Raw genomic sequence first — 57,671 nt, 5'->3', positions numbered from 1 at the left:
GAGGGCCTCACCGACGACGGCGTCGCGACCACCGAGTCGGCTTGCATCCGAAATCGAGCCGCCCTCACCGAGCCCGCGTTCGTGGCGCTGCTGCAGCTCCACGGCGCGCAGGCCGATGCCCTGCTCGCGGGATTCCTGGACTCGACCCTGGGCCATGCGCTGCTGTTCGAGCACCGCGGCGATCGGGTGCCGGTGCTGCAGCTGGCGCTGTTCGCTGTCCGCGACCCAAGTCGATCCGCAGCGGTACGGGCGCTTCGCGTGGAGCTCGAGCGCGAGATGGCGGCGGCCCTCGAGCCGCACTGGCCGCGCGAGCGCGTCGAGGACTTCCGCAAGTCCTTCGATCCCGCGATCGCACACACGCGCTGGACGGCCGCCCACGGCTGCGATCCGCGGCGCCCGATCGAAATGCCCGACGAAGCGCAGGAGGCCGCCGAAGCGGCGCGCCTGCTGCAACTCGAGCGCGACCTGGCCGCGCAGCAGCCGTAGCCGCGACCGGCGTCACGGCGGGAGCGGGCATGTCGCCCTCAACCGACCGTGCACGCGCCGTCGCTGCAGGTCGATGCGGGTCCGACCCACGCCTGACACTCGTAGTCGCCGCCGCACGAGCGCGTGCACATGCCGTCGTCGTTGCAGACGTTGGGGTACTGCACCTGCAGCTGGCAGCCATCGGCCCGCGCCGCGCACTCGCTGTCCTCGCTGCAGCTGCGGGTGCAGATGCCCTGGCAAGAGAGGCCCGCCGCGCAGGTCCCCGTGTCGCAGCGGTCGCCGACGCCGAGCACGTCGACCGTCGTCGCGCCAACCGCGTCGGGGCAGGTGCGGCAGGCCTCGAGGCCGCGACGATGGGCGTCGCACTGCGAGTCGTTGATCACCACCGAGTAGCCACCGACGTCGGTGAAATTCTGGCCGCCGCCGATCTCACCGTCGCCGTTGGCCGAGATGCTGTCGGGACCGGTGCACTCGAGCCGGAGGTCGGCGATGCATGCGGCGAGCGCGTCGACGAGCGGCGCACAGGCAGGCTGCGCGTCCTGGGCGGTGGCGATCGCGGCCTCGCACTTCGATTGGGTCTCGCCGTTGCAGTTGGGGGCCTCGGCCAGGACCGAGCAGAGGTCCCCGGGGCCGTCGCTGCACGCCGCGGCGACACCGGCGAGGCCGCAGGCGGCGATGATGGTCGAGAGTCGGAGAAGGATCGGGGGGGTGCATCGGGGCTCCTCGGGGTTCTGCGTCGTACGTGCGCGATGCGGGGACTTCGATCCACCGAACTCGCGCGGGCGGCCACCCGTGCCGTTTCTCGGCGTCACTGCGCGGTTGCGAGCGCGGCGATTTCGGCCGCTGCGAGCGGCCGCGCGTAGATCTGCAGGTCGTCGAGATCGCCGGCGAGGAAGTTCGTGAACACACCCTCGTCGAGGGAGGCGCCGACGAAGACATCGAGCTCCGTGAACGCCGTCGAGCTCGGGGTGTCGGTCACCGCCGCTGCGGCGCCTGCGACGTAGAGCGTGAGCGCAGCGCCGTCCCAGGTGCTGGCCACGTGGACCCACGTTTCGCCGGCCACCGGCCAGGCGGCGCTGGCGAAGATGCCGGTCGTGGGGGTGTCCGCGACCGCGGCGAAGGCCAACCCGCCGTCCTCCCGCGCGAGCTCGAAGGAGTCGACGTTCGTGTCCATCGCCAGTGGCTTCGCGATGATGCACCGGAACGCCGCCGCATCGGGGATCCGTGCCCACGTCGCGAGCGTCCAGCCGGCCTCGAGATGGAGCTCGGGATCGTCGGCGATCTGCAGCACGTCGTCGACGCCGTCGAACGCCGCCGCGCCGCCGTGCACACCCGTGGTCGCCATGGGGCACGCGACGCCCTCGCAGGTACCGCCGTGCTTGCCAGTGGCATCGATCACGAGACCGTCGAACGAGGCTTCGTCGAAGCGGTACCACAGCACCAGGCCGTCGGGGAGCGGGCCGCCGGTGCTCTCGTCGCCGGTGCCGGTGGTCGCGTCGGTGCTGCTCGACGATGCACCCGTGCTGGTCGTGTCGCTGCCGCTCGAGGTCTCGATCGGCGTGACCGAGGTGAGCGTCGACGCGCCGCTGCTGGCCGACGTCTCGGCGGCGTCGTCGGGCACGCAGCGGTCCGCGAGGCCATCACCGGACCATGTGCCGTAGCGTCGACCCGATCCGCAGGCCGGGTCGTCGAAGCTGCGCCACATGGTCGACTCGCAGGTCCCGCGGCGGCTGCCTTCGACGCACTGCGCGTCGCCGTCGCAGCGATACGACGGCTCGCGGGTGCAGGCGAGCCACCCGATGCAGGCACAGGCGAGCGCGGGCGCGCGCATGCCATCAGGATAGCGCGGCGTTGCCGTTGCCGGTGCGCGGGCGTGGCCGTGACGGTCGCACACGGCCCCACGCCGGCTGGTCGCGCACGCCGAGCCGGCGGCGCGCCGACCTCAACCGCTCGGCCCCACCGCCTGGCTGAGTCCGAAGCCGGTCATGTCGCTATAGGTGTACGGCAGGTTCAGGCCGGCGACGGTGTCGACCTGCCCGCTGCTCGGATCGACACGGTAGGCGACGTTGTCGTTGATCGCCGGGCCCCACACGTAGCCGTTGAAGTCGATGCTGACGCCGTGCACGTAGCTCGGCACCGGCAGCGACTGCACGACCGCGAGCGTGTCGATGTCGACCGCGACCATGGGGTTGTTGGCGAGCCACAGTAGGTTGTCGCCGTCGGGCATGCAGCCGCCCGAGCCGCCCGCCTGCGCCGTCATCCAGGTCTGCGAGGGATAGTCGAAGCGGCCGACCATCGCGCTGCAGGTCCACACACGATCGTTGCGATCGACCGCCATGCCGTAGCCGCCGGCGGGCGTGGTCCAGTGCTGCACCGTGAACGTGGGACGGTCGACCCGCACGAGCTCGCCGCCGCCGAGCTGCGTGCCCCAGAAGTTGTCGCGCGAGTCGACCGCGCCGCCGTAGATGCCGTAGTAGCCGGCCTGGACGCCGGCGATCGGCACGGTCTGTTCGATGACGCCGGTCTCGCCGTCGAGCAGCAACACGTCGATGGTGCCGTTGGCCCCGGAGGTCCACACCTTGACGTCGTCGTAGTAGCAGGTGCCTTCGTTGAAGTCGCCGTGGGTCCATGCGACCGGGCGCTGGCTGGCGTACGCCATCGGCGTGTGCCAGCCGACGCAGTCGTCGGGCCATGGCTTCACGTCCTGTGGACCGCTCGAGGTGTTGCCGCCGGCGCAGTGCTCGTGCCGCGCGAAGACCATCGTCACACCGCCGTTGCGGTTGGCGATCACGGCGTCGCCGTTCAAGTTGACCGAGGTACGCGAGGGGTTGCCGTTGCTGTCGGGACGCGTGATGTAGCGACCCTCCTCCACCAGCGTGACGGTGTTGATCTTCGAGACCGTGCTCTCGGCACTGTTGGCGATCCAGATGTACGAGAAGTCGCCGCCCAGCCCGCCACCACCCGAGGCGCAGCCGAGACTGACGTCGGGGGGCGGCGGCGTGTCGAACTTGGTGCCCTCGTCGCCGCCTTCGTCCGCGGACGAAGGCGGCGCGCCGCTGCTGTCTCCTGAACCGCCCTCACCCACGGTGCCGCCGCCAGTGAGCGTCGCGATGCCACTGCCGACCCCTGCGTCCCCGCCGCGCGCACCACCTGCGTCCTCGCCACAGGCGGCGAGGGCCAGCACCGCCCACAGCCCGATGGTGGACTCGCGCACGGCTGCGGTGCAGAGGCGACGGGAACGCGCACGACTCGACATGACAGCCTCCTCGCGGGGTGAGACCGGCGGAATCCGGCCAAGCGGCGAGGGCCGACCCGCGCCCCGCACTCCAGGGAGGTTGTCCGGCGCACGTGCAGGTTCCCACTCGGTGCAGCCGCGGCGCTAACCTGGGGGCCATGCGAGTCCCGCTGGGTGTGCGCGACTTCCTGTGTCGGGCCGAACAGGTCTACGGCGATCGGATCGGGCTGGTCGACGAGCCCGATCAGCCCGCGGCCTCGTGGGGGGCGATCTCCTATCGCGAGCTGGCTGCACGTGCGCGCTCGTTCGGAGCCGCGCTCGCGCAGCTCGGCATCGGACCCGGCGAGCGCGTCGCGATCGTGGCCCACAACTCGGCGCGCTGGATCGCCGCGTTGTTCGGCGCCACGATGGCGGGCCGCGTGCTGGTGCCGATCAACTTCCGGCTGCACGCCCACGAGATCGAGTACATCGTGCGCCACAGCGGCGCGCGGGCGCTGCTGCTCGACCCCGACCTCGTCGACAGCCTCGGCGACATCGCGGTCGAGCACCGCTTCGTGCTCGGCGCCGCATCGGACGAGCTGTTCCTGCAGCGCGTCGACGCGCCGACGCCCGAGATCGACGAGGACGAGGTCGCGACGCTGAACTACACCAGCGGGACCACCGCGCGACCCAAGGGCGTGATGCTCACGCACCGCAACCTGTGGATCAACGCGACCACCTTCGGCTGGCACACCGGCGTGTGCGATCGCGATGCGTTCCTGCACGTGGTCCCGACCTTCCACTGCAACGGCTGGGGCATGCCGCTGGCGTTCGCCGGCATGGGCGGCAAACAGGTGGTGCTGCGCAAGGTCGGCGGTGCGGAGATCCTGCGGCGCATTGCGGAGCACGACATCACGATGCTGGGTGGCGCGCCCGCGGTCGCCAACGCGATCCTCGACGCGGCGGCGGGCTGGAGCGGGCCGATCCCCGGCCGCGGTCGCGTGCGCATGCTGGTGGCCGGCGCGCCGCCGCCGACCCGCACGATCGAGCGCATCGAGACCGAGCTGGGCTGGGAGCTGATCCAGCTCTACGGGCTGACCGAGACCTCGCCGCTCATCACGATGAACCGACGTCGCGCCGAGTACGACGAGCTCGACCCCGCCGCCCGTGCGGCTCGGCTGTCGCGCGCGGGTGCGCCGGTCATCGGCGCGCAGGTGACGGTCGACCCCGACGGCGAGGTGATCGCCCGCGCCAACGTGGTCATGAAGGGCTACTGGGAGGACGAGACCGCGACTGCGGCGGCGATCCGCGACGGATGGTTCCACACCGGCGACGGTGGCTTCGTCGACGACGACGCCTACGTGACGATCTCGGACCGCAAGAAGGACGTCATCATCACCGGCGGCGAGAATGTCTCGTCGATCGAGGTCGAGGACTGCCTCAACTCGCACGTCGCGGTCGCCGAGGTGGCGGTCATCGGCGTGCCCGACGAGAAGTGGGGCGAGACCGTCAAGGCGCTGGTGGTGCTGCGGGCCGGCGCGAGTGCGACCGAGGCCGAGCTCATCGCGCACTGTCGGGCCAACCTCGCGCACTACAAGTGCCCGACCTCGGTCGAGCTGCGGGAGGAACTCGCGCGCACGGCCACCGGCAAGCTGCAGAAGTTCGTGCTGCGGGCACCGTACTGGGCCGGCCGCACCCGCGGCGTGAACTGACCCGCGGGCGCCCGCACGTACCGACCCCCGTCGTCTGATACGCTGGGTTGCCGTGGCACGCAGCGAACGACGCTTCTACGACGCGCGCCTGGGCGAGGCCCTGCAGCTGGCGGCCGAGGCGTTCGCCCACACCGAGCGCAAGGGCAGCGGCATCCCGTACCTGAGCCATCTGCTGGCGGTCACGACCACGGTGATGGAACACGGCGGCAGCCCCGATCAGTGCATCGCCGCGGTGCTGCACGACTACCTCGAGGACATCCCCGGCAGCTCCGCCCACGAGCTCGCGCAGCGCTTCGGTGCCGACGTCGCGCGCATGGTGCTGGCGCTGTCGGACGCGACCCAGAACGATCTCGACGCCGGCGGTGCCAAGCCGCCATGGGCACAGCGCAAGCAGGGGTACCTCGCCCATCTGCGGCACGCGCCGGCCGACGTCAAGCTCATCAGCGCCGCCGACAAGCTACACAACGCGGGCTCGATCGTCCGCGACCGCGCGGTGATCGGCGACGCCATCTTCGACCGCTTCACGCCGACCCGCGAGCAGACGCTGTGGTACTACAACGCGGTGTGCGACGCGCTGGCCCATGGCTGGTCGCACACGGTGCGCGACGAGCTGCGCAGGACGGTGGCACTGCTCGAGGGGTAGCGCTGCGCCGCCCTTTGGGGGGCCGGGGCCCAGGGGACCGCGGTGCCCGTGGCCGTCGCTGAAAGCTGGCCGGCCCAGCGGGCGTTCGGGGGGTCGGAGCCCTCCAAGATGCACCGCTTCAAGCTGCTCGCCACGTCCCTGCTGCTGTGCGCCTTGCCTGGTTGCGCGAAGGAGTCCATCTACGACGCGAGTGCCGCGGTGCCCGGCTACGGGGTTTCGATGGAGGGATCGGTCGCGCCGGTCTCGCAGCCGCCCTTCAACACCGAGGCCTACGCCGAGCTGCACGAGAACGACTTCGTCGCAGTCGCCGACGACCCTCGCTCGACCTTCTCGATCGACGTCGACACCGCGTCGTACAGCAACACCCGCCGCTTCCTCCGCGACCGCATGTTGCCGCCCGCCGCGGCGGTGCGGCTCGAGGAGCTCATCAACTACTTCGACTACGACTACGAGCAGCCGGCCGGCGACGCGCCGGTCGCGGTCGCGGCCGAGGTCGCGCCATGCCCCTGGCAGCCCGGACACCTGCTCGTGCACGTGGGCCTGCAGGGGCGCGAGCTGGTCGGTGACACGCCACCGCGCAACCTCGTGTTCCTGCTCGACGTGTCGGGCTCGATGGGCGAGCCCGACAAGCTGCCGCTGCTGAAGCACGCGATGTCACTGCTGGCCCGCCAGCTGCGCGAGCAGGATCGGGTCTCCATCGTGGTGTATGCCGGCGCCAGCGGCGTGGTGCTCGAGCCCACCAACGACCCGCGCGCGGTGCTGTCGGCGCTTTCGCAGCTCGAGTCGGGTGGCGGCACGAACGGCAGCGAGGGCATCATCGCGGCGTACGAGCTGGCCGAGCGCAACTTCCACCCGGGTGCCGTCAACCGCATCATCCTGGCGACCGATGGCGACTTCAACATCGGTGTCAGCAGTTTGGGCGCCCTGGTCGAGCTGATCGAGGACAAGCGCGACACCGGCGTGTTCCTCAGCGTGCTCGGCTTTGGCACCGGCAACCTCGACGATGCGTCGATGGAGGCGCTGGCCGACCACGGCAACGGCAACTACGCGTACATCGACGGCGAGCGCGAGGCCGAGAAGGTGTTGCTGCGCGAGGTCGACGCCACGCTGGTGACGGTGGCGAAGGACGTGAAGGTCCAGGTCGAGTGGAACCCCGCCGAGGTCGCGTCGTATCGGCTCATCGGCTACGAGAACCGCCTGCTCGCGCACCAGGACTTCAACGACGATACCAAGGACGCCGGCGAGGTCGGAGCCGGCCACGAGGTCACCGCGCTGTACGAGGTGGTGCCGGTCGGCGCGGAGGAGGTCACGGCCAAGGTCGACCCGCTGAAGTACCAGGGTGGCCGCGCCGAGTCCCGCGCCGCCACCAGCGGCGAGCTGATGACCTTGAAGGTGCGCTACAAGCAGCCCGACGCCGACGACAGCCAGGCCATCAGCCTGCCCGTGCGCGCTCGCACCGGTCACGCGCCGAGCGAGGACTTCCCGCTTCGCGGCCGCGGTCGCCGAGTTCGGTCTGCTGCTGCGCGACTCGAAGTACGCCGGCACCGCGTCGTGGCGCCACGCCATCGATCTGGCCAAGGGGGCCGTGGGCGAGGACCGCGACGGCGATCGCCGCGAGTTCCTCCAGCTGGTGCGGATCGCCGCACGGCTGAAGGGCGATGGCAGCGCGGCGAAGTGACCGTCGCTCACAGCGCGCCGGCCAGCGCCGCCATCTCACGGCGCTGGACCCCGCTCAGGGTGCGCGTGTGGACGTGGGCACGGCCCTGCGTTCGGATCAGTAGATCGAGCGCACGAACGTGCCGACGAGGCAGCGACTCGTGGCGCAGCGCGTGGATGAGCCCCTTGGGATCGAGCTGCCGCCCGAGCACGTAGCGCTGGTCGAGCATGAACTGCACCCGGTGCTGTGACCACCATCGCGCGACGGTGTCGGGCACCGGCAGCGGCAGCCCGGCCGGCACACCGGCGCGCGCGGCCTCGTCATCGTCACTGGGCACCGCGGCGGGGGGCGCCCACCAGCGGCGATCGGAGCGATCGAGCCCGGTGATGGCGGCGAAGGAGTCGGCTGCCAGTGCTCCGAGCTTCTCGTCCGCCAACCACGCCACGCAGGCGTCGGCCGCGATCGTCATGCCGGAGAACCCCAGTGCCCACAGGACGTCCGGTCGTGCGGCCGCATCATCGACGCGCTTGCACAGCGCCGCGACGGTCGAACGGTCGCCCACGAGCGCGAGCCAGCACAGCGCGTCACGGTGGACGGTCTTCGATCGTAGCGCCAGCTCGGCCGTGAGCCCTGCGGCCCCCTTGGCGCCGAGCACCAGGCCGCTCGGTAGGGCGGCGACGCGGAGCGCCTCGTCGTCCGATGCGATCGCGCGCTCGATCCACGGCTGCAAGCGACGATCGGCACCGAGGGTGGCGCGCGCACCGACGATGCGGAGCTCGGGGTCTGCGGCCGTGAGCGCGGCATCGATGGCCTTCGCGGTGTCATAGCCGCCGCGCGCGAGCGCGGGCACCAACGTGGTGAGCCGATCGTCTGCGAGTGCCCCGACGACCTCGACCAGCTGCGCCGAGAGCTCGCGTCGGGCCGCCATCGCGAGCGCGGTCGCGACGCCGAGCAGGGCTGGGCCCGAGTGCGCTGCGAGGCTGGCGACGAGCGTCCGCGAGGGTTCGATCGACTTGGTGCACAGCGCGACCAGGGCTGCCGCCGTCGCGCGCGCCGGTGTGGCGTCGTCGCCGAGCGCCGGCGCGAGGAGGCGCTCGGCGACCGGGGGGCCGCCGATCTCGAGCGCGTCGACGTGTGCGAGCAATCGCTGCTCGACGATCTCCGCCAGCTCGTCGAGCACGTAGCAGGGGTTGTCGAGCGCCGCGGCCCAGTCGCTGCAGCACAGCTCGGCACCGTCCATGTGGGCCTCGAGCACGTCCCACGGGCCAGCGTCTTGCGTGGCGCCGCTCATGGCGTCGACCTCGTCGTGGGTCGGAAGTCGGGCTGCATCCACGCGTTGGGATCGAACACGAACGGTGAATCGGTGCGCAGGACGTCGGGGCAGTGCAAGAAGTCGTGCGCCGGCGACAGGCCCAGCCGCTCGGCGATGCGAAGCAGTGCCACACCCTCGAGGGCGAAGTGCTGCAGCCATGCGGTCGTCTCGCCGCGCATGGCCGAGCCCTGCGAGAGCTCGTCGACCTCGTCGCGACGCCGGTCGAGCAACCGGCGCAGCGCGCCGTCGAACGCACGCTCGTCGCGATCGAACAGCGCGCGGCAGATCGACCAACGCGCGTCGTAGACACCCTCGAGCACATCGCGGTAGTGCGCGAGCACGTCGTCGAGCTCGGCCGGGGGTGCGCCCTTGCAGGCGAGCATCAGGAACCAGACGTAGTAGAAGTCGTCTTCGTACTCGAAGTCCGGGTTCCACGTGGTGCGACTGCTGGCGACGATGTCGAGCGCGGCATCCCAGTAGCCGGCACTGACGGCATCGAAGAACGGGCGCGCGAAGCTGGTCGCCTTCGCTGCATCGGCGGCACGGCGCAGCTCGAGCAGGAACGCCGCGGCGCTCTGCATCGCGTTGACGTAGTAGCCCTCCGGCACACCTTCGAGCAGCAGTCGTGCGACGCCCCGCTGTCGGAAGTACGTGCACAGCTGGTGCACGTGGATGTGGCGCGGGAGTGGCCCCGGCGAGATCTCACGGATGCCCCGCGGGATCATGAAGTTCGCGTTCTTGACCGCGACCGAGAGGAACATGCCCGTCATGGTTGGCCCCCGTCGCTAGACGAGCGTCACTGGCGTGACCTCGAAGTTGGTCAACTCGTGCTTTGCAACCAGCGCGAGCAGACGCTCGCTGACCATGTAGTGGGTCGGCACCTCGTTGGGCCGCACGATGTCGGGCAGGCCCTTCAGCTTGGCCGCGACCAGCACCCAGGCCTTGCAGCCGTAGATGCCGCCGCTCGGGTAGCGCAGGAAGTCGGAGCTCGCCGCTGCGATGTCGACGGCGCCCAGCGGGTTGAGGAACACGTAGTCCTTGCTGTGGGTGCGCCCCTTGTGGTTGACGAGCGAGAACGGCAGGCGTTCGTGCTCGCCGAGGTCGAGCTCCTTCTCGAACAGGTCGACGACCTCGCGGTGGAGCATCAGCAGGCTCCGCGTGTTGCCGATCAGGCTGGGGAGCTTCACGCCGCGGAAGTCGCGGTCGAGGTTCACCTTCACCGAGAAGGGGTCGCGGGGGTACTCGTGCGCGACCGGCCGACCATCGGTGCACTTGAGCTCGCAACCATCGGCATCCTCGATGCGGCCGGCGAAGCAGTAGTCCGGGTCGGTGGTGACCACCGTGACGAGTCGTTGGTACTTCATTCGCGTCACACGCCGATCGAGGTCCCCACCTGGGAGGCGAACGAGTTGATGCTGATCTGGTCGTTGGTGCCGCACGCGGCGATCACGAGTGGTCGCAACGCGACCACCCCGGCGTGCAGCGCCATCGACAGCGCTTCGAGGGCGGCCTTGATGTCGACAGGATCGGGATTGGGATGGGTCTTGTCGCCCTTCTTCACCGCTTCGACCACGGCCTTGTACGGCGTCAGTGCAGCGTCGACCCCCGCCTTGACCTTCGCGCTGTAGCTGGGGTGGCTGTCGCCCGCAGGATGGGTCGGGAGCTGGATGCGACAGCCGACGTCGTACTCCTGTGGAAGGATCATCATGTTCTTCCAGAGGTTGACGTTGTACTGCTTCTCGAGCAGGCCTTGGACGATCATCTGTTCGACCACCGGGAATCCGCCGGTGGCGTCGATGATGCCGTTCTGCAGCTCGGCGTCCGCCAAGAGGTGGTGGGCGTTGTTCGACCACGGTGAGAACGCGGTGCGGAACGGCTGCCCCTGCACGACCTGGTAGGCGCGGCCGGCTTGGCTGGTCTGCACGGGTCCGGGTGCGCCCGTGAGCGCACGATTGCGCAGGTAGTTGGCCGCTGTCGCCGGCGCCGGCGACGAGAAGGCGGGCGAGACCGGGCCATACAGCGCGCGGTCGCTGCCGGTCGCGCGGTGGACCGCCTGCCAGCGATACGAGCAGGAGTCGCGTTGCTTGTAGTAGTACTCGTGCGCGCCGACGCACTGGCCGCCGTCGAAGGCCCCGACCGAGAGGTGGAGGTCTTCGTACGGCTTGTAGAACTCGTGATCTTTGCCGAATCGTCCGCCGCTCTGTGCCATGTCGATCAGCCTCCCTCGTTGCGACGCAGGAGCACGCCGCCGATCTCACCGGTCTCGCAGCTCGTGAACGCCGCGACATCGCGACGCCGCGCATAGCCACGCTGGAGGCTCCGCGCCGCGAGTGCGGTCGCGACCACGAACGCGACCGAGCCGGTGTCACCGATCTCCGATGCGTGGTGGTGCAGCTTCGCGGGCCCGAGACCCCGCGGCGCCAGCTCGACCAGCGCGTTGCCGTACTCGCGCGCGCGCCAGACCTCGCCGTTCAAGTCGTGGTGGACGTCGCCGGTGTCGTCGCTCAGCAGCGGGCGCATGACGTCGGCGAGGACGCGTCCCCGCGGGGCCGCGTCGGGATCGTCGATGTGCCCGTCTTGACCGGTGGTCACCTGGATGAGCTGGGCCCACGGCGGACGCTCGCGACGGCTACCGCGCCGCGACGGCTCGAGCAGGAGCGCGGCCGCGGCCTCACCGGGCATGAGCCCGACCGGGTTGAGGTCGCTCTTGAGGCGACCGACGCTACCGAGCCAGTCGAGCGCGAACGGGCAGGTGTAGCTGTCCACCGCGAGCACGATCACACGCTCGGCGCCGAGCGTGCCCAGCATCGCGGCATAGCCCTCGAGCACCAGCGCGAGCCCGATGCGATCGACGGTCTGCACGAGCACGCGTTCGGGCGCGAGCGTGTTCGGTAGCTGCCGCAGCAGCGGTGCGAGCAGGTGCTGGTGGATCGTCGCGGGCCGGCTGCGCTCGTCGTGGGCGAATCGCACCTCCTCGAGATCGGGCAGCAGCAGCTGCACGGCCGTGCTGGACCAGAAGCCGCGGTCCCGCGCGGGCGGGAGCTCGGCGTGCCGCACGAGGTCGTGGAATGCACGCGGCAGCAGCTGCAGCCAGCGCGCGACGCCGGTGAAGCCGTTGGTGATGGGCTCGACGGGGTGGCCGGTGAGCGGCACCTTCTTGGCGGCGGCGAGGTCGTACGACGACGAGCCGGCCAGCTCGGCGGGGCGCGACAGCCCGGCGCGGATTGCCGCGCATGCAGTCATCGCGTCGTGGCCGACCGCGGTGACCATGCCGATGCCTGTGACGTCGATCGCCAGCGGCGTCTGTCTCACGTCGAAGCCTCCTGTCCGAAGCCCGGAACGGTGCGCGCGAGTGCATCGAGCTGTCGCCGTGCCGGCATCTGCGGTCGGACCGGCGCCGCGATGCCCCATCGCACCATGAGCTCGTCGCAGAGCAGCTCGCGCAGCGACATCGGGATCTGCACGCTCGTGAGTGCCCACGCGGTGCTGTGGGCCGACGGCGCGTGGCCCATGCGACGACGTGGCGGCGACGCGGCGTGTTCGCGCAGCCACGAACGCCACGCGTCGCCGTCGCGGCACAACCGCATGCGTGCGCGGCTGTTCGCTGGTGCGTCGCCGTCGTCGTCGTCGTCGTCATCGTCCCCGACGCGGGGGAACACCACTTCCTCGCACGCCTCGAGCAGCGCCGCGCCGGTCGCCACCGCGAGGCCTCCCGCCGCCTCCGACGCGACCCCTGGCTCGGCCAGCAGCTCCGTGAGCAACCCGAGCGATCGTGGCGCGCCCGACAACCCGAGCGCCTGCACGTGCGCGGCGTCGGGGCTGCGCTCGCAGGCCGCCCAGACCCGCTCGTCGTCACCGTCGAGCCACAGGCGCACGACGGGGTCGGCCGAGTGTGCGACCGCGCGGGGCAGGTCATGGCCCCCGAGCTTGAGCAGGGCGATCGCAGCGGCGCGGTGCGTGCTCGGGTCGAGCGCAGCGAGGCACAGCTGATCGCCTGCCGCCGCATGACGCAGCTCCCCGAGCGCCGAGAGCCGCGCACACTCGGCGCGCAGCTCGACGCCGCGGGTCTGTGCGAGCGCTGCCCCGAGCTCGATGCGAGACAGCGTCGCGACGCCGGCGAGGATCTCGACCAGCGCCGGCTCGCGGACAAAGGGCTCGAGCGCCGGGGCCCAGTCGGCGCGCACCTCGAACCCCAGCGCGAGCGTGGCCGCCAGCGCCAGCTCGATCGCGTCATCGCCCGACGCGACGCGCGACCGCTCGGCGAGCGCCGCGAGGATCTCGGGGCGGTCGCGCCGGCATGCGACCCGAAGCGCGGCATGGAGCTCGCCGCGATCGCCTGAATCGATCGCTGCGGTGCAACGCACGGCGGCATCGTCGCCCGCGACCACGAGCGCGTCGAGGTGCGCCTCGAGGCGCTCCTCGAGATCGGCGACGTCCCGCAGCGACAGTGTCGGATCCTCGAGCCACTGCCCACGTTGATCGTAGAAGAACGACACCTCTTCGAGGTGCTCACGGTGCAGCGAGTCGTGCAGTCGCGATGGCCTGGACATCATCGGGGCCTACAGCGACTCGCCACAGATCATGCACTTGTGCTCGGTGCGCGCCATGAACGGCACCGACATCACTGGCCCCTGGATCAGCGGGAACGGCGGTGTGTTCTTGTCGTTGTGCAGCAGCATGTCGGTCGCTCGCACCACGCCGACGCCCTCCGCCTTCACGTCGAACGACGAGTTCACGAACTCCGCCTTGCCCTTGGTCTTGGCCGAGGCCACGCCGCCGATGTTGCCGGCCTCGTCGCCGGTACTCGTGCTGAAGTTCGAGTCCTTGGTGCAGATCGGATTGCCGTCGGCGTTGACCTTCTTCGCGCCCTTGTCGGCGTCGGAGGACTGCGCCACGTTGGGGTAGGGGATCGGCACCGGCGGAGCCGGTGGCGCCGGGGTGTTGCAGACGTCGGGGAAGCTCGGCGACACGCCGCCGCTGTCCTTGTGCACGACCGAGAGAAAGTTGGCTCCGACGCTGACAGGCATGGTTCGTGACTCCGGTTCTAGGGGCGAGGGGCGTTGGCGGCGGCCGCCGCAGGGCTGGCCGCCGCCCGCGGGAACGCCTTGGCGGCGGGTGAGCGCAGCTCGATGGCGCGCAGGTCGTTGGGCTCGACGCGCAGCGGCAGGCGGACCCGCCACAGCATGCTCAGTCGCATGGTCACGAGATCCACGATCACGGTGTCGAGCTTCGGTGCCTCTCGAACGTCCTCGTGGCCCATGACGCTGACGCGCAGCTCCGGTGGCGGAATCCCCGGCAACGCGAAGCTGATCCGCCCCGCTGCCACGAGCCCGACGGCGGTGACGAGCTCGTCACCGCGCAACGAAGGCACCACCAACCCCGGCGACCCGGCGTTGAAGAAACGGGGGTCGAAGTCCGCGGGCAGGCGCGGGCGGCGATTCTCTGCCCACGCGGCGTCGTAGGTGCCGGCGAGCTCCGCACGTGGCAGCCAGTGCGGTGACGTGAAGCCGAAGCCCGCGGGGGCCGGGTGATCCCCGTACGCGGAGATCGGCGCACCCGGGTCTTCGATGTTCGGCGCCGGGTCGCGATCGCGGAGGCGATTGTGCCGACCATGGAACCCACGGCCCGACGGGTTGCGGCGCTCGCAGCTGTGCAGGGACTCGTCCTGTGCGCTGCGATCCCAGCCGCCGAACGCCCGATCGTAGCTCACGGGGATCGACTCGAACGGCAGCGGCTTGGTCAATGCCGCGGTGCCGGCGGTGGCAACCCACGTCCGCTCGCCGAACACCCGCAGGCCCTTGCTCACCTGCCCGATGCGAACGCCGACGTCCATGACGCTCGTGCGGGTGTCGGGTGCCCAGGCGTGGGCGATGATGGCGATGTCGGTGGCGAGCTTGAACGGGGCGATCTCGGGCTCGTAGCGGTAGCTCGAGGTCTCGGGGTCGCCCCAGAACTCACCGGCCGCGAGCAACGGCGGCTGTTCCTCGGCGAGCGCGAGCACGCCGCGGGTGGGGATCTCGAAGGCGGCACGTATGACCACGGTGAGCGACGGCCGCGCCTGCTCGTCCTCGAGGAAGAGCGGCGTGACCTGCAGCGGCGTGTCGTTGTCCACTCGCGGGTGCGGCATATCGAGGTGCTCCCGACCGCGCGCTAGTTCAGCAAGATGGTGCCGCCGCGGATGCGGTTCACCGAGGTCGCGCGACTCAGCAGGTGCTCACCCCGGATCGCGATGCGTCCGTCGGCGGTCAGCACGATGCTGCTCTTGCCGCACCGCAGCGTCAGCTCCTCGTCGGCCGACAGCACCAGCTCGCGGGCGTCCAAGACCAGGCGAGCGGGCCGCGCGGGCGCCGAGGTCTCGGCGTCGGTCGGGGTGCTCAACAAGCCCGTGACGATCGGGCGCTGCGGATCGCCGTCCAGGAACATCACCGTGACGGTCCGACCCACCGCCGCGCGGTCGATCGCGACCGTGGACCCGACGCACGCGCTGGTGCGACCCTCGAAGGTGACCACCGGCCTGCCGGCGTCATCGAGCCCGGCCAGCTGTGCCAGCACGGTGTCGTGGCGCACACCGACCTCGGTGGGTTGCTGCACCGCGAGCGCACCGTCACCCCTGCTTCGATTCGCCATGGTGGTGCAGAGTATCTCACCACGAGCCGCCGCAGCCGGACTCGACGCCGGCCCGGGTCCCGCACCGCCGCCAAAGCCTCGTTTCCGCCGCTGCGGGCTCGCGGCCAGCGACCGCGGTCGGCGTGACCCGACCGCGGCCCCGAGGTGGCCGAGCGATCAGGACGCGATCAGCTGGTCGAGCACCGAGCGCGGCAGCGACGCGTCGCCGTGGTCGTCGATGTAGCTGCCGTCGCCCTTGCGAAGGCCGACCGCGCTGCCGATGGTGTTGAGCATCCGCGCGATGTTGATCTCGTCGGGCATCACCATGTACTGGCCCGTGCGTAGGAAGCCGCCGGCGCTGCCAGCCAACACGAACGGGATGTTGCGCGGCGAGTGACCGGGACCGTTGCCGTCGTCGTTGCACCACACCGAGACGCCGCAATCGATCAGCTTGGTACCGTCGGGCAGGTCGTACTCGGCAAGTCGATCGAGCAGGTAGGCGAAGACCCGGCCGAAGTGGCGATCGACGTAGTGATGCAGGAGGTCGGCGTTGGGGATGATGGCGCCGGTCGAGTCGTGCGACGCGCGGCGATGCGAGATGAAGTGGTAGTTCTCCATCAGGTCGCCGGTCTCGAGGTTGGCGTAGCGCGTCGAGCCGTCGTTGCCGCTGCCGATCTGCAGCGCCACCGAGCGGGTGTAGCCGCACGCGACCGCCAGCGCGGCGATGTGCATGTGGGCCTTGGCGGCCTCGACCACGGCGTTGCCGTCGTCGGAGTCGTAGCCCTGGCTCATGCCGTCGAGCATCGCCTGCTGCTCGGCGGTGAAGTTGCACGACAGCGAGTTCTCGAGGTCGCGGATGCTCTGGAAGTGCAGGTCGAGTCGATCGCGATCGGCCTTGCTGAGCTCGGGCCGTGCCATCAGCGTCTGCATCTGCCCACGCACGAGGTCGTTCACGCTCTTCTGGCGCGCCGCGAGGTCCTCGAACTGGGCCTCGTCGATGCCCATCATGCCCATGTAGACCTGCCGCGGATCGCTGATCGCAGCGCGGCGCTGCGCGGGACCGCGGTACGAGATGCACGGCCCGCCGAGCCAGCCGCCGGGGCTGCCGGCGTAGAGGAACAGCGAGTCGCGGCCACCTTCGTTGAGCTCGCGGCCGATGCGGTTGTCGAGCGACTCGCCGTTGGCTTCGGAGTCACCGCCGACGCCCTCGACCGTGGGACCCTGGCCGGTGAGCAGCTGCAGCGCGCCGCGGGCGTGGCCGTCGGCGTAGTTGAAGTCCTGCATGTTGATGCCACCGACGACCAGCAAGCGGTCGAGGTGGGCCGAGAGCTCGTCGACGGCGCGGCCGCCCACGGTCGCGTCGGTCAGCGGGCCTTCGGCGGTGGGCCAGAAGCGCTCCGGCTCGGCGCCGAGGTCGGTGTTCTGCGCGCAGCCGACCCCGCAGGCCTGCCGCAGGAAGATCGCGTAGGGCGGCACGATCTCGCCGGCCGCGAGGGCGCGGCGCGGCATGAAGGACTCCAGCACCGGCAACGCGATCGTGGCACCGCCGATGCCCTTGAGCACGTGACGACGAAGCATGGTCTTCATGGCAGCTCCTGTGTGGCGCGATTGCGGAACGCATTCGAGGCGACGATCTCGATCAGCAGCTCCTTGACCGCCATCTCGCCGCTCTGGGAGGCGGTGCCGATGCGGGTCGCGAAGGCCTCGTCCTCGGGTGCGAACGGACGGCCGAACGCGAACTCCAGCCAGTGCTCGGTGTAGCACTGGTGCACCGAGGGGCTGGTGGCGAGGGCGTCGGCGAGCTCGAGGCCGTTCTCGACGTGGACGGTCTGCTCGTCGAGCGTGACGTCGGTGGCGGCGTCGACCGGGCCGACGTCCTCGGTGCGCCATGCACCCTCGGCGTCGTAGTTCTCGAACGGGAAGCCGAACGGGTTGATGAGCGTCGAGTGGCAGCCGACGCACGAGCTGCCGGGCTGCTCGGTGTGCTCCGCGACCGTCTGCCGGTTCGAGCGACCCTCGGGCGGTGGCAGTGGCGGCACGCCGTTGGGCGGCGCCGCGATGTTCATGCACGCCAGCCGCTTCGCGACGAAGACCCCGCGGTGGATCGGATCGGGCGCAGCGGTCGAGGAGTTGGCGGCGAGGAACCCGACCTGGGTCAGGAAGCCCTTGCGCTGCTCCGCGTCGAGCGTGACCTTCTCGAACTCGGCGCCGAAGCCGGCGGGATCGAGGCCGTAGATGCGCGCGAGCTCGTCGTTGACGAAGGTCTCGCTCGAGGTCAGCAGGGCTGCGATGCCGCCGTCCTGGGCGAACACCACCTCTTCGATGAAGCGGTGGTTCTCCTCGAGCGCGAGCTCGCCGAGGTTGTCGGGCGCGTCGGGGTAGAACGCGGCCGCGGGCGCGGCGTTGAGGAACTTCTTGGTGTCGAAGGCCTGGTCGTGGAAGTGCTGCACCACCGGACGGGCGCGCGCGTCATCGAGCATGCGCAGTGCCTGTTCGCGCAGCGACGCGCCCTCGACCAGCACGTCGGCTGCGGCGGCGTCGAACAGGGTGTCGTCGGGCATCGAGTCCCACAGGAAGTACGACAGCCGCTGTGCGACCTCGTAGCTGCCGAGCGGGATGACGTTGCCGTCGGCCTCGGTCGCGGTCTCGATGCGGTAGAGGAAGTGGGGCGACTGCAGCACCGTCTCGAGCACCAGCCGGACGCCGGCGACGAAGGGGTCGACGCCGTCGTAGAGCGCCGCGGCGCCGTCGAAGGTCGTGAGCAGCTCGCTGCGCTCGGCGTCGGTCAGCGGGCGACGGTAGGCGCGGGGGGCCAGCTCGTCCACGAACGCGGCTGCGCGGGCGACCGGATCGCCGCCGTCGGGCGGCACGATGGCCGCGAGCAGCGTGGGGTCGCCGGTGACCTGCTCGGCGATCTGCACCGCGGCGCGCTGGTAGCTCTGCCACAGCGCCTGATCGACCTCGAGGGCGCTGGCGTTGTTGTCGAAGAGGAATCCGCCGATCGATGGATCGGTGCGGAAGTCCGACGACAGACCGGTGGGCTCGGGCAGGTAGAGCAGGTCCTGCACCGTGTTCTCCCACTGCGAGTGCGTGAGCCGGAACAGCCGCGTGGTCGGTGCCGGCAGCTCGTCCGCGGGGCCGCCGTCGTTGCCGTCGGTGTTGCCGCCCTCGCTGCCGTCGGTGCCTGCACCACTCGCGCTGCCGTCGGCACCCGCACTGCCCGCGCCACCCAGGCCCTGATAGCAGCCGGTGCTCGCGAGCAAGGCGGCGACGCTGCCGACTCGCCAGAGACTCGTATGTGAAAGTCGTCTCATTGGCCTTCTTGGACCCCCGCGCACGACGTTACGGGAGTCGACGAATTCGCGGAAGGGGTCCGCGCCAGCGATCTTCGCGACCGGCGTGACCGTTCGTGCACGACACCCACATCGAGGGGTTCGCAGGCGCGCCGATCGTGCGTCGCGATGCTCGGATCTGCGAGCGGATTCGAGGGGACGCGTCGAGCCTGTCGTGGCCCTCACCAACTCGACGGCGCCGGCGGAGGCCTGCAGCCCCCGATCGGTCGACGTGACCAATGGCAGCCTAGCGGCCCAGCGTGCGCACGATCTCCAGGGCACGCGAGACATGGGTGCCCGCGCGCAGCTGGGACTCGAAGGCCATGCGCACCACGCCCTCGCGGTCGATGACGTAGGTGACGCGGTTGCGCAGCAGGCCCAGCCAGTCCGGCACGCGGTACGCGGTGCGGAGCTCACCGCCGCGGTCGTGCAGCAGCGCGAACGGCAGCCGACGGTGCTCCGCGAACGCGCGGTGCGAAGCGTCGTCGTCGTCGCTCACGCCGACCACCACGGCGCCGGCGTCGACGAAGTCGACGAAGGAATCGCGGAATGCACATGCCTCCTTCACGCAGCCGGCGGTCTCGTCCTTCGGATAGAAGTACAGCACCGTGACGTGCGGCTGCGGGCCGCCGATGCGGACGTGCGTGCCGTCGTGGGCGATGCGATCGACGTGGGGGGCGCTCTGACCGGGCTCGATCATCGTGGGGGCTCCGTGGTGGGTTCGTTGGTGGCCAACAGGTGGGCCGCGATGCTGGCGTTGTCGCCGTGCGCGAGACCGGTGGCCTCGCGCACGCGGATCCAGTCGCGGGCCCACTCGGCCTGCGGCTCGAGGATGAGCTCGGCGTCGATGTCGGCGACGCCGCGGAAGTTCTTGGGGCACGTACGGACCTCGTGCGGGCGATCCGGGTGCCACAGCGGGATGCCGTACTTGCGGCACACCCGGGGTCGCAGCGCGTAGAGCCGGCAGCGCTGGTCGTCGTCGAGCAGCGGGCATGGCATGCGTTGGTCGCGTCGCCAGGCGGTCGCGCGCTCGCGGACCACCGCGCGCACGGCGGGGTCGAGCTGGGCCAGGCCTTCGCGCAGCAGCTCGCCCTCGAGCGACGAGACCTCGAAGCTCTGATGACAGCACTCGCCGCAGCCGGGGCCGCACTGCATGTCGGCGCGGTGGCGCGCCACCACCGGCGCCACACCCTCGTCGAGCACCCGCAGGTGCGCGAGCAGTGGCTCGCGTCGATCGGGTGCCATGCTCACCCGACGTGCACGAGCGGGTCGAGCAGCCACTTGGCCTCGACGGTGCCGGCGTCGACGCCCCCGACGATCGCGGCTGCGACCGCGGGCATCTCGGCGACCGGGTGCTCACCGCCCTGGTAGAAGAAGTGCTCGCCGCCGTGCTTGTCGTGCTCGAACCACGCGTCGAGATCGTCGACGCACAGGATGTGGCCGGCGCGCCAGCGCAGCAGGATGTTGTCGACGGTGATGTCGTCGGCGTAGCTGTCGTGGAGCTTGCCGATGCGGCGGGCCTCCTCGCCGAGCTCGTCGAGGCGGTTGCACACCACCGCCTCGAGCTCGCCGGTCGCGGCCAACGCGGTGAGCTCGTACTGCCCGCCCCAGTGGCGACCGTTGATGTAGACGTAGGGCGGCACCATCACGTCGGTGAGCCCGGCGAGCTGGCGCTTGGTCTGCGGCGGTTCGCGATCGAGGTCCATCACGCGCACGGTCACGTCGATGCCGTCGAACAGCGCGACGATTTCGTCGACCGCGTCGGCCTCGCGGGTGGTCGCGTAGATCACGACCAGCGCGTCCTCGAGCTTGAGGCCGTGCTCGGCCTTCGTGCGCACGCGCGCGAGCACCTCTTCACGGCCACGCTCGGCGGCCTGCGCCTGCGCCGGGCTGGGCTCGGTCGGCGTGGCCTCCTGCACCGGCGGATCCGCGGTCGGCGCGGCCTCGTCCCGCGCGCCCAGCCGCTCGAGCGCCGCGGCGATCGGCGCGGGCGCGACCTCGAGGACCTTGTCGCGCAGGCGTCGGCCCGCGTCGCGGACCTCGTCGGGCAGGGCCTCGTCGACCAGCGCGCGCGCGCGGCCCAGGAGGTTGCCAAGGGTGCTGCGACGGCCCTGGGACGCGGTGTCGGACATGCGGGGCGGAGCATAGCGAAGCCCGGCCCGTCGGGGCGAGCGCCGTTGCGGCCGCACACCGCGGCGTGCCTGGCTCGGGTCACGCCGCGGCCTGCTATGCGTCGGGCCGCGGTTTTGGCATGGTCGCGCTCGCCATGGCCGTCGACGACCGCACGATGTTCGAGATCTATCGCGAGACCGACTACAACCGTGCGTTCCATTCGATCTTCTATACCGACCTCGACGAGCACGAGCGCGAGCGCGAGATCGCCAAGGCCGCCAGCGGTGAGACGGTCTTCACCGGCTACATCCACGACGATCGCAAAGAGCTCGCGCGCGCCCGCATCGACGGCATCGTCGACGAACTCAACGGCACCGACGACGACGACGAGCGCATGGACGCCGCCGAGATCGCACGGCGACTCGCCGACGTGCTCGCGCCGGCACCGTGACCTCGAGCTCAGGGGTTCGGCAGCGGCGACACCGGTGGCGTCATGCCGCGCAGGAAGAACGCCATGAGCTCGTCGGCGACCCGCTCGGGATGCTCGAAGCTGCGCTCGCGCGCGCGCACGCCGGGGTCCTCGCCGTGGGCCTCGAGCATGTGCACGAGCGCCAGTCGCAGGCCGCCCAAGGCGGTCACCGCGACCAGGTGCACGTCGCACTCGCGCACCAGTCGGAGCCCCTGGCCGACGCGCAGCGCGTCCTCGATCAGCTGTAGCGCCTGATCGAAGAAAAGGTTCACGCGTGCGCGGCTCTCCTCGTCGAAGCTGGTCGGATCCCGCAAGATGATGCTGGCCAGGTCGTCGTGGCCGACGACCGTCAACACGATGCGGCGGAAGTTCGCGCGCAGCTGCTCGAGCGGCGCGTCGGCGCCGGGCTCGAGCGAGATGCGGCGGACCTGGGTGCGGATGAGCCGCAGGAACTCGTCCACCAGCACCGCGAAGATCTCCTGCTTGCTGGTGAAGTAGAGATAGAAGGTGCCGCGTGCGATGCGGGCCTCGTCGATGATGTCGTGCACCGACGCCTGGTGATAGCCCTTGTCGCGGAAGACCCGCTGTGCCGCCTGCAGGATCGCCTCGCGTCGCTCGTTGCGACGTCGCTCGGCCCGCAGCGCGCGGCCGTCGGCGGGCTCGCCGTCGTGCGACTCCACCTCCGCGGCTGCGGTCGGGGCCAGCAAGGCGTCGTCGTCGTCGGTGCGGCTGCGGGCCATCGGTTGCCGCGGAGCATGACGACGACGCGGGCGGGCGGGGCGACCTCGATGGGCCAGCGTGCCGTTGGAAACCTCACGGGTGGGGTGCCGCTGGTGGCGGCGGGCCGACCGTGATACGTGCGGCGGCAACCATGGCGCTTTCGGTCGGGATCGTAGGACTTCCCAACGTCGGCAAGTCGACGCTCTTCAACGCCCTCTCGAGCGCTGGCGCCGAGGCGGCGAACTATCCCTTTTGCACGATCGATCCCAACGTCGGCGTGGTGCCGGTGCCGGATCCGCGGCAGGACGCGCTGGTCAAGCTCTACGAGACGCTGTCGGTGGTGCCCACCGCGATGCAGTTCGTCGACATCGCGGGCCTCGTGCGCGGCGCCAGCAAGGGCGAGGGGCTCGGCAACCAGTTCCTCACGCACATCCGCGAGGTCGATGCGATCTGCCATGTGGTGCGCTGCTTCGAGGACGACAACATCGTCCACGTCGACGGTCGCGTCGACCCGGTCGCCGACATGGAGACCATCGACACCGAGCTGATGCTGCGCGACCTGCAGTCGGTCGAGGCCCGTCGCGATCGCGCGCGCAAGCAGGCCAAGGGCGGCGACCCCGAGGAGAAGCTCGCGCTCGAGGTCACCGAGCGGGTCTACGACGCGCTCGAGCAGGGCACGCCGGTGCGCGCGCAGTCACTGACGGTGGAGCAACGCGCCGTGCTGGCGCCGCTGTGCCTGCTCACGGAGAAGCCGGTGCTGTACGTGGCGAACGTCGCCGAGGGCGAGGTCACCCGCGATCTCGAGCTGCCCGCGGTGCAGCCGGTGATCGCCCGCGCCAAGGCCGAAGGCGCCGAGGTGGTGGTCATCTCGGCGGCCATCGAGGCCGAGATCGCCACGCTGGATGCGGTCGATCAGGCGGAGTTCCTGCAGGGTGTCGGGCTCGCGGAGCCGGGGTTGCACCGCCTCATCCGCAAGGCCTACGCCCTGCTCGACCTGGTCACGTTCTTCACTGCCGGCAAGCAGGAGGTGCGGGCGTGGACCATCCGGCGCGGCACCGCAGCGCCGCAGGCGGCCGGCAAGATCCACACCGACTTCGAGCGCGGCTTCATCCGCGCCGAGGTCATGCGCTGGAGCGACCTTGTCGAGCTGGGCAGCGAACACGCCGTCAAGCAGAAGGGCCTGCTGCGGCTCGAGGGCAAGGAGTACATCGTGCAGGACGGCGACGTCGTGCACTTTCGCTTCAACGTTTGAACTCGTCGAGGGCCGCCGACACGTTGGCCAGGCCCTCTTCGAGCAGCGCCACCGGCGAACCGAACGACAGCCGCACGAACCCGGGGGTCTCGAACATCGTGCCCGGCACCAGCTGGGTCTCGAAGCGCTGCCGCAGGTGCTCGCAGAACGGCACGTCCTGCATGAAGCTCGGCAGCTTGAGCAGGCCGGTGATGCCGGCGGCCGGCGGGACCCACGACACCCGGTTCTCGTTGGCCAGCCACGCCTCGACCACGGCCCGGCCGCGCGCGGCGATGGCGTGGGCCCGGGCGGCCAGCTCGGGCCCGCGATCGAGCGCCCGGGCGGCCAGCCGTGCGGTCGCCACCGGGGGTGTGACGTGCAGATAGTCCGAGGCGGCCCGGATGGCCCGCGCCGCGTCCGGGTCGGGCGTCACGATCCAACCCGCGCGCAGGGCCGAGAGCCCGAAGCACTTCGTGGTCGAGCTCCAGCTCACGGTGTTCTTCGCGACGCGGGCGGCCGGTAGCACCGCGCCGTCGTCGTTGGGCCACATGTGATCGAGGTAGACCTCGTCGACCAACACCATCGCGCCCACGCGCGAGGCCAACTCGGCGACCGCGTGGAGGGTCTTGGCGTCGATGACGGTGCCGCTGGGATTGTGCAGGTTCGACAACACCACGGCGCGCGTCCGCGGGGTCAGCAGCTGCGCGAGGCGATCGGGCACCACCGCCCAGCCTTCGTCGTACTTGCGCTCGAGCCGGGAGACCATGGCGCCGAAGATCTCGGGCGCGCGCCGCAGCGCTTCGTAGGTCGGGCGCTCGACGACGACGTGATCACCGGCGCGCACCAACGCGATCAAGACGTGGGTGATCGCGGTGCTCGCCGCGAGCGTGACCGCGACGCACGAGGGGTCGCAGTCGTAGCGACGGGCGACCGCGTCGCCGAGCTCGCGGTGGGCGGCGTCGCCCTCCTCGCGACGACACAGGCGCGCGACCTCGAGGCCCTCGTCCCATGCCGCCGCGGCAGCATCGGCCGGTGGCTCGCTCGGGTCGAAGAGATCCGACACCCCGCTGGCGGTGAGATCGAAGCGGGCCCCCAACGGCACCGACTTCGCCCACGCCATGTACTCGAAGCTGCGCAGGGGCGCCTTCACGGACGGCGGATGGTTCCAGATCCCCGTCATGGTCGCAAGCCCCGGCGCAGGTGCATCGTTCGAGGCGTGCGTTGCGAGCGCGAGGCACCCACACACCGCCGTCCCATCGGCCCCACGTGCTCGATGCGTCACGCCGCGAAGTCATCGAGCGGTGATCGCGATGGATCCTCGTCGGCGCTCCAGCCCGCGTCGGGGTCGGCCGACCACGGGGGATCGCCTGCGATGATTGCGGTGTCCTCGGCGGCGTCCGCCTCCTGCGCAGCGTCGCGTGAGGCATCGACGTCGGCAGCGACGTGGTCGTCGTCATCGTGATCGTCGTCGTCGTCGTTGACGTGGGTCTCGGCTGCGTCCGTGGTGGGCTCGGCCTCGTCGGTGTGCGGGGGCCTGCGCCGCTGCAGCCACCCACGCGAGTGCGCGAACGCGATGCCCAGGCCGAGCAAGGCGCTGCCGACGACGCCGCCGAGGATGTAGAGCGGTCGTCGACGCGCGGCGTGGATCTGCTCGCGGCGCGCATCGAGCTCGAAGTCTTCCGCGACGACCTCACCGCGCTCGAGCACCGGCTCGAGCGCATCCCATGCGCCGGCCTCGAACAACCGCGCGAACTCGCCGTCGAGCAGCTCGACGTAGCGCGCACGGATCGCGGGGGCCGCGAGCTCGGGGTCGTGGCGTGCGAGCTCGTCGAGCGCCGCCATCGGGTCGCCGCGCAGCGCCAACGCATCGGCGCGGGTCAGTGCGCACGCCTCCAGTGCGGCGCCGTGTTGCGCGCCGAGCGGGAGCTCGCCGAGCTGCCGCAGCGTGGCCCGGGCCTCGCCGGGCGCGTCGAACTCCGCGTCGCGTGCGGCCGCGACGTGCTGCGCGATGACGTCGGCGGCCAACGCCTCGAGCCGCGCCGGCGCGAGCTCGCCGAGCTGACGCGCGGCCTTCACCTGCACCCGCAGCGTCGCGCGGGCCACCGGCTTTCCCGGCTCGCCCGGCCGCAGCCGCGAGATCAGCTCGGCGATGCGTCGCTCCTGGGAGCGCTCGTCGTGGGCGCGCACGGCCACCAGCAGCGTCGCGACGTCGGGGTGGGTCTGCTCCGACGGCACCTCGATGCCGAGCGATCGGCATGCCGCGGCGAGGTCACCCGCGTGGCCCTCGGGCAGCGCGGCCAGCAGTCGCCAGACCACCACGCGCTCGTCGAGCCCGGCGTCGAGGTCGTCGAATCGGCGCAGCAACACCGGCAGCATCAGGCCGCCGTTGCGCTGCATCGCGAGCACGCCGACGTCCTCGATCTCGCCGGGGTGCTCGATCAACCAGTCGAGCAGCGGCTCGACCGCAGGTGCATAGGCCATCTCGATGTAGAACCGCATCAACTCGCGTTGGACCTCGACGCGCTCGGCCGCCGCGCCGAGCAAGCGCGCGACTTGGGTGGTGTCGAGCGGATCGAGTAGTCGTGTCGCTTGCACCTGCAGCGGTGCGCGACGCACGTTGCCGCGGGGACCGTTCGGGAAGTCGAGCGGATCGGCGGCCAGGCGCACCACACGATCGAGTGCGAGCGTTCGCAGTCGTCGCAGCGACGCTTCCCACGACAGCGCCGAGTCCGAGCGCGACTGCAGGCGACGAAAGCCATGCACCGAGATGCCCAGCGTGCCCTCCTCGGCGGCGGCGCCGTCGTACGAAACCTGCGCCGACGCCAGCAGCAGGCTCATCGGGCGCTGCAGCACCAGCAGTCGCTCGAGGTCGTCGGGGCGCAGGCACAGGTAGGCCAGCGCGGTGAGGGCGTTGAGTCGCTGGTAGTCGCCGAAGCCCGGGGGCGCCCGCAGCTCGGTCACGCGGCGACCGACGGCGTCCATGATGCGCGCGCGCGCAGCATCGTCGAAGGGCGCGGCGTTGTCGTTGGCCTGCTGCGAGGCCCACACCGCCAGCGCCGCGAGGTCGGAGGGGCCGCCGTGCTCGAGCAGGTACATCACGTCGCGCTCACTGGGCGCGACCAGCACGTAGCCGGAGACCGCGGCCAGGTAGGTGAATGCGCCGTGTCGCGGCAGCGGCAGCTCGTCGAGCTGTTCGTCCTGCGTGAAGCTCCGCGGGGTGTCGCGCGGAAGCAGCGTCTCGCCGTCGGACATCGTCAGCACCGCGGCCGGGTAGGGCAGCTTGCGCTCGACCATCGCGGTGTCGAGGTGCAAGGGCGGCGTGTGCAGGCGCGACCACACGAAGTCGAGCTGCGCGGCCGTGAGGATCGCGAGGCCGACTTCGAGCTCGCCGATCTGCGCGTCGAGGTCGTGGCTGACCTCGATGGCGGCGGCGAGTCGCACGTCGGCGCTCTCGCGGACCTCGCCGGGCAAGAGATCGATGTCGACGCGGACCTCGATGCGCTCGAGGTTCAGCGCGTGCTCGAGCACCTGGCCCTCGATCGGCCGCCCCGCGGGCGCGACCGCGCGCGTCGTCGCGTGCCCGTCCTGAAAGCCGTCGGGGTCGTGGGCGCCGTCGTCGTCGTCGTCGTGCGCTTGCGGCTCGTGGCCCTGCGCGTCGTCGCCGTCGTGCCCGCGTCCGTCGCCGGTGTCACCCCCATGGCCGGGCTCGTCCGCGCGCGGTTCGGTGTCACCTTCGCCGTCGTCGGCGAGCTCACCCTCGCCGTGCGCATCGCCGCCGTGGTGCTCCGGCGCCGTGGCGACGGCCCACACGAGGGCCAGCAGCAACGCACTCGGCATCCGCCCGGCAGCATCGGCCGCGGCGGGGCAGGTCTTGACGCGGGCGCCCGGTCGGCCCGCGGTCGGTCATCGCTCGTCGCGACCGCGCCAGCGCGTGAGCCGCTCGCGCGCGTCACGATGCAGCACGCGCGCGAGCTTCACGAGCTCTGCCTGGGCCCATGCGTCGTCCAGCGCGGGGGCGAAGCTCGTGTGACCTGCGGCGTCCCACGACAGGACGGTCTGCAGTCGAGTCGGCGCGGGCAGCCACACTTCGACCGCGTAGGTCAGCGGTTCGGTCGCGGTCCGCAGGCACACGAAGCGGGCGCCGGTGGTGGGGTGAAGGTCTGCGCTCGAGCTGGGCATCAGGGCAACACGTCGTCAGGATCGAAGGGGCGAGCGAGCGCCGGCGTCACGGCCTCGGCCTCGGGCAGCGCATCGTCATGCACCACGCGCTGGTAGCTCGGCGTCGCCGCGGCGCCACGGTTGCACGGCACCATGCCACGCGGGGGGGTCTCGTAGAACATCTTGGGCAGCGTGGTGAAGCTCCACGCGTCGCGCTCGGCGATCTCGATGCCGCACACGTCGCAGCGAAACGGCGCGCGCGGGCGCTCGATCAGGTGCCACAGCTGGCGGCCGTCGCCGAGTCCGAGGGTGGGCATGCGCGGGCGCATCGTGGCGTGGGTGAGCGGTTGCTCGCGCGACACCTTGGCGCAGCGGCCTCGCACAGGTCAAGGCGCCTCGCCGCCACCGGCGGGCGCACGCCGCCAGCGACGCAGCGCGGCGTCGAGCTCGGCGCAGGCGTCGGCGCGCTCGGGACAGTGGGTGCGCCCGTTCTCCGCGGCGGCCAGCGCCGCCTGGCGATCGCCCTTGGCCCACAGGATCTGCGCGTGGACGAGACGCGCCTTGGCCAGCCGCCCGGCCCGCTCGGGGCGGCCGCCGAGCTCCGCCAGCGCGCGCTCGATCGCGGCCGTCGCGGCCGCGGTGTCACCGAGCTCGAGCTCGACCTCGGCGAGCATGCGCACGGCCGAGGCGTGCTCGATGCGCGCGCCCGCGTCGGCGGCCTCGAGCAGCTGCAGCGCCCGACGCAGTCGCTCCCGCGCCGACAAGAAGCTGCCGGCGAGGATGTCGAGCTCGGCCAGCGCGACCAGGCTGCCGGCGATCTCCGCGTGCTCGGGACCAAAGGCCTTGGTCCACAGCGCGACCGCGCGCTCGAACGAGGCGCGAGCGGCCTCGTCGTCGTGCAGATCGTGCAGCAGCGCGCCGAGATTGTGGTGCGAGTTGGCGAGCTCGTGGTGGTCGTCGCCGAGTCGGCGGCGGTTGATCTCGAGCTGTTCGTCGAGCGCCCGCCGGGCCCCCACCAGGTCGCCCTTGGTCCACAGCGCGGCGCCGATGTTGCCCGCCGCGGCCGCGAGGTTGGGGTGATCGCCGGGCAGCGTCTCGGCAAAGATGTCGTGCGCGAGACGGGCGGCGGCCAAGCCCTCGTCGAGATGCCCGACCTGCAGGTGGGCGTCGACCGAGTTGTTGAGCACCGCGCCGACGCTCGGGTGGCGTTCGCCGAGCACGCGGCGGTTGATGTCGAGCGCACGCTGGTAGTCCGCGAGCGACTCGTCGAGCAACCCGAGGCTCTCGAGCACGGTCGCGAGGTTCACCAGCGTGATCGAGACATCGGGGTGGTCCTCCCCGAGCGCGCGCTCGCGCAGCTCGAGCGCGCGGCGGAGCTCCGCTTCGGCCTCGCGCAGCCGCCCACCGGTCGACAGCGTCAGGCCGCGGGTGTTGTGTACCCGCGCGATGAGGACCTCGTCGCCGGTGCGCGCGGCCGCGGCCTCGGCGTGGCGCGCCCACAGCAGGCCCTCGTCGACACGTCCGAGCTGCGCGCCGATCTCGTAGACCGCGTCGGCCATCGCACGCGCGGCGACCACGTCGTGGCGATGGCGTGCGGCCAGCAGGCCGGCATCACCGAGCACGGTGGCGGCGCGTTCGTAGTCGCCGAGCTTGTCGTCGAGGTAGCCGATCGCATGGTTGGCCTCGGCGACGAAGGGCGGATAGTCGAGGGCCTCGGCCTCGCTCGCGATGGCGTGGGCGCGCTCGCTCGCGTCGGCGTACTTGCCGGCGCGGGTGCGAGCCTCGACGTCGGCGAGGCGGTCACGCAACGCGTCGAGGCGTGCACGCGTGGCCGGGTCTGCGGGCGGGGGTACCGACTGTTGCAGGGCGTCGATGTCGGCGCAGGCTGCGATGGGGCCCAGGCCCGCGACGATGCGGGCGCTCTCTCGCGCGACATCGGCGTCGACCTGTGTGAGCAGGCTGGTGGCCGCGGCGAACTCGCGTCGCCGCGCGGCCAAGCAGCCGCTGCGCAGGTCCATCACGGCCTCGGATTGCTCCGCGCGCACGCGCGTGGCCTCGCAGCTGTCGCGAGCCATCGCACGGTAGGCCTCGGCGTGTCGCGTCAGCACCTCGTCGGCGTGGGCGATCGCGGTCTGGGCCCAGGTCACGCCGGTCTCGGCGATCGCGTCGGCGACCGCGGCTCGAACGTCGTCGTCCCACACGCCGGCGAGGTCGTCGCCAGCGCGTTCGCAGGGGCCGGCGCGGGTCATCACCGCGGTGCCGAGGGCCCCGAGCGCGAGCGCGCCGGTGCCCGCGAGCGCGAGTCGACGACGTCGCACGCGGGGATCGGCCAGCAACGCGTCGATCAGCGCGGCCATGCTCTCGTGGCGATCGCGGGGCTTGGTCGCCAGGCCGCGGAGCACCACACGGTGCAGCCACGTCGGCACGTCGTGGCCGCGCGGTGGGCTGCGGACCTGCCCGCTCGAGACGTTGGCGGCCATGCTCGCGAGCGAGTTGCCGGCGAACGGGCGCACGCCGAAGAGCGCCTCGAACAGCGCCACGGCGAACGAGAACTGATCGGAGCGCGCATCGGCGAGTCCACCCGCGTACAGCTCCGGGGCCATGTACGCGGGCGTGCCCGCGATGCCGACCGTCACGCTGGCGTCGAGCGAGGTGGGCGTCGAGCTGGTCTCGAGCGCGTCGAGCCCGGTCTCGGAGTTGGGCGTGTCGTTGCGGGCCAGGCCGAAGTCGACCACGCGGGCGCGACCGTCGTCGCCGATCATGACGTTGTCGGGCTTGAAGTCGCGGTGCACGACACCGGCGGCGTGGGCGGCCTCGAGCCCGCGGCCGGCCTGCACGAACATCTCGACGACCTCGGGCCAGCGTCGCTTGACCGAAAGCCAGCCCCGCAGGCTGGTGCCGACGACGTACTCCATCGCGAGCGCGACGCCGTCGGCGACGATCTCGACGTCGTGGACCGCGACCACGTTGGGGTGGGCGAGCCGCGCGAGCGCCTGCGCCTCGCGCAGCAGCCGGGCGGCGTGGCGTTGGGCGGCGTGGCGCAGCAGCGGGTGGTTGCGGATGACCTTGAGCGCGATCCGCCGATCGAGCCGCGGATCGTAGGCCGCGTAGACCCGCCCCATCGCGCCGGCGCCGATCTCGGCCAGCACCACGTAACGCCCGATGGTGGTGCCGACGTCGGCGCGCGGCGCCTCGATCATCTCGCCGCTCGCCTCGCCCTCCGCCTGCGTCGGCACATCGCTGGGCTCCGACACCGGGGTCGGCGCTGGCACGATGGTGGGATCTTCGGCGAGGCTCACGGCAGCGGTAGATGTGAGCCCGGCACGACCGAGCCCGTGAGATCGAACGACCACCACGCCGTGTAGTCGGGATCGTAGCCATCGGTGTAGGAACTCGCGGGGCAGGCGGCCCAGCTGGCCTCGTCGAGGTTCTGCTCGCGCAGCAGGCCCAGGTGCAGCTCGAGCTGCGTCGGGTCGCCGAGCGTGCTGCGCGCGACCCTCAGCTCGAGCAGCTCGCCGTTGGCGTAGACGTCGCCCGGTCCGATGTCCCAGGCGGTGCCGGCCCACGCGTCGCCGTCGAACTCGACCGCGTCGGTGTAGAGGTTGTCGGCGCGCCAGCGCAGGTGCCAGCGCGCCTCGAACGGCAGCGTGGGCTGCTGGGTGTTGTAGAGCACGCCGTCGCTCGAGCCGTTGGCGCCGCCGAAGTACACGACCACCCAGACCGAGCCGTTGCCGCCGGCCACGTCGGGGCTGCGCACGCCGAGGTAGACGTACTCCTCGTCCCACGCGACGTAGTCGGTGTGGCCGGCGGTCGAGCTGGCGAAGGCCTCGTCGCCGTTCCAGTCGTCGGTGCCGTCGATCGCGATGGTGTGCCAGTAGCGGGCGACGAAGCCGTCGCTGGTGTACTCGGACGCCAGTGAGGTCGCGTCGGCTGCCTGGGCCGCCGTCGTGACGCGCACGCGGTGGTTGGTCGCCGAGGTCAGCGCGGCCGCGGGCGTGAAGCGGAAGCTGGTATCGCCCTCGCTCGCGACCACGGTGGCGTCGAGCGCGTCGCAGGTCGCGAAGTCGTCGTGGGAGAGCTGCACGGCGCCGCTGCAGGAGCCGTCGTCGGCCACCAGCGTGCGGGGGTCCATCGCGGCCGAGAACGTCAGCTGGATCGACGCGTCCGTGGCGACGCCTTCGCTGCCGTCGGCCGGCGCGATGTCGACCACGACCGGACCGTCGCCGGCGACGGTGGTGCCGGTGGCCGAGCTGCTGGTCGGCTCAGCGGTCGCGTCGGTCGCGGACGCGCTCGCGGAATCGGTGCCGGTCGAGCTGTCGGCGGCGGCGGTGGTGCTGAAGGCGGTGGGGTCGATGGTGTCGTTGGTCTCGCCGCCGGGGCCCAGCGTGCCCTCGGTGTCCTCGGTCGAATTGCCGCGTGCACCGGTGCCGGAGGCACAGGCAACGCCGAGCGAACACGACAGCGCAGTGGCCCAGCGGCGCGACATCATCCACGACGCTATGTCAGCGCGCGCGACCGCGTCAACCGCGGTGCCTCGCCCGCCCGGTGCGCGCGCCGCTACCGCTCGACGGCCACGAGGGGCTCCTCGTCCTTGCGCTGCAGCTCGAGCTCGGCCTCGCCGAAGTTCACCACCAGCGCGGTCGCAGGACCGCCGGCGTCCCGCTCACGGGTCGTGAACGTGAGGAAGTTGCCGCTGTTGTCCTTGAAGAAGAAGCGGTGCCGCCCCATCGGGTGCATCCACGTCGAGCCGTGGCCGGGGATGTCGAGGTACAGGCGGTCGCCGATCTGCTTCACGTAGACGGTCTGCAGCGGCTCGAGCTGGGCGTCGTCAGCCCCGTCGCCGAGCACGCGTACGGTCTCGTCGGTGATGCCGAAGGTGCCGACGTAGCGCGAGAACGTGCCCGGCGCGACCTGGACCTCGGGGTACTCGATGCGCGGCGACGGTCGCTCGCCGTAGACCATCATCGCGATGTCCTCCGCGATGCGACCCGCCGGCACGACCTCGGTGTTCGCGAGCACGACCACCAGCGTGCGATCGCCGGTGAAGCGCATGACGGCGGCGTTGAAGCCGTCGATCGCGCCGGGGAAGCTGACCACCCGCTGCCCGTAGGCCTCGCCGACCAACCAGCCGAAGCCGTAGCCGAAGCGATTGGGGTCGAGCATCTGCTCGGCACTGCTGCGCGAGAGCACCTCGCCGCCGTACAGCGCCGCGTCCCACCGCGCGAAATCCTCGACGGTCGAAACCAACCCGCCGGCGCCGCCGAACACGGACATGTCGATGGGGTCGGGCGGCTCCAGCTGCTCCTCGACGTTCCACACGTTGCCGAGCGCCTGATTGCCGCCGTCGTAGTGATCCCCGAACGCGCTCGCGGTCATGCCCGCGGGCTCGAACACGAACCGCTGCATGTACTCGCCGTAGCCGAGCCCGCTCACGCGCTCGATGATCGCCCCGAGCACGAAGTAGCCCGAGTTGGTGGGGTTGAAGTCGGTGCCCGGCGCGAACTCCAGCGGCAGCTCCGAGAAGCGCCCGAGCATCTCCTCGGTGCGGTGGGGCAGCGCCTTCCAGCGGTGGAAGTTGGGCAGGTCGGTGTAGTTGGGCAGGCCCGAGGTGTGATCGAGCAGGTTCTCGATCGTGATGCGGCGGCCGTTGGGGAAGTTCGGCAGGTGCTCGGCAACGGTGTCGTCGAGCTCGAGCATGCCGCCGTCGCGCAGCTGCAGGATCGCGGCCGCGGTGAACTGCTCGGTGAGCATGCCGAGCCGGAACTGCGTCGCGGGGGTGTTGGGGCGCGCGTGCGCCGGATCGGCGCTACCGAAGCCGTGGCGATACTGGACCTTGCCGTCGCGGGCGATGAGGATCGCGCCGTGGAACTCGAAGGTCGGTCCGAAGTGTCGGCCGTAGTCGCGAATGTAGTCGGCGATCTGCAGGTCGAGATCGGCGGGCATCGGCACCGGCGGTGGCGCGGCGATCTCCTGCGGCGGCTCGTCGGCGAGCTCACCCGCCACGCCGGTCGCGGTGTCACCCTCGGGGTTCGCCGGTGGGTGCCCCGAAGCGGCGCCGAGCCACCACGCGCCGCCCAGGCCGGCCGCGAGCGCCACCGCACCAAGTCGCAGCGACCAACGGCTCGGCGCGCGCGCGGGCGTCAGCGCCGGCGGATCGTCCTCGACGTCGACGATGACCGGCACCGGCACCAGCGTCGACTCGGCGGCGAGCACCCGCTCGGCGAAGCCGGGCAGCACGCCGCCCGGCAGCGGCAGCTCGCGATCGTCGGCGTCGGTGTCGAGCACCTCGGCGCCGTCCTCGAGCCACGCCGCGAGCGCGCGGGTCTCGAGCTCGTCGAGCTCCAGCGCCGAGGGCTCGAAGCCGTCGTCGTCGCCCTCACGCACGGTACACCTCCGACAGCGCCTCGCGCAGTCGCGTGCGGGCACGGTTGAGGCGCGACTTCACGGTGCCGAGATCGATCTCGAGGATCTGCGCGATCTCGGTGTACTCGAGCCCGTGGACCTCGCGCAGGACGAAGGTCGCCTTGTACTCCGGCGACAGGCCATCGATCGCGCGATCGAGCAGCCGCGAGAGCATGCGGCGCTCGGCGTTCTCGTCGGCGCGGTCGTTGGCGGCGACCTCACCCGGGCCCGACTCGAGCGGGCTGGACTCGATCCGACGCCGACGCAGCTCGTCGATGCTGCGGTGACACGCGATGGTCAGGATCCACGTCGACAGCCGCGCCGGTCCGTCGCGATCGAAGCGCGGCAACGCGCGGAACACCCGCAAGAAGGTCTCCTGCGCGACGTCCTCGACCAGCGCGGAATCGCCGTAGCCCCGCAAGAGGCGCGAGATCAGGGCCAGCACCGGCCGCTGGTAGCGATCCACCAACGCACGCTTGGCGCGGGTGCTGCCCCGCTGGGCGCTGGCCACGGTCAGCTCGTCCAGCTCGGGGAAGCGGTCCTTCGCACCGTCGGGCGGGATCGGGGCAGCCACGCTCACCGGGTCGGTTGCACGGGCGCCGGCGCCGGGGGTTCCAGCATCATCGCGATCACCCACGATCGTAGGATACGGGCAGCTCGCCGCGGGGATCCGGGGTTTCGTCCAAACCGCAGGGCCACGGGCGGCTGCGGGGTGATGGGCCGCCGGTCGGGCCGTGCAGACCGCACCCGCGCGCGTGCGGCGCTGCAGGCGAGGGGGCCCTCGTGGGGCGTTGGCCGTGGCGGTCGCGGGCAGGCAGACTGCGCGGGCGGGTCGTTGACGGGGATGACACCACAGCAGCGCGTGCGCGTCGCGATCGGGGTCATCGTCATCCTCGGCATCGCGCTGCGCATCGACGCGATCGCGATCGGGCCGGTGATGGACGACATCGCCCAGCGCGCGATGCTGGACGGCAGCTACGCGGTCGCGCGCGCCCCCTGGGATCTCTTCAGCTTCGTCGATGGCGACCCGGCGGAGGTGCAGCGGCTGACCGCGGCCGGGTCGTTGCCGTGGTGGTCGGACCCGCAGCTGCGGCTGTCGACGTTCCGCCCGCTGTCGAGCCTGCTGGTCGCGTTCGATGGCGCGGTGTTCGGAGACGCGTACGTGCTGCACCACGTGCACTCGCTGCTGTGGTGGACGGCGATGCTGCTGGCGGGTGCACGGCTGCTGCGACGGCTGCTGCCGACCCCGTGGGCACTGCTGGCATTCGCGCTGTGGGTGCTCGACGAGAGTCACGTGCAGCCGTTGGCGTGGCTGGCGAACCGCAACGCGATCGTGGCGGCGTGCTTCGGGCTGGTGGCCTTCGAGGCCCACCTGCGCTGGCGCGACGAGGGTGGCGCACGCACGCGGGCGTGGTCGCTGGTGATGCTGGCGCTGTCGTTCGCGGCCGGGGAGTACGCGTTGTGCATCGTGGCGCTGTTGCTGGCGCACGAGCTGACGATGCCGGCGGGTCCTGATCGTCGACGGGCGCTCGCGGGTGTGTTCGCGGTGGTGCTCGCATGGGCGCTGCTGCATCGCGGGCTGGGCTACGGCGGGCAGCACTCGGCGATCTATGTCGATCCGCTGGGCGAGCCGGGGGCGTGGTTGGCCGCGGCGCAGGTGCGATTGCCGGCGTTGCTGGCGGACCTCGGCCTGGCGCTGCCGACCGGCACGCTGGCGTTCTCGTCGTCGGCGCTGCGGTGGCAGGCGGTCGCGGGGCTGCTCGCGGTGGTGCTGCTGTATGGCCGCGCGCGGATGCTGGTGCGCACGCGGCCGCAGCTGCGGTGGGCGGCGTGGGCCAGCGTGCTGGCGGTGATCCCGGTGGTGTCGGCGTTCCCCTCGGCGCGCCTGCTGCTGGTGGCGTCATTGCCGGCGCACGTATTGATCGCGGGCCTGGTGCTGGATGGTGCGCAGGCGTGGCGCGACGATGGTGCGCGCGTGGTCCGAGGTGCTCGCATGGGGCTGGCGGCGCTGCTGGTGGTGGCGCACGTGGGCCTGGCGTCGCTGTGGGGCCGCCGCGAGCTGGGCGACATCGCGGCATTTGCCGCCGCGGGCGAGCGTGCGGCGCTGGCGATGCCGGTCGACGACGATGCGCTGCCGCAGCAGCACGTGGTGGTGTTCGCGGCCGCCGATCCGATGACGCTGCTGTATCCGCCGCTGCTGCGACACCTGCATGGCCATCCGCTGCCGCGCGCGTGGACGGTGCTGTCATTGGCCCCGGGCCCGCATCGCCTGCATCGCACCTCGAGCGTCGGCTTCGATCTCACGGTGGTGCAGGGCGCGATGCTGCGCGGCCCGGTCGAGCAGCTGTTCCGCCGCGCCGACGCGTTGCCGCCGGTCGGGACCGAGGTTGCATTGGATCGCGCGCGGGTGACCGTGCGCGAGGTCGACGATGCGGGCTTCGTGCGGCGGATTTCGGTGCGATTCGATCAGCCGCTGGAGGATTCGTCGCTGGTGTTTTTGATCGCGACGCCGCGGGGATTTCTGCGCTATCCGCTGGCGCGGGTGGGGACGGAGCTCGAACTGCCGCCGGCGACGGCACCGTTGGTTGTGGGCGGGTGAGGGGGGTGAGGGGGCGTAACGACCCTCACTTCCTCGCCCTCAGCCGCCGGGAACCGTCCCCGCCTGCTCGCAGCCGTTCGCAGATCAAAACGCTTAACCGCCAACCCTCCGGAATGTTCTGGGGCGGTTCACTCCGTCAAGCTCGGATCGGATCGGCACGGCCCAACCGGCGCGACCGCCGCGCCCGCGTCGGGTGGCCGAAAGGCCGCTGGTTTTGAGGTTGACGCGGTTTTTGGGCGCGTGCTAGTCGGTTGTCTTGCAAGGAGTTGCAATGCGCGCGTGGACAAAGCTCTATCTGGCAGCCGTTGCGTTCGGCTGCAAACCGACAGTCGACAAGGATCCCGAGTTCATCCAGCATCGATTGCAATCGTGTGAAGCGTGGTGCCGAGTCCAGGCGGATCCTGTGTGCGGGTATGGCCCGAGTGAGGCATATGAGAACGAGAGCGGGTGTGTGCGCGAGTGCGCGACCGCGGATGGAGCCCTCGCCTGGGGTTGGGGTTACCAGGAAAAGACGGAGACAGACGCGTGTGTATCGGAATGGGAGGCCGTCAGTGCGTGCGTACTCGCGCTTTCGTGCGAAGAACAGCACGCCTACTTCGCCGACGCATCTACGCCACCACCGCCTGATGAGCGCCCCTGTTGGGCGGAGTGGACCGCAATGTCAACGTGCACGATCGATCACCCGTGCTGCGGCGACAGCTAGGAGTTTCCATGTCCTCGATGAATAGAGGTTCTTCCGGAAGTCGTGTGGAAAGAGCGTAGTCGCGGGCGTGGTCTGATGATTGGCGAGTCGGGCCGAGGGTCGGGTACCGTGAAGGGGTGCAAAACCGAGAGCTGTACGCGAAGGCTTCTGGGGATCACGAGGCCGTGGGGCGTGGAGGGGGTCGCGCTCGACATGCAGGCGCGAGAGGTCATCGTGCGCGTGGCGGTCGACGATGACGAGGAACTGAAGTGCCCGAGTTGCTTCAAGCCGTGCGGCAGGCACGACACGCGCGAGCGGAAGTGGCGTCACCTCGACACGATGCAGATGAAGACTCGTCGACAGTGCTGCGCGCCGGCTATTCGATGTTCGGGTGCCGGTCGGCAAGCACGCGCAAGAGCTTCCGCGCGCCCCAGCGCCGGGCTTTGCGCTCCGCCACGATCATCGACTCGAGCTCCTCGGACGTTCGGTGCGGACAGCTGCTCGGAGCTCGGCTCCGCTCCTCGATCGCGGACTCCCCCCTCCAAAGCAAAGCGGCGTACGAGCGCGTACCGAGGCCGTTGCCGCGAGCACGGGCTCGACGCAAATGGCGACGCCCGCGCGGCCGGCAAGAGTGGGGCCCCGGGCGGCCCAGCGGCGGCAGGCGCCCGAGGAGGACTCAACGCTCGAGCCCGCGCCGGCCCGCCCGGCGCTCGGACGTGATCAACCGGCACCGGACCACGCTAGCGGCTACCCTAGAACGCAGTGACCGCCCGGGCCTACGTCGAGACCTCGATCCCGAGCTTCTTCTTCGAGGCCCGCACACAGCCCGACATGGTCGCGAGGCGCGACTGGACACGAGCGTGGTGGGCAGGGCCAGGCGCAGCGCTCGAGCTGGTCACGAGCGTGGCCGTCATCGAAGAGCTGGAGCGCGGGGCGTTCGCAGCGAAGCCGCAGTGCCTGGAGCTCGTTGCTCCCCTGCCACTGGTCGCGATCGACCCCGCCGTTCTCGAGGTCGTGCAGGCCACCTCGTGATGCCTGCCGATCCCGTCGGCGACGCGCTTCATCTCGCACTTGCTTCGTATCACCGCTGCGACTTCCTGGTGACTTGGAACTGCAAGCACATTGCGAACGCAAACAAGTTCGGCCACATCCGCCGCGTCAACGGGTTGCTCGGCTTGTTCAATCCTGCGTTGGTGACACCGCTCGAACTCCTCGGAGGTATTGACGATGCCGAATGACCCAGCCATCGACGCTGTGAGAGCCGCGAGGACCCAGATCTCGGAGGAGTTCGGTAACGACCCGATCCGTCTCGTCGCGCACTACATCGCGATGCAGAAGCGCTTCGCCGAACGGCTCATTCGCGGCCCCGAAGCAGAATCCGAATCTGCGGCCCAACCAGCTGGTGCACCTGACGAGTCTGCGCCTCGCAGGTGAACGCGTATTCGTTGGACAGACCGGAGCGGTGTTGCCGCCGGTCAGCATGCGCGTGATCTCGCCGGCGAGAGTGGCCGACCAGGAGGCGCGGGGGTCAGCGCGACTTTGCCGAGCGCCGTTGGAGCAGGCGCGCGCGAGTAGCGGCCGCAGCGGCTCGAAGTTGTCGGGGTGGCGCAGGAGATCGGGGAGGTCGAGCCGCGCGCAGTGATGGCCTCGCTCCGTGTTGCATCGTGTCGCGGATTGGCGGAGCGAATCCGCCATCCACTCGCGCTTGCTGCGATCCCCTCTGGGGTGTAGCCTCGAACCATGGTGTGGTTGGGTCGCGGTGTTGCGGCGGGTCTGGTCTGCTGCGCTGGATTGCTGCTGATCCCGGAGGCACGAGCGGGCCACTGCACTTACTGCACCGAGAGCCGACCGCACGACGTCCTTTTTCCGCTGACCGAGATCGGATCCGATGGCGTTGTCGTGATCGTCCTCGCCGACTACAGCGGTGGGCTGATCGACGAGAGTTGGTGGGAGCACGTCGCGGTGTCCATCACCGACGACGCAGGTGTTCCGGTGGATGGCGAACTGGAAATTCACTCGGGATTCACGCCGGCGACGTGGCGCCCGAGCCAACCTTGGATCCCTGGTAGCTTCGAAGCGAGGGTCGACGTGAACCTCGAAGCGGGAGGGGAGCCCTGCTTGCCGATCGAGGTCGTCTCCCCGTTTGTCGTGCTCGACACGCCCACGGCTCCGCGCCCTGCGTTCACGATCGCGACTTCGGAAACCTACTGGCTCGATCCTCGGCCCGAGCTCTCGACATTGGTGTGCTGCGACGGCGCGCTGCCCTACCTGCCAAGCGTGCCGGGTGTCATCTGTCCGTCCCACTCGCCGCCCGACCCGGAGATCGGGACGGGCTTCTGCGCGGAGCTGATTGGGCGAGGACGTCTCTACGTCGAGACCGAGTTCGAGCCTGTCGTCGTCGCAGATTCGCCCCTGCTCGCGGTGCGTGAGCTGACAACCGGCGATCGACCCGCGACGAGCGGTCCGCAGGCGACGGTTGTGTTGTCGTCGCCCGGGTGCATCGAGCTCGAGGTGCTCGATCTCGTGTCCGGCGTCCGCACGAGTTTCCCGAGCTGCCACGGCGACGCGATCGGCGACCAACTCGGTGAAGTGGGCCTCGATCCGGCGCCGGCTCTCGTCGAGAGCTGCGTGGGCGACCCCTACGTGTGTGAGGTGGCGTACGACCGATGGGATCCGAATGCGTGCACCCGTTGGCCCGACGGCGCGGCGTTCGAGCCGCTCCCGGACACGAGCTCGGAGACCTCATCCGGCTCCGACCCAGGCGGTGATGCGGACGCCGAGAGCTCGGGAGGCGGGTGTTCGCTGGCGGGCAGGTCTGCGCATTCGGGGGTGTGGTTGCTCATTGTCGTGCTCATGCTGCGACGACGTTCGAGGCACGGCGGCGCGTTGCGCCGGTTTGGCGTTGGCCTCCGTCGCCGCGAGTTGCGGTCCGTCGGTTGACGGCGACGCTCGGCCGCACGCCGGGCGCCACCTCTACCGACCTCCCCTCCACGAACGCCACCGCTACCGATCTCCCCTCGACCGGCGATCCATCGCCGACGTCGAGTGGCAGTGCGGATTCCGGACCATCGTGAACACGCGGATCGGAGCATCGTGAACACGCGGATCGGACCATCGCGAACAGGTGGATCGTGGATCGGAGCATCGTGAACGGTCGAGTTCGATCGGTTCGAAGGGGGTCGTCACGGATGGTTCTCCTCTCGGGGAACCTGTCCGGTTCTCCGGGGCTACATCAGAATGCTGGCTGACGATCCGTTGCAGCTCGTCGCAGCAACGCTGGATCCGGCGCTCCCCAGATGGCGCCGAGCCGCACGCGCACTTGTGCTCGACATGTTTTCTCGTACTTCGCCATCCTGTGTTCTGCGGCTGGCTCGGACGCGGCCGGCAAGGAGGACGCTTGCTCGTGACCCGGACCCACGCGACCACGCTCGCACGATGGACGAAGCGCCCGGGCTGGCGGCGCCAGGGTGCTTGCGTTGTTGGTTTGGGTCACGGCATCGATTTCCCGAGCATCGCGGGATGCAATCGCGACGCTGCGAGTGCTGGCTCCAGTTCTGCCGATAGTACGGGCGGGAGCAACGGGACTACCACCGGCGGAGCGACCGCGACGACCGGAACGAGTGGGACGAATGCGTCGGACGATCACCGGCGGGGATGGGGGCGACGTCGAGGTTTGCGCCGAGATCGCTGCTCTTCCGGCATGCGCTCCGCTCGGGAGCAGTCCCTCGGGGCCGTTCGAACTGATGGAGGTCGACCTCCATCCTATCTTGGAGACCAGTCCAGAGGGGCCGGAAGATCACCGTGATGTCGTTGGACGCTCGAAGCTTGCGCGCCCTGCTCGGGCTGATCAGGTGAGGACAGATGACGACGACGCGTGCCCGCTCGCGCGCGGTGGCGGCGAGTGCCACCACGGGCCCCCGCGTGTCCGGGGGGCCCCGGGCGCGCTGTGACACCATTACGGCAACGTGGCGTCCAGCGGCCGCCGGATTGCGCCGAGGCACACACGCATTTCTCCTCGACCTTTTTTTTCGACATCCGACATCCTGTGTCCTGCGGCTGGCTCGGACGCGGCCGGCGAGAAGGACGCTTGCCCGTGTACCGACCCCACGCGACAACGCCGCTGCTGCTCGGGGCCTTCGCGCTTGCGGTGGCCTGTGGGCCGCGGACGAGCGGTGGCAGCGGCGGCTCGGGCGACGCGAGCGGCGGGGCCGCGGATGGGGACGACTCGAGCGAGACGCTGACGGGTGCGACGAGCACGGGAGGCGCGTCGGTCACGGTGGGCTCGGGCGCGGACAGCAGCAGCTCGGGCGGCGCGGGCGGGTGTGTCGACAATGTTGCGAACGAGCCTTGGTGCTATCGGGCGTTCGCGGTCGATGCAGCTCCGGACCGCGGCCTGTTTGGTCGCTTCGGGCCCGGCGGGTCGCCGCGGTTCTTCTTCGAACCGCCGCAGGCGTACCTGGTGGGTTGGGATGGGCAGGACATCGTTGTATCGCCACAGGACCAGCCGACCGAGCGTCCGTCGTTCTGGATCGGCGGGGCGGTTGCAACGCCCGGGCGGGATGACGTCATCGCGGCGGATAGCGAGTCCCTGGTGAGGGATCCACTGACCAAGTTCACACGCTACGCCGTCGGCGACGACGGTATCGCGAGCGGAGTGACCACCGCATTCTCGAGAGACGAGCTCGGACCGCATTCTCGAGAGACGAGCTCGGATCCATCGCTGCAACAGCCGATCTCGACGGGGACGGGGTACTCGAGCTCGTTCCCGCACAACGAGTACTGGCCGGGCCATCGCGGATCCGAGTGCTCCGGTGGAGCGTCGACGCGTTCGTCTACGCCACGGATTTCATCGAGCTCGAGCCGCCGTCTTGCGGGAACCCGAGTCAGGTCGAGCGTGCCAACGTCGACGGGGACGAGTTCGATGATGTGCTCGTCTTCACGGACTGCATTCCGCACCCGCGGTTCGGCGAGCAGGCAGGCTTCTATCTCTTCCGCGGCAGTCCGGTGCTTGTCGATCTGCATCCGGAGTTCGTCCAAACCGACATTCCCGTCTACCGAGCACTCGTCGAAGATTTTGACGGCGACGGCCTCGACGACGTTCTCTTCGACAACATCGAAGAGCTTGATCTGTTCGTGGCGGAGGGCGATGGGAAGTTCGGGCCGGCGATTGTCGTCTGGACATCGGATATCCCACTCTCGCTGGATAGCAACAACGTTTGGGAGTTCGATTTCGCGGACCTTGACGGTGACGGTGCCAAGGAGATCCTCGCTGGGCGGACGGTCATCCTCGACCCTCTGGGTTCGCCGGTGTTCGAGGACTACATCCCTGAAGGGGTGTTCGCCCCCGTCATCGAGATCTTGCCGGCGGGGGACATCTCTGGCGATGGTGTCGACGACCTCGTGCTGCTCACGTCTCCGGTGACTGTGGCGCAGGTTCTGATCTCGGGGCCGCCTGGGCCGCACTGACCGATCGCGGGCTCTTGTATTTCAGAACGGCGGGGCGCGCAGTCGCACGGCTGCTTCCGTGCTCTGACCGTTGCTTTCACTGCGATGCGACGTCGGAGGGCCTCGGGGCGGCTGCTCGGCCTGCGAGGTGCCGTCAAATCCGTCAGCTCCGACGGTCGGCCCGCCTGCCCCGCCTACCGCCCCAGCGGTCGCAGCATCGGCAGCAGCTCCAGCGCCCGCACCAGCAACCCCCGCTCGTCCTCCGTGACCACGTCGTCGGCCAGCGCAATGCGCAGGAGGTCGTCGAGGATGCCGGTGCGTGCGGTGCGGAGCTGGCCGAACTCCTCGAAGTCGAGCACATGATCCTCGCCGATGCGCGCCAGCAGCTGCTCGAAGGCGTGCAGCTGCGCGTCCATGCCCCGCAGCAGTGCGCGCTCGTCGGTGGTGATGCGGCCGTCGAGGCGCGCGACCAGCCGCAGCTCGGTCATGATGGCGTCGTGCTCGGGCGCGACGCTGGCGATGAACAGCTCGTCGGTGTGGCCCTGCAGCTCGAGCAGGCCGAAGCAGGTGCGCGCGAGGATCGCTCGCAGCGGTTCGCGCTCGTCCATGCTGCGCAGCAGGTCGGCGAGGTCGAGCAGCTCCGCGGTGTAGAGCGCTCGCAGGCAGCGCTCGAGCTCCGGCGGGCCCAGACGGATCACGCCGCTGGGGATGCCGAAGCGCTGCGACACCAGCTCCTCGGGCCGCAGCGGCCCGAAGCCGCCGGTGAACTCCACGATGTCGCGCGCGCGACCGACCACGCCGTTGCCCAGCCGCAGCGCCAGCTCGCACTCGCTGGGGTGGGTCATCAGCGTGCGATCGTCGGCGACGATCGCCGCGGCCGCGGCCACCAGATCGACACCCGCATCGTCGGCGGCATCGCGCTGCGCGACCGTGGCACCGAGCGAGCCCAGCTCGCGATCGCGGGCGATGCCCTCGAAGGCGCCGCCGAGCGCGGCCGAGAACGCCGCGCAGCCGGCCGGCCACCCCCGTCGCGTGGACATGCGCGCGCGCAGGCTCGCGAGCAGGTGCGGCAGCTCGGGGCCGACCCCCTCGAACTCGCCGCGCGCCGCCGACTGCACGCGCCCACCGCCGAGCGAGATCGCCGGCGACGGGCCGAGCAGCTCCGCCGGCGCGCGCACCAGCGCCAACGCCAGCGCCGCGACCTCGACCACCAGCTGCACGCCCTCGTCGTCGCCCGCCACTCGCACCGGCTCGAGCACGTACAGCGCCAGCGCAACCGCATCGTCGAGCAGACCCGGCCGTGCGATCACCTCGGCGAGCACGCCACCCGTCGCGTCGATGCGCTCCTGCGCGCGCTCGCAGGTGGATGCGTGCAGTGGATGACCGTGGTCTGGACCCGAGGGGAGAGCGAAGACCGCGGCGGCGTCCATGGGCGAGGTCGATGGTAACATCGAACGCACGCGTGAGCTTCGCGACGCTCCAAGACCTCTCACCGCTGCAGCGGGTCCGCATCGAGGTGCCGCGGTGGAGCTTCGTGAAGCGCAAGGGCGATGGCCGCGTCGACGTGATCTCGCCGCTGCCGTGCCCCTACAACTATGGCTGTATCGAGGACATCGTCGCCGCCGACGGTGACGGCCTCGACGCGCTGGTGCTGGGTCCGCGACTCGCCGCCGGCGTGCTCGTCGAGACCACGGTACGTGCGGTGTTCGGCTTCTGCGACGCGGGCGTCGAGGACCCGAAGCTGGTGTGCAGCGCAGTGCCGCTGACCGCGGCCGAGCGCCGCGGCATCGAGCGCTTCTTCTGGGCCTACGCGTGGTTCAAGCGCGGCATTCACCGCGTGAGGGGCGAGTCCGGCACCACCACCGCGCTCGGCTGGCTCAGCTCGCCGTGGGCGCGCGCGGCCTCGAGCTCGAGCTGACCTCGCAGGTGCGCGGCCGCGATCACCAGTGCAGGTCGGAACAGCAGGTTGAGTCCCGGCACCGCGACCAGCACGAAGGTGCCGATCGCGAAGCCACTCGCGAGCGCGCGCTCCTGTTCGATCAGGCGTAGCTCGGGCGTCCAGCCCTTGATGAGCGTCTGCATCACCTCGAGGAAGCCGCGCAGCGGAGCGAGCAGGCTGCGTGCCCGGGGCTGCTCGATGCGCGCCACGGCGGCGACGAACCACGGCGTGAACGAGATCGCCGCCTCGGCCTGCGCCACCGTCTCGAGGTCCTCGTCGGGCGCGAGCGTGCGGCCGTTGTCGAACGCCTCGACGACCATCCAGTACATCGTCCAGCCCAGCTGCGCGACGAAGCCGACGACCGCGCCGTAGAAGCCGAACAACGCCAGCAGCAGCGTGATCGGCAGCAGGCCGAGGGTGATCACGATGAGCTGGGCGACGGTCTCGCCGAGCGCCTGCTGCCACGACTTGAGGTAGGGCTTGCGCGGGCCGAGGCCGAGGTCGTCGCGCGCGGCCGCGGCCATGCGCGCGTAGTGACGCGCGAACAAGAACGGCGGCACCGGGGCCAGCGCGGCGAAGGTGGTGAAGAACGCGATCAAGAAGAAGACCGAGCTCTCCACCGAGGCGAACCCGAGCGACCACCAGTGCTGCCCGGCGGCCTCGCGGACCTCGAGCGAGGTCGCGGCCGCGATGCCACACACGAGCGCGAGGAACACCACCGGCGCCATCGCAGCGCCGAGCAACGCCTGATTGCGCAGGAGCACCCGCAGGCCCAGCAGCGGCTGCGCCAGCCCATAGAAGAAGCGGGCGCGCGTGTCGGTCGACGCCGGTGGCGCGTGCGGCTGTGCGGCCTGCCGCCAGGCCTCGCGCGCGGCGTTCCAGAGCCGCCGCGCGACGCTCGGGGGCACCGCGCCGTAGCGCTGGGTTCGACCCCGCGACGACGAACCATCGGCGGGCGGGGCAGCAAGCTCCGGCGGTGGCTGCGGCTCCATGTGGCGGGCGCAGCTTACCGCAGGCCCGCTGGGGCTATTTCGCGGCTTCGGTGGGGTCTGCCCAGGGCAGCAGCACGATGCGACCGGTCACGCCCTGGCGTTCGAGCCGGCGGTGGGCCTCGGCGGCGGCGGACAGCGGGAGTTGCTCGGCGATGATCGGTCGCACGCGACCCTGTGCGACCCACGCGAGCACCTGCTCGAGGTCGTCGCGGTTGCAGCCGGCGCTGCCCATGATCTGCAGCTCGGCGAGGATGACGAACCCGGGGTTCACCTCCCATCGATCGCTGGTGACGTTGCCCACGACCACGAGGCGGCCGCCGGCTCGCAGCGATCGCAGTGAGGCGTTGAGCGTCGGTGTGCCGACGCAATCGAGCACGACGTCGACGCCGGTGCCTGCGGTTTCGCGCTTCACCGCGCGGTGGAGATCCGCGGCCGTGGAGACCACCACCGTGTCCGCACCGAGATCGCGCAGCGACCCGCGCTTGGCGTCGCTGCTGGTCGCGGCGATGACGTGGGCGCCGAGCACCTTCGCGATCTGGATCGCATGGGCACCCACGCCACCGCTGGCGCCGGTCACCAGCACGCGCTCGCCCTGCGCGACGCGGGCGACCGAGCGCAGCGCTCGCAGGGCAACCCCGGCCGTGCAGTTGAGGAAGCACGCGGCGGCGTAGGGGATCTCCAGTGGCAAGCGCACCAGGCATCCCACCGGCGCGGCCACCAGCTGTGCGTAGCCGCCGTCGACGGACAGCCCGAACACCTCGAGCGCCGCGCGACAACGCGTCTCGTGACCTCGCCGACACGCCTCGCACGCGCCACAGGCCGCGCGGTGCAGGTTCACCACACGGTCACCGATCGCGAAGTCGATCACGCCCGCGCCGACCTCGACGATCTCCCCGGCCCATTCGTGGCCGGGCACCACCGGTTGCTTGATGAAGGCAAAGCCGCCGCGGCGCTCGACGATGTCGCGGTAACACACGCCCTCGGCGTGCACCTTGACGACCACCCAGCCCGGACGGGCGTTCGGGGGCTCGCGCGCCTCGAGCTGCAGCCGCTCGGGCCCACCGCAGGCGTGCAGGACGATGGCATCCATGGCCCTACGCTATCAGCTCCGTCGTGGGCGGAGCTCTGGCAGCGCGCGCTCGCGCCCGCCCGGCCGATCCCGAGACACGCGGCCGGAAATGAAACACCGGTGACGCGCATCGCGGCGGTGACGTCGGCCCTTCGGCCGCTTCGGGTGGGATCCATTCGCGGCCGGCGCTGGTATGCTGGTGATGTTCGTGTCGAACATCGCGGAGGAAGATGAGCGTCGGGTGAGTCGCCCGCTGGCTGCGGCGCGGCCGGCCGGCGGCGGCGATCTCGAGGGCATGCTGCTCGGCTCCGCCGATGCGATGCTATTGCTCGACGAGCGCGGGGTGATCACCTTCGCCAACCCGAGTGCCGCCGGCTTGCTGCACGCAACGCGGGGGGCGCTGGTCGGCACGCCGATGGAGCGCTGGCTCGAGTCGGCCGATGCCGAGCACGACGGTCTGCAGCTGGGCCAGCGACCGCTCGAGCGCGGCCTGGTCGTGCGCGGGCGTGCACGCGGCCTCGACGGCGAGTCGTTCCCGCTCGAGGTATCGATCTCGCCGCTCGGCGGCGCGTCGAGCGGCTACCTGGCAGTGTGCCGCGATGGCAGCGAGCGCGAGCGACTCGAGGCGCAGCTGCGACAGGCGCAGAAGATGGAGGCCATCGGCCGACTCGCCGGCGGCATCGCGCACGATCTCAACAACGTGCTGACGGTCGTGCGGAGCTTCGGCGAGCTCGGACTCGAGGAGGCCGCGCCCGGCTCGGGCACGGCCGAGTGCCTCACGCAGATCCTCGAGGCGGCCTCGCGATCCGAGCGCCTCACGCGACAGCTGTTGGCGTTCTCGCGGCGGCAGGCGGTGGCGCCGCGCGTGCTCTCGTTCAACGACATCGTGCGCGACACCGAGGCGATGCTGCGACGCATTGCTGGCGAGTCGATCGAGTTCCGCACCGACCTCGATCCCGAGGCCTGGAACGTGCGCGTCGATCCGACGCACTTCGGTCAGGTCGTGATGAACCTGGTGGTCAACGCGCGCGACGCGATGGAGGCCGGCGGCAGCCTGCACATCAACACCAGCAACGTCGAGCTCGATGCCGAGTACGCCGCCGCGCACGGCGTCGAGCTCGAGCCAGGGGAGTACGCCGCACTTTCCGTGACCGACTCGGGCGTCGGCATCGCGCCCGAGCTGGTGGCGCGGATCTTCGAGCCGTTCTTCACCACCAAGGCCAGCGACAAGGGCACCGGTCTGGGCTTGTCGACCTGCTACGGCATCGTGAAGCAGGCCGGCGGCGTGATCTGGGTCTACTCGGAGGTCGGCGTGGGCACGACCTTCAAGGTCTACGTGCCGCGCGTGCGCGAGAACAGTGCACCGTCGACGCGCCGCCGACGTACCACGTCGGTACGGGCCGGCGGTGACGAGACGTTGCTGGTGGTCGAGGACGATTCGCAGGTGCGCCGCGTGGTCGCCGAGACGCTCGCGCGCCAGGGCTACCGGGTGTTGACGGCGCAGCACGGTCTCGACGCGATCGACGTCGCGGGGCGCCACGAGGGCGGCATCGATCTCCTGATCACCGACGTGGTCATGCCCAAGATGGGGGGCCCCGAGCTCGCCCACGAGCTGCGATCGGCGCGCCCGGGGCTGCGGGTCCTGTTCGTTTCGGGGTACTCCGAGTACGCGATGATCCGCGAGGGCGCGCTGGGTGATCAGGAGTCGCTGCTCGAGAAGCCGTTCTCGCGCGATCGCTTGCTCGAGCGGGTACGGCAGCTGCTCGACGCGCACTGCGACCGCCGCTAGTGTCGAATCGCTGTGTCGAGGTACTAGTCGGCCTCGGCGTCGCTCGAGCGGGTCGTCGACCACGCCGCGCGGACCTTGCCCGGCAGCAACAGGTAGACCGCCGGGATCACCACCAGCGTCAGCAGCGTCGACGACGACAGGCCGCCCATGATCGACACCGCCAGCGGCTGCCGCAGCGAGGCGCCATCGCCGAGGCCGAGCGCCATCGGGACCAACCCGAGCACGCTGGTGAGCGTGGTCATCAGGATCGGGCGCAGCCGCACGCGGCCGGCGTCGATGACCGCCTCGAACAGCGGCATGCCGTCGCCGCGTCGATCGTTGATGGCCGCGACCAGCACGATGGCGTTGTTGACGACGATTCCGCCCAGCACGATCACCCCGATGCCGACCATCGCCGACAGTGGCAGGCCCGCGAGGTCGCACCCGACCGCGACGCCCGTGATGGCCAGCGGCACCGTGAACAGGATCAGGAACGGGTGCAGCAGGCTCTCGAAGGTCGCGGCCATCACCACGTAGACCAGGAACAGCGACAGCGCGGCGGTGAAGCCGATGCTCTGCAGCGAGGCCTCCATCTCGCCGGCTTGGCCGGCGATCGCCGCCGAGACGGTGGGATCGTCGTCGGCGTGTGCGGCGAGCACGTTCTCGACGTCGCGCGCGACGCCGCCCAGGTTCAGGCCCTCGACCCGGGCGCGGATCCGCAGCCCACGGCGGCCGTCGATGCGGCGGATCTCGGAGGGCCCGCGGTCGGGGCTCACGTCGGCGACCGCGTCGAGTCGCACCGGTACCCCGCCGATCACCGCGACCTGGATCGCGGCGACGTCCTCGACGCTCGAGCGGTCGGCGAGCGGCAGCCGAACGCGCACGTCGAGCTGGCGGTCGGCGGTGTGCAGCTGGGTCGCCACCTCGCCAGCGATGGCGCGCTGCACCGCGGTGGCAGCGTCGTCGACCGTGAGGCCGATGCGACCCAGGCGCTCGCGATCGAACTGCACCCGCACCTCGGGGCGACCCTCGAGGTCGTCGGCGACGACCTCGGGGAGGCCATCGATCGCCTGCAGCTCGGGCAACAGCGCCTTGGTCACGGCGATGCCGCGCGGAGGATCCTCCGAGAAGACCTGCACCTCGATCGGAGGCCCGAACGCGACCAGTGTGGGATGACCCAGCCGCAGCGTCGCTTGGCCGTGATCGAGCGCGCCCCGCAGGCGCGCCAGCAATCGCGTCTCGATCGCGGCGGCCTGCTCGCCGTCGGCGAGCGCGGTCAGCCGTACGTCGATCTGGCCGAGGTGCGTCCCGGTCACGGTGCCGCCGGCGTTGCCGGCCTGGGTGAGGCTGCCGACGCGGGCGAAGTGCAGCTCGACCGCGGCGTCGTCGTCGAGCACCGCGCCCAGCCGTCGCACCGTCGCCTCGGTGCGCGCGAGCGTGGTGCCCTGCGGCAGCTCCAGCTGCACGAAGAACTCGCGCTGCGAGAGCTCGGGCACCAGCGTGCGCCCGTGTCGATCGGCCAGCGGCACCGTCACGACGCAGATCGCCAGCGCGGCCAGCACGACGACCCCCGGCCGACGCATCGCGCGGCGCAGCAGCCACGGATAGCTGCGCTCGAGCCCGTCCCACACGGTCGTCAGCGGGCGCGCCAGCAACCCCAGCAACGCACCCGCGCCGCGCACGGCCAGCGCGACCAGGCGGTAGAACAGCGCCAGCGGGATCACCAGGAGCCCCAGCAACGTGCGGCGTCCGCCCTCGACGATGTCATCGTCGTCGTCACCGAACGACAGCAGCACCGGCACCAACGTCAGGCTCACCAGCATCGACGACAGGATCGAGAAGCTGATCGCGAGGCTGAGGTCGCGTACCAGCTGACCCGCGACCCCCTCCACGAAGGCCATCGGCAGGAACACCGCGATCGTCGTGAGCGTCGAGGCCACCACCGAGGTGCCGACCTCGGCGGTGCCGGCGATGGCGATCTCACGTCGCGCGACCGCTCCACGCGCGGTGCCTGCAGCCTCGCGCTCCTCGCGGATCCGTGCGATCGCCTCGAGCACCACGATGCTGTTGTCGACCAGCATGCCCACGCCGAGCGCGAGCCCCCCGAGGCTCATGATGTTGAGCGAGACCCCGAGCGCCTGCAGCGGCACGAAGGTCGCCAGCAACGAGATCGGGATCGCCACCGCGATCACCACCGTCGAGCGCAGCTCGCGGAGGAAGAACAGCAGCACCAGCACCGCCAGCATCGCGCCGATCGTGGTGTTGTCGACCACCTCGTCGACCGACGACTCGATGAACTGCGAGTTGTCCGCCAGGACCACGACCTCGTAGCCCTGCGGGAGTCGCAGGCGCGCGCGGGCCTCCTCGATCGCGCGTGCGACCGCGACGAGGTTCGCGTCGCCCTCGCGATAGACCGCCAGCTCGACGCTCTCGCGCCCACCGACCAGCGACAGCTCTTCGCGTTCGAGCGGCCGCCGCTGGACCTTCGCGAGGTCGCGGATCCGTAGCTCGCGACCGGCGCTCGAGCGCACGATGATGGCGCCCAGCTGCTCGGGGGTCTCGGCCTCGTGCAGCGTCCGCACCAGGTAGCGATCGTCGCGCTCGTCGACCGCGCCACCGGGACGATTCACGTTGTCGCGCTGTAGCGCCGTGACCACGTCGTCGGCGCCCACGCCCAGTGCGGCCAGCCGCGCAGGATCGAGCTCGATGGCGACCTCTTCGAGCTCACCGCCGTGGATCTGCACGGCGGCGACGCCAGCGATCTTCTCCAGCTCGCGCTTGACCACGTCCTCCGCGAGCTTCCGCAGCGCCGCGAGGTCGCGCAGCGTGAGCTCGGCGTCCTCGTTGGGCCGCAGCGCGAGCCGCATGATCGGCTCCTGCGACGGGTCGTAGCGCAGCAGCAGCGGGCGATCGGCGGTGGTCGGCAGCGTGACGCGGTCGAGCTTCTCGCGCACGTCGGCGATCGCCTGATCCATCGGCGTGCCCCAGGCGAAGTCGAGCACGACGTCGGACTGGCCCTCGCGCGAGACCGACTCGACCTTGACCACCCCCGGTACCGCGCCGACCCGCTCTTCGATGGGCCGGGTGATGAGCTCCTCGACCTCGAGCGGCGCCGCGTCGCTGTCGCTCGTGCGCACGGTGATGGTCGGATAGGACAGCTCCGGCAGCAGCTCGACCGGCAGGCGCAGCGCGGCGACCAGGCCGAACAGCAGCACCGTGATCGTCACCATCATGGTGGTGACGGGGCGCAGCACCGCCTGGCCGATCCAACCTCGCATCGCGATCGCCTGGGCCTGCTAGCCCTGCTCGGGCGAGGGCTTGGTCGCTTCGGCGGCCGCCGCCTGCAGCGGCATGCCCTCGGTGATGCCGGCGTTGCCATCGGCGACGACCAGATCGCCCGGCGAGACCCCGCCACCGATCTCGATCGCGTCGGTGCCGATCATCCGCAGCTCGATCGGACGTCGTCGCGCCTTGCCGTCCTCGAGCACGTAGACGTGGGGCTTGCCCTCGATCTCGAACATCGCGCTGCGCGGCAGGCTGGGCACGCTCTCGTGCGCCTCGACCAGCACCTTCGCGCGCGCGAAGGCGCCGGGCGCCGCTGCCGGCGGGAACTCGGCGGCCCGCGCGATGAACTTCACGGTGCCGGTCGCGGCGTCGACGATGGGGGCGCGGCGGACCATCTTGGCCGTGAAGGTGCTGCCGTCCACCAGCTCGATCTCGACGTCCGCGTCGGCCTTCACGGTGGCGGCGTCGCGCTCGGGCAGGTGCAGCTCGAGCTCGAGCTCGTGCAGGTCGGCAATCGAGAACAGCGGCGTGGTCGATCCCGCCAGTGCGCCCACGTCGACATGCCGCGTCACGATGGTGCCGTCGAACGGCGCCCGCACGACCGTCAGACCCACCTGGTGCTTGGAGAGCTTGAGCGCGGCGCGGGCCTCCTCGACCAGGTAGCGCTGCTTGTCGATCTCCTCCTTCGAGACCGCGCCGCCCTGCACCGCCTCGAGCCGCTCGAGCTCGCGCTCGAGGTTCTGCAGCTGGAGGCCGGCCTGCGCCGCCTGCAGCGACGAGCTGCGACCATCGAGCCGCGCGAGCACGTCGCCCTCCTTCACCTTCGCACCCTCTTCGACCAGCAGCGCCTGCACGAGCCCGGGCTGGGTCGCGACCAGGTCGGCCGAACGACGCGCGCGCAGCGTCCCCGAGGTGGTGTAGTAGCGGACCAGCGTGCGCTGCTCGATCGTGGTGGTCAGCACCTTGAGCGCGCCGTCGGCGTCGCGCTTGCCTTCGGCGGCCCACGACTTGGAGCCGGGTCCGCTGCACGCACCCACGCCGAGCAGTGTCGCGACCAGCGCCACGACACGGCGGCCACCTGCGAGCCGACGGCAAACCTCGCCCGCGCCCGGTCGGACGCGGACAACTCGTGGGCGGGCCTTCACGACGACGGTGCTTCTTGCCATGATGGTGGCGCGATGAACGAACGCGGGTCGGAGGCTGCACCATCGCGCGAGCTATTGCTCGCGACCCACGCGTTTCCGGGCGAGTATATCGTCAAGGCGTTCGGCCCCGGAACCGAAGAATTCCGCGAAGCCGTGCACGCCCAGGCCGGCGCCGTGGTCGGCGCCTCGCGGCTGCGATCGGCCGAGCGAGCGACCCGCAGCGCCACCCGCATCTGCATCACCCTCACGCTGCACGTCCATAGCGTCGAGGAGGTGATCGGCGTCTACGCCGGGATTTCCAGCGTTCCCAATCTCATCATGCTGCTGTGAGTGAGATCACTGCCGCCCCGAGGCCGTTGTCGGCATCCTCTCGCGCAACCGTCGGAGTCCTTCGCATGCACCGTGCTCGTCGTTCCCATCTCGCACTCCTGTTGTCGTCGCTGCTGCTGCCGACGCTGGTCGGCGGCTGCAAGACCAAGGCGATCCGAGGCGGTGAGGGCACCGAGAACCCCGACCTCGACGAAGGGGCGATGAGCACCGGACTCGATCGCAAGGACCTCGACGACCTGATGAAGAAGAACATCGCGTCGTTGATGGCGTCGCCGCTGTGGGGGCAGTGGCGGACCTCGCAGCAGCCGGTGGTCGCAATCTGGCCCATCAAGAACGACACCAGCGAGCACCTCGACGACCAGATGCTGACGCTGCTGAGCGACATGGAGACCGAGCTGATCAACAGCGGTGTGGTCGCGGTCGTCAGCCGCGAGCGGCAGGCCGAGATGATCGCCGAGGCCAACCTCCAGCAGACCGCAGACTTCAACCCGGCCCTGGCCGCGCAGATCGGGCGCCAGATCGGCGCGCAGTACTTCGTGACTGGCAAGCTGCAGGCCGTCGACGAGCGCATGAACAAGGAGCGGCGCGTGCAGTACACGCTGTTCATGCAGGTGATCGAGGTCGAGACCAGCGTCGTGAAGTTCCAGACCAAGTCGGAGCGCAGCAAGGCGATCATTCGCTGATCTCGGGAGCCTTCGCGAACATGCAGACCCCACGGCATCGGTCCGTCGCCCAGACGGTGGCCGCGCGCATGATTGCGTTCGCGCTGCTCGTCGGTGGCTGCGCGACCTATTCGGACCGCACCGACGCCGCCCGCGACGCGGTGCAGCGCGGCGACGTGTCCGGCGGCATCGGCCAGCTGAACCGCTTCCTCAAGGTGCGCAAGGCCGAAGACCTGCCGTCGCGCTGGAAGAAGGACTTCGAGCTGGTCGTGCTCGAGCGCGCGACGATGCTGCAGGCCGCCGGCGACTACGACCTGAGCGCGCGCGACTTCGAGGTCGCCGACAAGCAGCTCGAACTCCTCGACATCGCCCGTGATGGTGCCGGCAAGCTCGGGAAGTACATCTACAGCGACAGCGCGACCAAGTACAAGACCTCGCCGACCGAGAAGCTCGCACTCAACGCGATGAACCTCTGCAACTACCTCGCGCGCGGCGACCTCGACGGCGCGAAGATCGAGGCCAAGCGCTTCACGGTCATGCGCAACTATCTGCGCGACTACGACCCCGAGCACCAGCACGGCGCCTTCGGTTCGTACCTCGCCGGCTTCGTCTACGAGCGGCTGGGCCAGGCCGACGAGGCGTTGCGGTACTACGACGAGGCGCTGCAGGAGCGCGAGTTCTCGAGCCTGCGCGGCCCCATCGAGCGGCTGTCGCAGCGCGGCAGCTACCGCGGCGAACGCATCCGTGACTACCTGCCGCAGCAGCCCGATGGCGGCGCGCCGGCGGCCACGGTGCCACCGGCGGCGGGTGACGCACCTGCGGCGCCGAGTGATGCGGCCGCGCCCTCGGCCGCGCCGTCCGCGGTCGCGCCGACCAGCGAAGGTCCTGCGGTGCAGCGACCCAAGGCAGAGCTCGCGAGCCTGCCGACGACGGCGACGGCGTGGAGCATGGCACCGGCCAGCGAGGGTGAGGTGCTCATCGTCGCGAAGACCGGACGCGTGCCCTACAAGGTGCCCAAGCGCATCCCGATCGGCCTCGCGATCGGACTCGCGGGTGCGTACATCACCGGCGACACCACCGTGCTCGAGTACGGCATGTTCAAGGTCGTGACGTACCCCGAGCTGGTCGCACACGACACCGTGTTCGACACCGCGCAGGCGACGATCGACGGTCGATCGATGGAGATGGAGCTCGCCACCGACGTCACCGACGAGATCGTCGGCGAGTACGAGGACATCAAGCCCAAGATCATCGGTGCCGCGATCACTCGCATGATCGTGCGCGCGGCCGCGGCCGAGGCCGGACGTGCGGCCGGCAATCAGTCCGAGCAGGGCGGAGCGCTCATCGGCTTCCTCGCGGCGGCGGCGATCGAGGGCACCCTCGTCGCGCTCGACAAGCCCGACACCCGCAGCTGGACGACGCTGCCCGCGCGCGTCCACGTTGCACGGGCGACGGTGCCAGCCGGTAAACATCGCGTGGTGGTGACGGTCCGTGGTCCTGGAGGGTGGGAGACACGAACCACCCAGGTGAGTGTCCCCGCGGGGGGCTTCGCCGTGGTCGACGTCACGACGCTGCGCTGACTGCCTGTGCCATGATGGTCGCCATGCTCGAGGCACGTCGTCGTCTGTCGTCGTGGTCGTTGATCGTCGCGTCCGCCGTGGGCGGGCTGTGCTTCGCGGGTGCGATCCCGCAGGCCGAGGCGGCGGTGCAGGGGCGTCGCGGGCTCGAGATCGAAGGCGCCCGCGACCGCCGCGGCTTCTACTACGGTGGCGGCTTCGGCTTCGGCGGCACGTTCTTCTGGTACGACGACTTCCTGCCCGCCACGCGCATCGACCTCGCGCTCGGCGGCGGCGTCGGCAAGCGCTTCCTGCTCGGCGCCGATCTTCACGTCACGCCGTACCTGACGCGGCGCGGCGGCGTGGCCTTCGGTGGCGACATCGAGGCCACTGGCTTCCTCTTCCGTGGGTTGTATCTGCGCGGGGCCCTGGGGGCCTCCGGCGTGCCACGTCGCGGGCCCGATGACCCGACCGCGCGCGGGCTCGCGGTCGGGCTCGGTGGTGCGATCGGTGTGGGCTACGAGTTCTTCCTCAACGCGACCGCGGCGATGAGCGCAGGCCTCACCTACGACGCGCGGGCGATCCCCGGCTCGAAGTTCCCGCGGCAGACCCTGCTGGTCGGCCTGCGCTTCGCTTTCTACTGATCGGAGAACCTGCCTTTAGCGACGGCCGACGCGGTGCGCGAGCTCGGCGTCGGTGTTCTGGCGCTCGACACCGGTGCCACAGGCACGGTCCTCCCACTCGCCGCAGGGACTGGCCTCAGGGCGGAACTCCTTCTCGCCGCAGGCCTCGTAGCTCATGATGTCGCTGCAATCGCGCGAGTGGTCGAGGCCGAGCGCGTGGCCGATCTCGTGCGCGGTGGTCTCGCACATGGTTGCAGCGCTCGCCTCGGGCGGCTGGAACACGAACGCGACCGCGTGATCGATGACCTTGCCGTTCCACGGCGCGATGCCGTGCACGGTCTCGTCGAAGCCGAGCGTCATCGACGAGCCGCCGACCATCGCCAGCACGAAGTTGCCCTTCGCCGGCGCGTGCTCGACGATGTCGACGCCGTAGCCGGCGTACTTCGACTGCACGCACGACACCAGTGCGTTCCACTCGTCGTCGGTGCCGACGTAGGCGTCGATGTCGACGTAGTCGTAGCCGCTGCGGGCGACCACGCCCGAGCTGAGCTTGCGAGGATCGTCCTTGCCGGCGGTCGCGCGGCCGCCGTCGCGGTGGAGCACCACGGTGACCGGCTTGGGGCCGCGCAGGCGCGCGAGATCGACGGTGGTCGCCTTCGCGAGCCCGGCGCCGACCGCCGCCGAACCCGACAGTGCCAGTACCGAGGCGAGCACGAAGGCGATGCGCATCTTCACGGAAGGACCGACGGGGCCCCTCCGGTGGGCATTCGTGGCCGGTGGTCGCGCTTCGTAAAGCCGCTTCACATCGCCGCGTTTCGCAGCGATCGCGACATCGCTGCCCTGGGGAATCGCCATGCCAACGTCTCGGGTGCGAGGGCGGCGTGTGCCCCGATTCGCCACGGCGTGGCGACTACCCGCGATCGATCGCGCGCGCGGGTTCGATGCGGGTTGCGGCCCGCGCGGGCAACCACGTCGCGAGCATCGCGGCCATCGTCACCAGCGCGGCGACGCCTCCGAACGCGAACACGTCGCCGGCGGGCACCTCGTAGAGGTGCTCGGCGAGCAGGTGCTGCAGGCCGAGACCGAGCACGATGCCGACCGCGTTGCCGACCAACGCGAGGCCCAACGCCTCGCGCATCACCATCGTGCGCACGACCGCCGGCGTGGCTCCGAGCGCCATGCGGATGCCGAGCTCGCGGGTCTGTTGCCGGACGGCGTCGGTCATCACCGCGTGCATGCCGACGATCGCCAGCGCGATCGCGACCGCGCCGAACAGACCCAGCAGCCGCGCGGCGGCGTGCATGCCCCCGAGTGTCGCCTCGACGTCGGTCGTCAACGTGCGTGGCCGCGACATGGTCGCGTGCCCGAGGTCCTGCTCGAACGCGGCGCGAAGGCTGGTGAGGGTCTGCTCGGCGTCGGGGCCACGCGCGACCAGCTGCAGCGACGGCTGTGGCCACTGCACCAGCGGCAGCCACAGCACCGGGAGATCCGGTTCGTCGAGCGCCATCCACTTGCTGGTCGC

At 70.8% G+C, this 57,671-nt stretch carries 49 protein-coding genes (2 of these 49 cut by a window edge); 17 read left to right on the top strand and 32 right to left on the bottom strand.

What is annotated here, in order from left to right; all coding sequences use genetic code 11:
• Nucleotides 1-486, top strand: the 3' portion of a protein-coding gene (locus IPH07_20215; GenBank protein ID MBK6919731.1) for a hypothetical protein. It extends 423 nt beyond the left edge of the window; 486 of the gene's 909 nt are visible here — the last part of the coding sequence; its start codon lies off the left edge, out of view; its stop codon occupies nt 484-486.
• A 38-nt stretch (nt 487-524) separates the two neighbouring features.
• Here IPH07_20215 and IPH07_20210 read toward each other — a convergent pair whose 3' ends face one another.
• The 3 genes from IPH07_20210 to IPH07_20200 form a co-directional block, all read right to left on the bottom strand.
• Nucleotides 525-1,298 carry a hypothetical protein gene (locus IPH07_20210; GenBank protein MBK6919730.1) on the bottom strand — a complete coding sequence of 258 codons (774 nt, stop codon included), beginning with the start codon at nt 1,296-1,298 and terminating at the stop codon, nt 525-527.
• The gene (locus IPH07_20205; protein MBK6919729.1) at nt 1,295-2,317 is read right to left on the bottom strand and encodes a LamG domain-containing protein; all 1,023 of its coding nucleotides are present in this window, start codon (nt 2,315-2,317) and stop codon (nt 1,295-1,297) included. The genes IPH07_20210 and IPH07_20205 overlap by 4 nt, the downstream gene beginning before the upstream one ends.
• 111 nt (nt 2,318-2,428) lie before the next feature.
• Nucleotides 2,429-3,742 (bottom strand): hypothetical protein, encoded by a 1,314-nt coding sequence (locus IPH07_20200; protein ID MBK6919728.1) that lies wholly within the window; start codon nt 3,740-3,742, stop codon nt 2,429-2,431.
• A gap of 137 nt (nt 3,743-3,879) precedes the next feature.
• Between IPH07_20200 and IPH07_20195 the strand changes: the two genes are divergently transcribed.
• The 3 genes from IPH07_20195 to IPH07_20185 all read left to right on the top strand — a co-directional run bounded on the left by IPH07_20195 (nt 3,880) and on the right by IPH07_20185 (nt 7,927).
• Complete coding sequence (locus IPH07_20195; GenBank protein MBK6919727.1) at nt 3,880-5,412, top strand: AMP-binding protein; 1,533 nt, start codon at nt 3,880-3,882, stop codon at nt 5,410-5,412.
• A gap of 88 nt (nt 5,413-5,500) precedes the next feature.
• Nucleotides 5,501-6,055 carry an HD domain-containing protein gene (locus IPH07_20190; GenBank protein MBK6919726.1) on the top strand — a complete coding sequence of 185 codons (555 nt, stop codon included), beginning with the start codon at nt 5,501-5,503 and terminating at the stop codon, nt 6,053-6,055.
• A gap of 108 nt (nt 6,056-6,163) precedes the next feature.
• On the top strand, nt 6,164-7,927 hold the full coding sequence (locus IPH07_20185) for a VWA domain-containing protein (GenBank protein ID MBK6919725.1): 1,764 nt from the start codon (nt 6,164-6,166) through the stop codon (nt 7,925-7,927).
• Between the two features lie 1,072 nt (nt 7,928-8,999).
• Here IPH07_20185 and IPH07_20180 read toward each other — a convergent pair.
• From IPH07_20180 to IPH07_20120, 13 genes are all read right to left on the bottom strand, one after another.
• Nucleotides 9,000-9,794, bottom strand: coding sequence for an immunity 49 family protein (locus IPH07_20180; protein MBK6919724.1), 795 nt, complete (start codon nt 9,792-9,794; stop codon nt 9,000-9,002).
• A gap of 15 nt (nt 9,795-9,809) precedes the next feature.
• Nucleotides 9,810-10,388, bottom strand: a complete 579-nt coding sequence (locus tag IPH07_20175) for a hypothetical protein (GenBank protein MBK6919723.1) — start codon at nt 10,386-10,388, stop codon at nt 9,810-9,812.
• Nucleotides 10,389-10,393: 5 nt separating this feature from the next.
• Nucleotides 10,394-11,233: a hypothetical protein gene (locus IPH07_20170; protein ID MBK6919722.1), complete on the bottom strand. Its 840-nt coding sequence runs from the start codon at nt 11,231-11,233 to the stop codon at nt 10,394-10,396.
• Between the two features lie 5 nt (nt 11,234-11,238).
• Nucleotides 11,239-12,336: a hypothetical protein gene (locus tag IPH07_20165; GenBank protein ID MBK6919721.1), complete on the bottom strand. Its 1,098-nt coding sequence runs from the start codon at nt 12,334-12,336 to the stop codon at nt 11,239-11,241.
• Nucleotides 12,333-13,574 (bottom strand): hypothetical protein, encoded by a 1,242-nt coding sequence (locus IPH07_20160; GenBank protein ID MBK6919720.1) that lies wholly within the window; start codon nt 13,572-13,574, stop codon nt 12,333-12,335. Before IPH07_20160 ends, IPH07_20165 begins: the two co-directional genes overlap by 4 nt.
• Nucleotides 13,575-13,583: 9 nt before the next feature.
• Nucleotides 13,584-14,051, bottom strand: coding sequence for a DUF4150 domain-containing protein (locus tag IPH07_20155; GenBank protein ID MBK6919719.1), 468 nt, complete (start codon nt 14,049-14,051; stop codon nt 13,584-13,586).
• A 17-nt stretch (nt 14,052-14,068) separates the two neighbouring features.
• Nucleotides 14,069-15,136: a DUF2169 domain-containing protein gene (locus tag IPH07_20150; GenBank protein MBK6919718.1), complete on the bottom strand. Its 1,068-nt coding sequence runs from the start codon at nt 15,134-15,136 to the stop codon at nt 14,069-14,071.
• Nucleotides 15,137-15,174: 38 nt separating this feature from the next.
• Nucleotides 15,175-15,651 (bottom strand): hypothetical protein, encoded by a 477-nt coding sequence (locus IPH07_20145; GenBank protein ID MBK6919717.1) that lies wholly within the window; start codon nt 15,649-15,651, stop codon nt 15,175-15,177.
• A 156-nt stretch (nt 15,652-15,807) separates the two neighbouring features.
• A complete protein-coding gene (locus IPH07_20140) occupies nt 15,808-17,217 on the bottom strand; it encodes a DUF1552 domain-containing protein (GenBank protein MBK6919716.1) in 1,410 nt (469 codons plus the stop codon).
• On the bottom strand, nt 17,214-18,734 hold the full coding sequence (locus IPH07_20135) for a DUF1592 domain-containing protein (protein ID MBK6919715.1): 1,521 nt from the start codon (nt 18,732-18,734) through the stop codon (nt 17,214-17,216). The genes IPH07_20140 and IPH07_20135 overlap by 4 nt, the downstream gene beginning before the upstream one ends.
• Before the next feature lie 475 nt (nt 18,735-19,209).
• Complete coding sequence (locus IPH07_20130) at nt 19,210-19,662, bottom strand: redoxin domain-containing protein (protein MBK6919714.1); 453 nt, start codon at nt 19,660-19,662, stop codon at nt 19,210-19,212.
• Nucleotides 19,659-20,207: a YkgJ family cysteine cluster protein gene (locus IPH07_20125; protein MBK6919713.1), complete on the bottom strand. Its 549-nt coding sequence runs from the start codon at nt 20,205-20,207 to the stop codon at nt 19,659-19,661. Before IPH07_20125 ends, IPH07_20130 begins: the two co-directional genes overlap by 4 nt.
• 2 nt (nt 20,208-20,209) lie before the next feature.
• Nucleotides 20,210-21,094: a hypothetical protein gene (locus IPH07_20120; GenBank protein ID MBK6919712.1), complete on the bottom strand. Its 885-nt coding sequence runs from the start codon at nt 21,092-21,094 to the stop codon at nt 20,210-20,212.
• Nucleotides 21,095-21,228: 134 nt separating this feature from the next.
• Between IPH07_20120 and IPH07_20115 the strand changes: the two genes are divergently transcribed.
• Nucleotides 21,229-21,525: a hypothetical protein gene (locus tag IPH07_20115; GenBank protein ID MBK6919711.1), complete on the top strand. Its 297-nt coding sequence runs from the start codon at nt 21,229-21,231 to the stop codon at nt 21,523-21,525.
• Between the two features lie 8 nt (nt 21,526-21,533).
• On the opposite strand, the gene IPH07_20110 is transcribed toward IPH07_20115, so the two are convergent.
• A complete protein-coding gene (locus tag IPH07_20110) occupies nt 21,534-22,283 on the bottom strand; it encodes a helix-turn-helix transcriptional regulator (protein ID MBK6919710.1) in 750 nt (249 codons plus the stop codon).
• A 131-nt stretch (nt 22,284-22,414) separates the two neighbouring features.
• Here IPH07_20110 and ychF point away from each other — a divergent pair, with 131 nt between their 5' ends.
• Nucleotides 22,415-23,515 carry a redox-regulated ATPase YchF gene (gene ychF, locus IPH07_20105; GenBank protein ID MBK6919709.1) on the top strand — a complete coding sequence of 367 codons (1,101 nt, stop codon included), beginning with the start codon at nt 22,415-22,417 and terminating at the stop codon, nt 23,513-23,515.
• On the opposite strand, the gene IPH07_20100 is transcribed toward ychF, so the two are convergent.
• The 8 genes from IPH07_20100 to IPH07_20065 all read right to left on the bottom strand — a co-directional run bounded on the left by IPH07_20100 (nt 23,505) and on the right by IPH07_20065 (nt 34,628).
• A complete protein-coding gene (locus IPH07_20100) occupies nt 23,505-24,644 on the bottom strand; it encodes an aminotransferase class I/II-fold pyridoxal phosphate-dependent enzyme (protein ID MBK6919708.1) in 1,140 nt (379 codons plus the stop codon). The two genes, ychF and IPH07_20100, sit on opposite strands and share 11 nt — an antisense overlap.
• 128 nt (nt 24,645-24,772) lie before the next feature.
• The gene (locus tag IPH07_20095; protein ID MBK6919707.1) at nt 24,773-27,331 is read right to left on the bottom strand and encodes a hypothetical protein; all 2,559 of its coding nucleotides are present in this window, start codon (nt 27,329-27,331) and stop codon (nt 24,773-24,775) included.
• Between the two features lie 66 nt (nt 27,332-27,397).
• Complete coding sequence (locus IPH07_20090; protein ID MBK6919706.1) at nt 27,398-27,673, bottom strand: hypothetical protein; 276 nt, start codon at nt 27,671-27,673, stop codon at nt 27,398-27,400.
• Nucleotides 27,673-27,969 (bottom strand): hypothetical protein, encoded by a 297-nt coding sequence (locus IPH07_20085; protein MBK6919705.1) that lies wholly within the window; start codon nt 27,967-27,969, stop codon nt 27,673-27,675. The genes IPH07_20090 and IPH07_20085 overlap by 1 nt, the downstream gene beginning before the upstream one ends.
• Nucleotides 27,970-28,038: 69 nt before the next feature.
• Nucleotides 28,039-30,951, bottom strand: coding sequence for a serine/threonine protein kinase (locus IPH07_20080; protein ID MBK6919704.1), 2,913 nt, complete (start codon nt 30,949-30,951; stop codon nt 28,039-28,041).
• Nucleotides 30,948-32,141 carry an Ig-like domain-containing protein gene (locus IPH07_20075; protein MBK6919703.1) on the bottom strand — a complete coding sequence of 398 codons (1,194 nt, stop codon included), beginning with the start codon at nt 32,139-32,141 and terminating at the stop codon, nt 30,948-30,950. Before IPH07_20075 ends, IPH07_20080 begins: the two co-directional genes overlap by 4 nt.
• A gap of 68 nt (nt 32,142-32,209) precedes the next feature.
• Nucleotides 32,210-34,036: a beta-lactamase family protein gene (locus tag IPH07_20070; protein MBK6919702.1), complete on the bottom strand. Its 1,827-nt coding sequence runs from the start codon at nt 34,034-34,036 to the stop codon at nt 32,210-32,212.
• On the bottom strand, nt 34,029-34,628 hold the full coding sequence (locus IPH07_20065; protein MBK6919701.1) for a sigma-70 family RNA polymerase sigma factor: 600 nt from the start codon (nt 34,626-34,628) through the stop codon (nt 34,029-34,031). Before IPH07_20065 ends, IPH07_20070 begins: the two co-directional genes overlap by 8 nt.
• 270 nt (nt 34,629-34,898) lie before the next feature.
• On the opposite strand from IPH07_20065, the gene IPH07_20060 reads away from it, so the two are divergent.
• The 5 genes from IPH07_20060 (at nt 34,899) to IPH07_20040 (ending at nt 42,801) form a co-directional block, all read left to right on the top strand.
• Entirely contained in the window at nt 34,899-36,653 is a 1,755-nt protein-coding gene (locus tag IPH07_20060) for a hypothetical protein (GenBank protein MBK6919700.1), read from the top strand.
• 1,444 nt (nt 36,654-38,097) lie between these two features.
• Nucleotides 38,098-38,367 carry a hypothetical protein gene (locus IPH07_20055; protein MBK6919699.1) on the top strand — a complete coding sequence of 90 codons (270 nt, stop codon included), beginning with the start codon at nt 38,098-38,100 and terminating at the stop codon, nt 38,365-38,367.
• Nucleotides 38,367-38,573: a hypothetical protein gene (locus tag IPH07_20050; GenBank protein ID MBK6919698.1), complete on the top strand. Its 207-nt coding sequence runs from the start codon at nt 38,367-38,369 to the stop codon at nt 38,571-38,573. The genes IPH07_20055 and IPH07_20050 overlap by 1 nt, the downstream gene beginning before the upstream one ends.
• Before the next feature lie 502 nt (nt 38,574-39,075).
• Nucleotides 39,076-40,275, top strand: a complete 1,200-nt coding sequence (locus IPH07_20045; GenBank protein MBK6919697.1) for a hypothetical protein — start codon at nt 39,076-39,078, stop codon at nt 40,273-40,275.
• 1,863 nt (nt 40,276-42,138) lie between these two features.
• On the top strand, nt 42,139-42,801 hold the full coding sequence (locus IPH07_20040; protein MBK6919696.1) for a VCBS repeat-containing protein: 663 nt from the start codon (nt 42,139-42,141) through the stop codon (nt 42,799-42,801).
• A gap of 173 nt (nt 42,802-42,974) precedes the next feature.
• Here the strand turns inward: IPH07_20040 and IPH07_20035 are convergent, their stop codons facing one another.
• Nucleotides 42,975-44,210 carry a hypothetical protein gene (locus IPH07_20035; protein ID MBK6919695.1) on the bottom strand — a complete coding sequence of 412 codons (1,236 nt, stop codon included), beginning with the start codon at nt 44,208-44,210 and terminating at the stop codon, nt 42,975-42,977.
• An 11-nt stretch (nt 44,211-44,221) separates the two neighbouring features.
• On the opposite strand from IPH07_20035, the gene IPH07_20030 reads away from it, so the two are divergent.
• On the top strand, nt 44,222-44,698 hold the full coding sequence (locus IPH07_20030) for an inorganic diphosphatase (GenBank protein ID MBK6919694.1): 477 nt from the start codon (nt 44,222-44,224) through the stop codon (nt 44,696-44,698).
• Here IPH07_20030 and IPH07_20025 read toward each other — a convergent pair.
• Both IPH07_20025 and IPH07_20020 read right to left on the bottom strand, forming a co-directional pair.
• A complete protein-coding gene (locus IPH07_20025) occupies nt 44,611-45,711 on the bottom strand; it encodes a hypothetical protein (protein ID MBK6919693.1) in 1,101 nt (366 codons plus the stop codon). The genes IPH07_20030 and IPH07_20025 overlap by 88 nt on opposite strands.
• 34 nt (nt 45,712-45,745) lie before the next feature.
• Nucleotides 45,746-46,801: a zinc-binding dehydrogenase gene (locus IPH07_20020; GenBank protein ID MBK6919692.1), complete on the bottom strand. Its 1,056-nt coding sequence runs from the start codon at nt 46,799-46,801 to the stop codon at nt 45,746-45,748.
• A 187-nt stretch (nt 46,802-46,988) separates the two neighbouring features.
• On the opposite strand from IPH07_20020, the gene IPH07_20015 reads away from it, so the two are divergent.
• Nucleotides 46,989-48,569, top strand: coding sequence for a response regulator (locus IPH07_20015; GenBank protein MBK6919691.1), 1,581 nt, complete (start codon nt 46,989-46,991; stop codon nt 48,567-48,569).
• Nucleotides 48,570-48,592: 23 nt separating this feature from the next.
• Here the strand turns inward: IPH07_20015 and IPH07_20010 are convergent, their stop codons facing one another.
• Nucleotides 48,593-51,826, bottom strand: a complete 3,234-nt coding sequence (locus tag IPH07_20010; protein ID MBK6919690.1) for an efflux RND transporter permease subunit — start codon at nt 51,824-51,826, stop codon at nt 48,593-48,595.
• Nucleotides 51,827-51,844: 18 nt separating this feature from the next.
• Nucleotides 51,845-52,999: an efflux RND transporter periplasmic adaptor subunit gene (locus IPH07_20005; GenBank protein ID MBK6919689.1), complete on the bottom strand. Its 1,155-nt coding sequence runs from the start codon at nt 52,997-52,999 to the stop codon at nt 51,845-51,847.
• A gap of 12 nt (nt 53,000-53,011) precedes the next feature.
• Between IPH07_20005 and IPH07_20000 the strand changes: the two genes are divergently transcribed.
• The 4 genes from IPH07_20000 to IPH07_19985 all read left to right on the top strand — a co-directional run bounded on the left by IPH07_20000 (nt 53,012) and on the right by IPH07_19985 (nt 56,170).
• Nucleotides 53,012-53,308, top strand: coding sequence for a DUF493 family protein (locus IPH07_20000; protein ID MBK6919688.1), 297 nt, complete (start codon nt 53,012-53,014; stop codon nt 53,306-53,308).
• A gap of 65 nt (nt 53,309-53,373) precedes the next feature.
• The gene (locus IPH07_19995; protein MBK6919687.1) at nt 53,374-53,991 is read left to right on the top strand and encodes a penicillin-binding protein activator LpoB; all 618 of its coding nucleotides are present in this window, start codon (nt 53,374-53,376) and stop codon (nt 53,989-53,991) included.
• A gap of 68 nt (nt 53,992-54,059) precedes the next feature.
• Complete coding sequence (locus IPH07_19990) at nt 54,060-55,550, top strand: hypothetical protein (protein ID MBK6919686.1); 1,491 nt, start codon at nt 54,060-54,062, stop codon at nt 55,548-55,550.
• 23 nt (nt 55,551-55,573) lie between these two features.
• Nucleotides 55,574-56,170 (top strand): hypothetical protein, encoded by a 597-nt coding sequence (locus IPH07_19985; GenBank protein ID MBK6919685.1) that lies wholly within the window; start codon nt 55,574-55,576, stop codon nt 56,168-56,170.
• Between the two features lie 15 nt (nt 56,171-56,185).
• Here the strand turns inward: IPH07_19985 and IPH07_19980 are convergent, their stop codons facing one another.
• Complete coding sequence (locus IPH07_19980; GenBank protein MBK6919684.1) at nt 56,186-56,884, bottom strand: matrixin family metalloprotease; 699 nt, start codon at nt 56,882-56,884, stop codon at nt 56,186-56,188.
• Nucleotides 56,885-57,059: 175 nt separating this feature from the next.
• Nucleotides 57,060-57,671, bottom strand: partial view of an ABC transporter permease gene (locus IPH07_19975; protein ID MBK6919683.1) — the 3' end only. Its footprint extends 1,827 nt past the window's final position; the window shows 612 of its 2,439 coding nt (coding positions 1,828-2,439); its start codon lies off the right edge, out of view — the gene reads right to left on this strand; the stop codon is at nt 57,060-57,062.

The organism is Deltaproteobacteria bacterium (assembly GCA_016709225.1).
Taxonomy (GTDB): domain Bacteria; phylum Myxococcota_A; class Polyangia; order Nannocystales; family Nannocystaceae; genus Xiheibacterium; species Xiheibacterium phototrophicum.
The sequence above is the reverse complement of the archived record's forward strand: the minus strand, read 5'-3'. Positions and strand labels throughout refer to the sequence as shown.

What these genes read in the sequence shown, in the direction of transcription:
- IPH07_20205 (MBK6919729.1), bottom strand. Translation starts at nt 2,317, where the DNA reads ATGCGCGCGCCCGCGCTCGCCTGTGCCTGCATCGGGTGGCTCGCCTGC.
- IPH07_20200 (MBK6919728.1), bottom strand. Translation starts at nt 3,742, where the DNA reads ATGTCGAGTCGTGCGCGTTCCCGTCGCCTCTGCACCGCAGCCGTGCGC.
- IPH07_20195 (MBK6919727.1), top strand. Translation starts at nt 3,880, where the DNA reads ATGCGAGTCCCGCTGGGTGTGCGCGACTTCCTGTGTCGGGCCGAACAG.
- IPH07_20185 (MBK6919725.1), top strand. Translation starts at nt 6,164, where the DNA reads ATGCACCGCTTCAAGCTGCTCGCCACGTCCCTGCTGCTGTGCGCCTTG.
- IPH07_20180 (MBK6919724.1), bottom strand. Translation starts at nt 9,794, where the DNA reads ATGACGGGCATGTTCCTCTCGGTCGCGGTCAAGAACGCGAACTTCATG.
- IPH07_20175 (MBK6919723.1), bottom strand. Translation starts at nt 10,388, where the DNA reads ATGAAGTACCAACGACTCGTCACGGTGGTCACCACCGACCCGGACTAC.
- IPH07_20170 (MBK6919722.1), bottom strand. Translation starts at nt 11,233, where the DNA reads ATGGCACAGAGCGGCGGACGATTCGGCAAAGATCACGAGTTCTACAAG.
- IPH07_20160 (MBK6919720.1), bottom strand. Translation starts at nt 13,574, where the DNA reads ATGTCCAGGCCATCGCGACTGCACGACTCGCTGCACCGTGAGCACCTC.
- IPH07_20155 (MBK6919719.1), bottom strand. Translation starts at nt 14,051, where the DNA reads ATGCCTGTCAGCGTCGGAGCCAACTTTCTCTCGGTCGTGCACAAGGAC.
- IPH07_20145 (MBK6919717.1), bottom strand. Translation starts at nt 15,651, where the DNA reads ATGGCGAATCGAAGCAGGGGTGACGGTGCGCTCGCGGTGCAGCAACCC.
- IPH07_20140 (MBK6919716.1), bottom strand. Translation starts at nt 17,217, where the DNA reads ATGAAGACCATGCTTCGTCGTCACGTGCTCAAGGGCATCGGCGGTGCC.
- IPH07_20130 (MBK6919714.1), bottom strand. Translation starts at nt 19,662, where the DNA reads ATGATCGAGCCCGGTCAGAGCGCCCCCCACGTCGATCGCATCGCCCAC.
- IPH07_20125 (MBK6919713.1), bottom strand. Translation starts at nt 20,207, where the DNA reads ATGGCACCCGATCGACGCGAGCCACTGCTCGCGCACCTGCGGGTGCTC.
- IPH07_20120 (MBK6919712.1), bottom strand. Translation starts at nt 21,094, where the DNA reads ATGTCCGACACCGCGTCCCAGGGCCGTCGCAGCACCCTTGGCAACCTC.
- IPH07_20115 (MBK6919711.1), top strand. Translation starts at nt 21,229, where the DNA reads ATGGCCGTCGACGACCGCACGATGTTCGAGATCTATCGCGAGACCGAC.
- IPH07_20110 (MBK6919710.1), bottom strand. Translation starts at nt 22,283, where the DNA reads ATGGCCCGCAGCCGCACCGACGACGACGACGCCTTGCTGGCCCCGACC.
- ychF (MBK6919709.1), top strand. Translation starts at nt 22,415, where the DNA reads ATGGCGCTTTCGGTCGGGATCGTAGGACTTCCCAACGTCGGCAAGTCG.
- IPH07_20095 (MBK6919707.1), bottom strand. Translation starts at nt 27,331, where the DNA reads ATGCCGAGTGCGTTGCTGCTGGCCCTCGTGTGGGCCGTCGCCACGGCG.
- IPH07_20090 (MBK6919706.1), bottom strand. Translation starts at nt 27,673, where the DNA reads ATGCCCAGCTCGAGCGCAGACCTTCACCCCACCACCGGCGCCCGCTTC.
- IPH07_20085 (MBK6919705.1), bottom strand. Translation starts at nt 27,969, where the DNA reads ATGCCCACCCTCGGACTCGGCGACGGCCGCCAGCTGTGGCACCTGATC.
- IPH07_20075 (MBK6919703.1), bottom strand. Translation starts at nt 32,141, where the DNA reads ATGATGTCGCGCCGCTGGGCCACTGCGCTGTCGTGTTCGCTCGGCGTT.
- IPH07_20060 (MBK6919700.1), top strand. Translation starts at nt 34,899, where the DNA reads ATGACACCACAGCAGCGCGTGCGCGTCGCGATCGGGGTCATCGTCATC.
- IPH07_20050 (MBK6919698.1), top strand. Translation starts at nt 38,367, where the DNA reads ATGCCTGCCGATCCCGTCGGCGACGCGCTTCATCTCGCACTTGCTTCG.
- IPH07_20045 (MBK6919697.1), top strand. Translation starts at nt 39,076, where the DNA reads ATGGTGTGGTTGGGTCGCGGTGTTGCGGCGGGTCTGGTCTGCTGCGCT.
- IPH07_20035 (MBK6919695.1), bottom strand. Translation starts at nt 44,210, where the DNA reads ATGGACGCCGCCGCGGTCTTCGCTCTCCCCTCGGGTCCAGACCACGGT.
- IPH07_20030 (MBK6919694.1), top strand. Translation starts at nt 44,222, where the DNA reads ATGGTAACATCGAACGCACGCGTGAGCTTCGCGACGCTCCAAGACCTC.
- IPH07_20025 (MBK6919693.1), bottom strand. Translation starts at nt 45,711, where the DNA reads ATGGAGCCGCAGCCACCGCCGGAGCTTGCTGCCCCGCCCGCCGATGGT.
- IPH07_20020 (MBK6919692.1), bottom strand. Translation starts at nt 46,801, where the DNA reads ATGGATGCCATCGTCCTGCACGCCTGCGGTGGGCCCGAGCGGCTGCAG.
- IPH07_20010 (MBK6919690.1), bottom strand. Translation starts at nt 51,826, where the DNA reads ATGCGAGGTTGGATCGGCCAGGCGGTGCTGCGCCCCGTCACCACCATG.
- IPH07_20005 (MBK6919689.1), bottom strand. Translation starts at nt 52,999, where the DNA reads ATGGCAAGAAGCACCGTCGTCGTGAAGGCCCGCCCACGAGTTGTCCGC.
- IPH07_20000 (MBK6919688.1), top strand. Translation starts at nt 53,012, where the DNA reads ATGAACGAACGCGGGTCGGAGGCTGCACCATCGCGCGAGCTATTGCTC.
- IPH07_19995 (MBK6919687.1), top strand. Translation starts at nt 53,374, where the DNA reads ATGCACCGTGCTCGTCGTTCCCATCTCGCACTCCTGTTGTCGTCGCTG.
- IPH07_19990 (MBK6919686.1), top strand. Translation starts at nt 54,060, where the DNA reads ATGATTGCGTTCGCGCTGCTCGTCGGTGGCTGCGCGACCTATTCGGAC.
- IPH07_19985 (MBK6919685.1), top strand. Translation starts at nt 55,574, where the DNA reads ATGCTCGAGGCACGTCGTCGTCTGTCGTCGTGGTCGTTGATCGTCGCG.